We start from the raw sequence: 52,452 nt of genomic DNA, 5'->3' as shown, positions 1-52,452 counted from the left end.
CTTTGCAGCGCAGCTTCCGCACCGCTGAGAAGGCCGTTAACACCTGGTGCGATCAGGTCAAAATCGCCGCGTAGAAACTTGACTCGACTGCTACAAGATCAATTCAGTCAAGGAATCTAGGGACGAGCGAGTACGACCAACACATGTGAACTTCTGAAAAGCGCCGTTAAGAAAGAACAAGCCAAATGTGCTGAGAGGCTTGAACCAAAATGGTACGCGGCAAGGAACGGCCTTCGTGTTGTAGGCCTTCATGGACAGAAAGCCGTCGGCGCACAGGAAGGGTCGGCCTCGTTCTGAAATTCAAGCGGAACAGGGTAAGCCCGTAGCGCTGCCGATAACGGCAGGCAAACCGTAAGGAATGCTGTTGGTGCTGCGGGTAAAGGAACGCGGATGAAGCGAACGCCTGTCTGTAATGGGCAGGATACGGACTGAGACATTGTCCGACGCGCAAGCGGGCAGACTTCCGCCTGGCCTCTCCTCACAAGAGAGTTTGTAGAACCATCTAAACGGAGGGAAAGCAAATGGATGCTGCAGCGCGGGCGTGTGCACCCCCCGACGTGACATGGACCGGCATCAATTGGGCCGAGGTTCAACGTCAGGTAAGCAGGCTGCAAATACGTATTGTGAAGGCCATACAGAGCGGCAGACACAACAAGGCGAAAGCCCTACAGTGGCTGCTGACTCATTCGTTCAGCGGCAAAGCATTGGCCGTCAGACGGGTCACTGAAAATAACGGCAAGAATACCGCCGGTGTCGACAATGTAACGTGGAAAACACCGGCGGCAAAGACCAACGCGATCGCGTCGCTGAAGAGGCGGGGCTACTCGCCGCTTCCGCTTCGGAGAGTTTTTATCCCGAAGAAAAATGGCAAGACAAGGCCGCTCGGCATACCCGCGATGAAATGCCGCGCCATGCAAGCGTTATATTTGCTGGCGTTGGAACCCATTGCGGAAACCACCTCCGATCCGAATTCATATGGATTCAGGCCGGAACGCTCTACTGCTGACGCTGGAGGACAATGTTTCATCTCTCTGGCAAAAAAGGCGAGCGCGGAATGGGTGCTGGAGGCCGACATCAAAGGCTGTTTCGACACGATTTCCCACGACTGGATGCTCGCCAACATCCCCACGGACAAGGCGATTCTCAAGAAGTGGCTCAAAGCGGGATACGTGTATCAAAACGAACTCTTCCCCACCGACGCCGGAACCCCGCAAGGGGGCATTATCTCACCGGTGGCGGCCAACATGACATTGGATGGTCTCGAAGCGATGCTCGCGGAGAAGTTTCCAAGACCGAAGCGGACCGAAAAAGGCCTGAAAATAAACATGGTGCGTTATGCGGACGACTTCATCATCACTGGCTGCTCCAGGGAGTTGCTGGAACTGGAGGTGAAGCCTGCCGTAGTTGAATTCCTGGCGGAACGCGGGCTAGTCCTATCGCCGGAAAAAACACGAATAACGCATATTGAGGTTGGGTTTGACTTTCTCGGCTGGAACATTCGCAAGTACAACGGCAAGCTGCTGATGAAACCGTCGAAGGCGAGCGTCAAATCGCATCTTGACAGAATCCGGGAGGTCATCGAGGCTAACAAGACGTCCACACAGGTCAGCTTGATAAAGCAGCTCAATCCGATTCTGCGCGGATGGGCGAATTACCACTGCCACGTGGTCGCCAAGAAGGCTTTCGCTCGCGTTGATCACGTGGTCTGGTCAATGCTATGGCAATGGGCGGTAAGAAGACACCCGAACAAAGGTGCCCGCTGGGTTAAGGAACGGTACTTCAAGACCCAAGGTAACCGAAACTGGGTATTTGCTGCCACAGAAGAACAAGAGGATGGAACGAAAAGGGAACGCATCCTGCTCAAAGAGGCCGATACGGCAATACAGCGGCATGTCAAGATCTCAGCCGCCGCCAATCCGCACGATCCGCAATGGGTACAGTACTTCGAAACCCGATGGGGCCAGAAAATGCTGAACTCGGGGCGGGGACGCGCGAAGCTATACCGGGTCTGGCAGCGGCAAGATCGCTTGTGCCCGGACTGCCAGAAGCCCATCACAAAACATACGCCGTGGGGTGTTCGCCACATGGTTAAACGGGCGGATAGCGGGACGGATGCAGCAAGCAACCTGCAAATGCACCATCTCATCTGCTATAGAAATCAGCGGCAAGCCGAAAATGAAGTGGTATAGCCGGGTGTCGAAAGATGCCTTTGAGCGGCTTGAGCCGTGTGCGCTGAAAGGCGCCCGCACGGTTCTTAGGGGGCTGGGCGCGGGTAACCGCGTCCGGCTACCCGACGAGTGCTACCTGGAAGTGCGGGTGCCGCGAGTACGGAACAGCAACGTGAAGCCGTCGAGTTGACCAACCCAATCCGGCTCGACCAGCCGTACCGAACCATCCGGCAAGGCGGTTCGCGATGGCTTCGCGACGCTTCGGAGTTCACCGTTTACGTGCCGCAAAGCGCGATCCGACGCGCCCTTCCTTCGAGAACCAATCATCACGTTCGAGCGCACCGGCTATGTCGCACGATTCGAAATCGAAGACAGCGAAACGGTCACGGTGCTGGCTATCCGCTATCAGTTGGCTCCAAAGTTGGCATTCTCGAGCACTGGCACTCCTACTGGGATCAAACGCATGCGGCCTTTGTTCCAAGTGGCACGCATGCGGTTGCGAAGGCTTTCCCGTGGGCGCCCGCCTGTTCAGTCGCCGATGCACCTGACCGGCGACCCGGGCGACCAGCAATCCTCCGAGTTAGGGCTTCGAACCTCGATGTACGAGCTTCTCGTGCAACTCGGCGGTCAGCGTCTCGACCCGCTGAATCAAATTGCGGGTAAGTTCGGTCAGCTCCGTATTCCGCTGCAGCAACTCCAGCAACTGTGCCGTGTTCTGGGCTGCGATTTCCTGCCGCTGCTCGTTCGCAATGGCAAGCGCCTCCCTGTGTTGTGCGTCAGCCTCGGCGTGCACGGTGTCACGCGCAGCTTGACGCGTCTGCGCAAGCAAGATGAGCGGCGCAGCGTAGGCTGCCTGGAGACTGAACGCCAGATTGAGCAATATAAATGGATAAACGTCGAACTTCGTAAGGCCGAGGACGTTGACTCCGATCCAGATAACGACGATGGCTGTCTGCGTGCCGAGAAAAAGGGGTGTTCCAAAAAAGCGAGCAAAGGCTTCCGCCTTAAGCGCGAACGTATCGTTTCCAAACGCCGATGCAAGATGTGAATGAGGACGATGGAAGCGAAAGTGATCGACCGTAGGAATGTCGAGCGAAGCGGTGGCCGAGCCGGCCTTCATGGTTTCCATCATCCTCTCCAAGGCCTGGCCGGGCAGGCGAACCGCCAGGCAGATGCGCAACAATGAACAACGCAAAACTTGTCTCTAGACGATCCTTCACGGCAACCTGAAGCGGGGCAGCAGAGTGGATGTTCTGCTCATTCTGACTTGCCGCGAACCTAAGCTCATGGTTTGGCATACAAATCAACCGGTCGCCTTAATCATCACCTTTAACGCATGAGTGTCGGCAGCGTTGCCAAACGTGTCATAGGCGCTCATGATATCGTCCAGGTGAAAGAGGTGCGTGATCAGCTTGTTTGGCTCAAGACGTCCCGAGCGCACCGTCTTGAGTAGCATCGGCGTGCTGACGGTATCGATGAGCCGAGTCGTGATCGTGATGTTGCGGTCCCAGAGCGCTTCGAGATGGAGGTCTGCCTTGACCCCATGCACGCCGACGTTCGCAATCGTGCCGCCGGCCGCCACGATCGACTGGCACAGCTCGAACGTCTCTGGAAAGCCCACGGCCTCGATCGCGCAATCGACGCCCGCGCCATCGGTCAGCTTCATGATTTCCGCGAAACCTCCTTTGCGTGGATTGCATAAGTCGCGTTGATCCGCGGCCCGCTCAGGACGCGTCCCTATCGTAAGGGCCGACGTCCATCGGCGATGCATCGCGTGGCCGCTTGAACACGGCCTCGCCCGTCCCAGCCGCGTCGTTCTGTCGCCGGGCGGCGCGGGAACTATACTTTGAGCAGATATCGATCACGCGCGGTGCGCCTGTTCGATTCCCTGGAATGGTCGCGAGCCCGGCTGGCGCAGTTTATTGCCGCGGTCTGCCGACTTGATGATCTGGCGCGATTCCGGCGAATAGGAGACCCGCTATGCCTAACGACTCACTTCTCGACGGCAATCACCTGCTGTCAGTTTTACCCGAAGCGGAAAGGAGACGCCTGGCGCCGCATCTGTCTCAAGTCGACATGCCATTGGGGCAGGTCGTGTACGAATCGGGCGACCGCCAGCGCGTCGTCTATTTCCCTACGACATCCATCGTATCTTTGCTCTACGTGATGGAAGATGGCGCGTCCGCCGAGATCGCGATCGTCGGCAACGAGGGGCTGATCGGCATCGCTCTTTTCATGGGCGGCGAGACGACACCGAGCCGGGCGATAGTGCAAAGTGCGGGAGCGGCTTTTCAACTGGATGCGCAGATTCTGAAACAGGAATTCATCCGCGGCGGCCCGGTGCAAAGGCTGCTGCTGCGTTATACACAGGCCCTGATCACACAGATGGCACAGACTGCCGTTTGCAACAGGCACCATTCGATCGACCAGCAACTGTGCCGGTGGCTCCTGCTCAGCATGGACCGCCTGCCGTCCAACGAACTGAAGATGACGCAAGAACTGATTGCGAACATGCTCGGCGTGCGCCGTTCCGGTGTGACGGAGGCAGCACTGAAGCTTCAGGATGCCGGGCTGATTCGCTATGGTCATGGACACATCCAGGTGCTCGACCGACCGGGGCTCGAAAAGCGCGTCTGTGAGTGCTATCGCGTCGTGAAGCGGGAGTTCGATCGTCTACTGCCCGATTTAAAGGCCATCTGATTCTGCTCTCGCCACGGCGCCCTACGTCGCCGGTAAAGCCCTTATGGGCTACGTGCGGTTCGACAGCGCCTTGAGTTCCCGCATCGTCTGCTCGGCGCGCTTGCTGATCGCCGCCAGTGCTACGGTCTGCGACTTCTGCGCCATCTCAGCAAGCTCCCGCATGTTCTCGAACGCCGTCTGCAGCGACTGCTGGATAAACTCTCCCCGCTTTGCCATCGAGTCGGTCGGATTGTCGCCGCTCATGCGGCCCGCTGCCGCCTGGATCTCATGCGCGCTCGCATTGAGCATTTCGGTTTGCTTTCGAACCAGCGCCTGCATACCTTCATACGCGAGCGTGTTGGCCTCCGCGAGAGCTTCGACGTCCTTGTGCCGGGCCTCCAGCAACGACGTCATATCAACACCGGGAAACTTGAAGCTCTCCAGCATCTTGCTGAAATCGGTAATCTGTGTAAAGGGCGTTGCCATGGTGACTCTCCTTTCGACATGTTCCTGAACAACGAGTAGCGTGGCACCGTCCACTACAGGGTGACCGCGTGCCGGCCGAACGTCCTCGCCTGGCCGATCGGAAACACGGTCCGCTCGTACACTTCGTTGATGAGATCGGCGGCCGACAGATAGAACGCGAGCACGGCTGTGAGGAGACCTCCGTATCCGCCCGCCATGCGCAGCGCCACCGAGCCCGTCCATTCGCCACCGGCGAGCAGCAGGAACGTGATCCACAACGCGAGAAAGATGAACTGGAGCGCGCGCGGCGAGCGGAACGTGGCGAGCCACATATAGAACGTGAAGACGCCCCAAAGGAACAGATACCAGCCGATGAAGGCGGCAGGCACTTTGCCATGAAAGAACACGATAAAAATTGCAAGCGACCACCAGAACGCCCCATAACTCAGGAACGCCGTAGCGCCGAACGTATTGCCTCTCGGCAGTTCCATGACGCCTGCGATCGCTTGCGCCGTGCCGCCATACGCGAGCGCGCAAGCCAGCACGAGTCCCATGGAGTCGGCCGAGAACCAACCCGCGTTGATCATGCTCAACAGCCAAGTGGTCAGCGCGAATCCGGCCAGCCCTAGCGGTGCCGGATTCGCCAGTTTCATCTGAATCGATGCGGTGCTCATGTTCTACTCCTGAAGGTATTGCGTGGCACCGCGACGAACGCTCCCGCGCTCAACGAAGCTGGCCCAGAATGGCCGGATTTTCGAGGGTCGATACGTCCTGCGTGATCTCCTCGCCCGCTGCGAGCGAGCGCAACAATCGGCGCATGATCTTGCCCGAGCGTGTCTTTGGCAGGTTCTCGCCGAAGCGGATTTCTTTGGGCTTTGCGATCGGTCCGATTTCCTTGCCGACCCATGCGCGCAATTCGTTCGCGATCTTTTCCGCTGCGTCGCCTTCGGGACGCGGACCTTTGAGCACCACGAACGCCACGACTACTTCGCCCGTCGTCTCGTCGGGACGCCCGACGACGGCGGCCTCGGCGACCATCGCGTTGGCGACCAGCGCAGATTCGATCTCCATCGTGCCGAGCCGGTGCCCGGACACATTCAGCACGTCGTCGATGCGCCCGGTGATCGTGAAGTAGCCGGTCTCCTTGTCGCGTATCGCACCGTCGCCCGCGAGGTATAGCTTGCCGCCGAGATCTTCGGGGAAATAGCCCTTTTTGAAGCGCGCCGGGTCGCCCCACACTGTCCGCAGCATCGAAGGCCAAGGGCGCTTGATGACCAGAATCCCGCCCTGTCCGTTCGGCACGTCCTGGCCGGTTTCGTCGACCACGGCGGCCAGGATGCCCGGCAATGGCAGCGTGCACGACCCGGGTACGAGCGGCGTCGCGCCCGGCAACGGCGCGATCATGTGGCCGCCGGTTTCCGTCTGCCACCACGTATCGATGACCGGGCAGCGCCCTCCGCCGACGTTCTCGTAGTACCACATCCATGCGGCCGGATTGATCGGCTCGCCGACCGTCCCGATGATGCGCAGCGTCGACAGATCGAAGCTCTTCGGATGAACCTTCTGATCAGTTTCCGACACCTTGATCAGCGAGCGAATGGCCGTCGGCGCGGTGTAGAAGGTCGTGACCTTGTGGCGCGCGATCATGTCCCAGAAGCGGCCCGCATTCGGATAGGTCGGAACGCCCTCGAACACAACCTGCGTCGCGCCGATCGCCGTCGGACCATAGGCAATATAGCTGTGCCCCGTGATCCAGCCGATGTCCGCCGTACACCAGAATACGTCCGATGGCTTCCAGTCGAACGTCCACTTCATCGTCTGCGCAGCCCAGAGCAGAAAGCCTCCGGTGCTGTGCTGCACGCCCTTCGGCGTTCCGGTCGAACCGGACGTGTACAGGATAAAAAGCGGATGCTCCGCCCCGACCCATTCGGGCTCGCAGTTGTCGGCTTCGCATTCGGTGATCTCATGCAGCCACAGATCCCGATCGGGGTTCCATTGCACCTCACCTCCGGTACGTTTGTACACGATCACGCTGGAAACGGCTTCACAGCCGCCCGCGGCCAACGCCTCGTCGGCGATGCTCTTCAGCGGCAGCGCCTTGCCGCCGCGCATCTGCTCGTCGCAAGTAAACAGCGCCGTTGCGCCGACGTCGACCATCCGCTCGTTCAGCGACTTCGACGAGAAGCCCCCGAACACAACCGAATGCGTGGCTCCGATACGCGCGCAGGCCTGCATTGCAACAATGCCTTCGATCGACATCGGCATATAGATCACGACACGATCGCTTTTCTTCACACCGCGCCTTCTTAGCGCGTTTGCGCAGCGGCATACACGTTGCAGCAGGTCGCGGTAGGTGACATGGGTGACCGTGCCGTCGTCCGCCTCAAAGATCACCGCCGTACAATCGCCGTTGCCCGCTTCAACGTGACGGTCGAGGCAGTTGTACGACGCGTTCAGTTCTCCGTCTTCGAACCATGTGTAGAACGGTGCGTTCGTTTCACCGAGGATGGACGAGAATGGCTTCTTCCACGCCAGCGTCTCGCGTGCGAGGCGCCCCCAGAAGCCCTCATAGTCGCGCTCGGCCTCGTCCACCAGCGACCGGTAAGCGTCCATTCCTGATATCTCTGCCCGAGCCACCATTTGAGTGGGTGGGGGGAAAACAGGTGATTCGTGGACAATCGATTCTATGAGTGACATTTTTCGTTTCCTTTTCCGCGAGCATGCAGCAAGTTCCGGACATTCGGTTCCGCCCACCAATCTCTATCAAAAATCGTCCGGCTCAGCCGGGCCCTCGGCGAGGTCAGTTCGCGAACGATTGGCTCGAAACCCCGGCCGCGGACCCCTCGCGTAAAAATGCGACGCTGCCTTGCAGCGCGAGGGAGTCGCTGGGTAGAGCATGGCGGCGACAACTAGGCGGATCTGCTGGTAGACACCGTTGCTGCACCTTGTCGGAAGAGCATGCGGTGACGCGAGCGGTCGACGACGTGTGGGCTGCGCGGGGCGTCTCGGGCACCCTTCGACGGGTACTTGCGGAATCCATTACCACGGTGCTCGGGCAGTCGGATAATGTCGGTACGGTACCGTACGGGCTCCGAGTTCGAACATCTCAGCAATGTTGAGCTACTCGCCGTTCAGCATGGCCCACTGCCATCGAGAGAACGTAACGAATTGGTTTGCTTTATGACGACATTGGGCGCATTGTGAAGCAATCCAGATGTACCTGGCCGCCTTTCTTTCACATCCGGATAGCAAGATTTCGTGACGGTCAGCATTGCTTAAGAGTTGACCATCATGACCATTGCCAGTATCGAATACAAAGAGCACGAGCTACGTGCTTATTCTCATCAGGAATTCGCGCTTCACCGCGACCCGTATGCGAAAGGTCCGAGGCAGTTCTCATCCGTCGTGCGCATCGGCGCCATTCAGCCCAACGAGGCCACGGCCCGACGCTATGCAATGTCGTTCGCTACGGCGCATCCAACTACCGCGATAGACGCGATCGATCTCGCGATGCAATACGGCAAGGACATCGTGGACGGCAAGGTTCAAGCGAACAAACTCTGACACGCCGAATGCCGGTTACTCAGCAGCCGCGGGTCTCGTGGAAGCCTTCCCCGTGTAAGTAGTGCGGGAAAATTCGCTTGCACCGACCTGAGGCCCCACGCGGAAGACGGTTGTCGAATTGATGTACGACCTTGGCGCGCAAGACGTGCTCGTCAACGGTCAGAACATCGGAGTTACGCGCGCTTGACATGGACGATGGGGAAGAACATCGATGTCGCGGCAGGTGTTACCAGCACGGACACTACTACGCTCGTTCCGCGGTGGTGTCCGGACTCTCGGCTATAAGGCGGCGTCATCCGCCCTGTTGGCGATTCAGCTCATATTACAATAGGAGTGCATCATGATTGATGACCAGGTCAATGCGGAAGAACTCGCAGAAAGCAGACAACGCAGAAAATCCGCGGAGAACGCGACCGATGATGGCATGCCGATGCCTTCGGAAGACAACGCGCAAGATGCGGAAGTGGACGGATCCAGCAAGCCGATGAAATGGGTCCGGTATGCAACGAAATGGTTTGGAGCTGGAAGCAGGTTTGCTGGGCCGCTTCAGCGTTGAAGACGTCTATGGAGCGCCGTCTCGCAGCAAACTTCCGGACATCGCCGTTCCACTCGATCCGCTGCTGCCCGACCGGTTGCAGCATGTCGTACTGACCGAGCGCTCGACCGACGCGGGATGGTTCGGCGCACAGTGCATCCGCACGGCCGCTGGACACGAACCGTTTTCGTCGCGCGCGGCGAAATCGTCGAATCGGAGGCTAAAGCGGCGACCGAACGTCGGCGCCGGGCGCTCGCCATCGAGCGTGCGTTATGGGGCAACAGCACGTTCGACGCGTTCAGGCGCGACTTCCCGGCATGCGCCACGCGCTCGCGAGCCTGCCCGCGTCGGGTTAGCGGAGCCTGTCGGTCGTCCCCGCCCTGCTCGCAGTGGGCCAGTTGTCGCCCGCGCTCGCCCGACGGTGCATCGACCGTCAGACGGAACGATCGCCCCACAACCCAGACGCTCAGAAACTTCCTCAATCCGCTCGATCACGCGCGCAGGCGGCTCACCGCGCTGCCGGGTCATGTCGACTGCCGGATCGTGCCCGCGAAGCCGAAGCGTACCTTCTTGCACCGCATCGTTAGTGGCAGTAGAGATCGTTCTCGGCGTTGAACATCTCGAAGGCGAGCCGGGTGGCTTCATCCTCGCGCACCGTCCTTAGCCAGCGTTGCCGCTGCCATCCCTGCACGACTCGCTCGATGAAATCCGCGCTCACCGCATCGCCGCCCGCGGACGCGATGAAGGCCGGTCGCGCCGGAACGAATCCTGGCAAACTGCGGTAATACGTCCAGTCGGGCTGCTTCAAGAGCTTGCGGATCACGTATTCGTCGTCGATCAGCGCGGCGCAATCGCCCGCCTGGAACGCCAGCAACGCATCCAGCGGCCGATCGAACGCCTGCACGCTCGCCCCAAACCGGCGAGCCGTGTGATCGGCGAAAGGGCTGCCTCGGGATGCGCAAATCGGGTGGCCTGTCAGGTCCCGCCAGTCCTGAACGACGCCGTGCCGCAGAACGAGCGCCATGCCGCGCCCCGACGTATAAGCGGTCGGTGCGAACGCGACCGATGCGTCGGGCGCGAAAGACAGTCCGGCGATCGCCATGTCCGCATCGCCTGTCCCGACGGCCGCTCGTGCCGCGTCTCCATCTGCGAGCAACAGCCGGACCGGAAGGCCCGCCCGACGCCCGATGTCCTCCGCGAGCGCCGCGGCATAGCCATCCGGCGCCCGCACCGTGCGATCGACTCGACCGACGGTGAGTGTCGGCGCGGGCCGTGACGGAACCGCCACGACCAGCACGCCTCGCGCGACGGCGCCGGCGAACGGCCGCTCGCCGGCGAAACGGCCGATCGGCCGCACGGCCACACAAGCCAGAACGGCTGCGAGCGAAACCGCCACGACGACCGCCAGCCGGCGCGCGCGCCGCTCGCCCGAGCGCGCCGTCGCGACGCCGCTGCTAGCCATTCTGCGCGAGCCCGACCCGCCAGCGCAGCAGACGCCGTTCGAGCATCGAAAGGCTCTTGTTGATCAACAAGCCGAACAGCGCCAGCAGCACGATGCCCGCATACATGTCTGGAATCTGGAACGTCTCCTGCGAGTTGAGCGTATAGAAGCCCAGCCCGGAGCGCGCGCCAATCATCTCCGCCGCGACGAGCGCCGTGATGCTGTACGCGCCCGCGAGCCGGATGCCCGTCAGGATCTCGGGCAACGCGGCGGGCAGCACCACTTTCGCGAAGATGAAGCCCTGCGTGGCGCCCATCGACCGCGCGCAATCGATGAACACGCGCTCGACCTGCTTGACGCCCGAAATGGTGTTGAGCAGCACCGGCCAGAACGCGGCCCACACAATGATGGCGATCTTCGACGACTCGCCGATACCGAGGAACAGCATGAACACCGGAAAGAGCGCGAACGCGGAAACCTGCCGCAGCAGTTGATAGAGCGGATCGACGATGCGTTCGGCCCGCCGGAACCAGCCTAGCGCGAAGCCGCCGACCACGCCGCCCGCCACCGCGAGCAACAGGCCGCTGATCGAGCGCAAGGCGCTGGCGCCCAGGTGCTTCCAGACCTCGCCGCTGTCGACGAGATGGGCGATGGCGAGCGCGACCTGCGACGGCGGACTCAGATACGCCGGGCTGACGATGCCGAGTCGCGGCAGCAGTTCCCAGAGCAGACAGAAGACGATCAGCGCGATCGAGCGCTCGAAGGCCAGCGGCCAGCGCAGGCGTCGCCGTTGCATGGTCGGCCGGGCATCTCGCCTGCCCGCGCCGATGAAACCAGGAAGGTTGCGAACGCTCTCTTGCTTGGACACTTCATGCCCCCGTCAATGATTCGGCTTCGTGTTCGACCAGATTCGCCGGACCGCCGCCGAGTTCGAGACCGAGGCTCGTCCATGCACGCTGACGCAACGCGGGGAACTCGGGGCTGTGCCGGATCGATGCGGCGCGAGGACGCGGCAGATCGACGTCGAGAATCTCCTTCACGCGCCCCGGCCCGCGTCCCATGATGGCGACGCGATCGGCCAGAAAAATCGCCTCGTCGATGCTGTGCGTGACGAACACCACCGTCTTCGCGCTCTGTTCCCAGATGCCGAGGAGCTCCTGCTGGAGCGTCTCGCGGGTCTGCGCATCGAGTGCACCGAAGGGTTCGTCCATCAACAGGATCTCGGGGCCGTAGGCGAGCACGCGCGCGATCGCCACGCGCTGCCGCATGCCGCCGGAAAGCTGATGCGGGTAGTGATCCGCGAAATCGAGCAGGCCGACGAGACGCAGAAAGCGCTCCGCTTCGCTGCGGCGCTGCGCGCGCTTCATGCCGCGAATTTCGAGCCCCGTCTCGACGTTCTTGCGCACCGTCCGCCACGGGAACAGCGCATAGCCCTGAAACACGAAGCCAAGCTTGCGGCGCGCCGCGCCGACCGGTTCGTCGTCCACGGTGAGTTCGCCGGAAGTCTGCGGCGCGAGGCCCGCGAGCACGTTGAGAAAAGTGGACTTGCCGCAGCCGCTCGGCCCGAGCAGCGCAAGGAATTCGCCTTCGCGCACGCTCAGATCGAAGCCGTGCAGCACAGTGTGGCTGGCGCCGGTCGCTTCGTTGGCGTAGGTGAGCGAAAGATCCCGTGCGACGATCTTGTCACGCGCGCTCATGAAGGGTTGCCTTTCAGCGGCACGGCCGTGCCGGCCGTGGACTGTGTCGCGTACGGATTGTATTCGTTGGTATAGACGTCCTTGACGGCAACTTTGCCCTTCGGAATCTTACCGGCCTGCTCCAGGATCTCGATGTAGTACTGGATCGGCGGCTCCGTCACCACGAGGTCCTTCACGTAGGCGTAACGCTCGACCAGCTTTTCGTCGATGCCGAGCCGCTCCGCCGTGAGCTTGCGCGCTTCGTCCGGATGCGCGTTGACCCAGTTGCCCGCCCGCGCGATCGCCGATACGAAATCCTTCACCGCCTGCGGATGCGCGCGCGCGAACGCACCGTTCACGCTGTACGGCGCCATCCCGCCGAGTCCGCGATCCTCGTCCCAGTCGCTCCAGAGCTTGTGCAACTGCGGATCGGCTTCGGCCGCGCCGGAAAAGGGCGGATGGATGATCGCAATATCCACGTTCCTGGTTGCGAGCGCCTGCTGCGACTGGTTGTCGGGCACCACGAGCCAGTTCACTTTCGACACGTCCACGCCGTTCTGCGAGAGATATTTCTTCGTCACGAACTCCGCGCACGCGCCGAAGCTGTTGAACGCCACGGTCTTGCCTTCGAAGTCTTTCGGGCCGCGAATGCCCGAATCCTTGCGCGTGAAGTACTTCATGTGCGGCGCGTCGGGCAGCGTCACGCCACCCGCGGACACCACCTTGATATCCGCTCCGCTGGCGATCGCCGAGATCACGAGCGGCACCATGCGCGTGCCGAAGTCGATCTCTCCAGTGCCGACGAGCGGAATGATTTGCGGTGCCGAGACCTTGCCGACGTATCTCGGGCGCGTGCTGGTGCCATCGAAATAGCCGAGCTTGTCCGCGAGATAGACGAGGTCGAAGGCCGGGTTGTCGGGATACTTGAAGTACGTGATTTCCAGACGCCCCGACTGCGCGTTCGCCGCCGTCGAAGCCTGTCCCGACTCCTGCGAGGGCTTGCAGCCGCCGAGCAGCGCCAGCGCGACTGCCGCGCACGCGGCGAGAACCTTGGGGCCGGCCACGCGCGGCCGGTGATGCGAAGAGGACGCGTTCATAGGATCGGAATGAGAGAGAACGGCATGAAAGGAGGATCGGGCGAGGCACGAGCGTCAACGCACCGCTGCCCGATTCTTGCTCCGCGGCCCGCTCGTTCAAACAAACTAAACGTGCTTAGTTCCCTCATCGGGAGGTGAAGAGCATTCCACGACGAAGCTGATGGCCTTCGCAGTTCTCATACGTTGCTCACGCGAATCGATACGCTCTAGCATGCTTAGTTCTTAAGGCCGGCACCGCTTCGGCCGCAACGTTTCTTTTCCCGCCAATGTCGAGCCGCTGAGAATTCCGCGTCAAAAGTAGCGCTTTTGCAGGCGCCGCCCTGCTCGCCGATTTCGCCCGGGCCATGCAGCCGGCTGCATTTGCCGACACCAGTCTCACCGTGCTCGTCGCCAACACGTTGCCTGAACCGGCGGGGCTCGACGCCCGCGAATCCGACCAACGTCGTGTCGAGCAATCTGTTCGACGGCCTGATCACGTATGACGAGCACTTCAAGCCAGTACCGCAGCTCGCCAGATCGTGGACCTAATCCGCGGATCGCCGCACCATTACGTTCAACTTGCGTGACGACGTGAAGTGGCACGACGGCACGCCGTTCACCTCGGCGGACGTGCAGTACTCCATCATGGAAGTGTCGAAGAAGGTGCATCCGATCGCGCGCCCACCTTCACCCGGATCACCGCCGTCGATATGCCCGGCCCGCACACTGCCGTGTTCCACTTCTCGTCGCCGGTGCCGGCGATGTGGGCGGGGCTCGGCGGCTTCGAGACGCAGATCCTGCCGAAGCCCGCGCTCGATGTAGGGTCGACCGCGGGCGTGTTCTGGTCAGTTCAGCGCGGTCGCCGCCGCCACGCCCACCGGCGAGCCCTCCAGCGCCACGGACTTCCCGCCATCGGGTCCCACCGGAACGTCGCCCACGAGCGTCGTGCGATACAACTGGCGATCGAAGTCGAGATCGAAGATATCCGTCGGCGCGAGATGAGCGGTCGTACGGTTGTCCCAGAACGCGACACTGCCCGGTTCCCATTTGAAGCGCACCGTGAACTCGGGCCGCACGAGGTGCTCCCATAGCAGTTCGAGCAGCACCTGACTCTCGCGCGGCGCGAGCCCGACGATGTGCTTCAGGAAGCCCGGACTGACATAGAGCGCCCGCTCTCCCGTATCGGGATGCACGCGCACGAGCGGATGCTCGCTCGCCAGCGTGGTCGTATCAACCGCTTTCGAAAAGGATTGCGTGGCGCTCGCGCCCTGCGGCGGCGCGAAGCGATGCACGCCGCGCAGGCCGTCCACGAACGCGCGCAAGGGCGCGGAGAGCTTCTCGTAGGCTACGACGAGATTGGTCCATTGCGTGTCGCCGCCAAAGGGCGGAATCGTCACGCCGCGCAGGATCGATGCGTGAGGCGGATTGACTGCGGCGGTAACGTCGGTGTGCCAGCCGGTCCAGGGTCGCAGCAGCGCCTGCCCTTCGAAGCGCGTCGCCTTGCGGAACTTGGATATCGAATAGATCTCGGGATGCCCGTCGACATGCCCGAACACGGGATGCCCCACCGTCAGTTCGCCGAACTGCGCGGAGAAGGCGACGTGCTGCTCATGGCTCAGGAACTGTTCCCGAAAGAACAAGACGCGCCATTCGAGCAGCGCGGCGCGGATGGCCCGAATCTGGCCTGGAGAAAGGGGCCGCGTCAGATCGACCCCGCCGATCTGCGCGCCGGTATGCGCCGAGAGCGGGGTGATTTCGATGGGTGCTTCGGCGGTTTCGCCGGCGATGACGGCTGCATTCACAATGAGTCTCCCGTCGACTGATGCTGGCAAGAGACTGAATGTACCGAGGCCTTCGTCGCGCGAGAACCAAGATTAAGCGCTACGCATATGGCGCGATACGATATGCGCGCGGGCTGTCGCGTTCAGACCTGCACACCCCATTTACGGACCGTGAGGCGTTCGACCGTATCGAACACGAGATGTTCGACCAGAAGCCCGATGACGATGACCGCGGCCAGTCCCGCGAATACGCGATCCGTATAAAGCTCGTTGCGGTTCTGGAAGATGTACCAGCCGAGGCCGCCCTTGCCCGAACTGGCGCCGAACACGAGTTCGGCCGCGATCAGCGTGCGCCACGCGAAAGCCCAGCCCACGCGCAGGCCCGCGAGGATCGACGGCAGTGCGGCGGGCACAAGGATCAGCAGCACGTGGCGCAGTCCCGTCAGCCCGTAGTTTCGCCCGGTCATGCGCAGCGTCGGTGCGACCGACTGAAAACCGGAGTAAGTGTTCAGCGCGAGCGGCCACAGCACCGCATGCACCAGCACGAACAGAAGACTGCCCGTGCCCAGTCCGAACCACAGCAGAGCGAGCGGCAGGAGCGCGATCGATGGCAGCGGATTGAACATCGCGGTCAGCATCGAAAGCAATGAACGGCCCACGCGCGTGGAAACCGCGAGCGACGTCAGCACGAACGCACACGCCGCGCCGAGCAGATAACCACGCAGCAGCACGGACATCGACACCGCGGTCTTCTGCAGCAACTCGCCCGACAGCAGGCCCTGCACGAACGCTGCCAGCGTCGCGCTGAAACTCGGCAGGAGCAGGTCGTTGTCGAGCGCGCGGGCGGCGGCTTCCCATGCGAGGATCAATACGATCGCGATCAGCACACGGTCGATCCAGGTCTTGGCGAAGATGCGGCGCGCGAGTGGCAGCGGCGCATCCGGCTCGATCTCGACAGAAGCGCTGAGCGCATGGATGTATTCGTCGCGCACAGGCGGCACGATGCGATCGGCGGAGGATTGAGGCGTCATGCGGAGGGCTCGTCGGTATCGAACAGCAGATGATGGATGCGCTCGACGCCGCGCTGGAAATCCACGCGCGAAGCGCCGTCCCGGGTATAGGGATGACTGTTGAGTTCGGCGCGTACCCGTCCCGGATGCGGTGACAGAAGCAGCACGCGATTGCCGACGATCAGCGCCTCCTCGATCGAATGCGTGACGAACAGCAACGTGAAGCGTTCGTCGGCCCAAAGCTTCAGCAGTTCTTCCTGCATGCGGCGGCGCGTAAGCGCATCGAGCGCGGCGAATGGCTCGTCCATCAGCAGCACGCGCGGCTGCATGGCGAGCGCGCGCGCGATCGCCACGCGCTGCTTCATGCCTCCCGACAAGGTGTGCGGATAGGCGTCCGCGAAAGAGGCGAGGCCGACCTTGTCGAGATAGTGCAGCGCGCGCTCCCGCGCCTGCGCGCGAGACAGCTTCTTCGCGACACGCAGCGGAAAAGCCACGTTCTGCAGCACGGTCTTCCACGGCGGCAACTGATCGAACTCCTGAAACACGACGATGCGATCCGCGCCCGGCCCGCGCACCCGCGCGCCATCGAGCGTAATCTCGCCTGCGACCGGTTCGATGAACCCGGCGATGGCCTTGAGCAAGGTGGACTTGCCGCAGCCCGACGGTCCGAGCAACACGAAACGGTCGCTGCCGTAGACATCGAAGCTCATGTCGTGGGTCGCGCGCACGATTCGCTGCGCGGTCCGATACTCCAGACTGACGTGAATCACCGAAACGAGCTTGTCGCTCGTGATCGGCTGCGCGTCTTGCCGGGCATCCGCGTTAAATACGCTTGCGGGATTGGGTGCCATCACGTCTCTCCTGCTGTCAACTGCCGCCGGCGGTGGCGGGGTCGTCGAAGAAATAGTCTTTCCACGATGCCGGTTCATGCTTGATCGCGCCGACGCGATACATGAACTGCGCTAGGCCGAAGGTGTTCTGCGGTGCGATCCTAAATTGCGCCTGCGGGTTCGAGATCACCTTGATGAGCAGCGCGCGGTCGGTCTTTGCGTTGTTCACACGGATGTAGATATCGGCGGCGGCCTGCGGATCGGCGGTAACGAACTTCGCGGCATCGGCCATCGCATCGACGAACGCGCGATAGGTTTTCGGATTGCCGTCGCGAAATTTCTCGGTCGCGTAAAGCACCGTGGCGGAACTCGGCCCGCCGAGCACGTCGTACGAACTCAGGACGATATGCGCCTTCGGGTTGCCGGCGAGTTCCTGCTCCTGAAACGGCGGATTGCCGAAGTGCCCCGTAATTTCCGTGCCGCCCGCGATGATCGCGGCGGACGCGTCCGGATGCGGCACGGCCTGCGTGTACTTGTCGAGCCGGTCGAACTGCTTGTCGCCCCACTGCTTCGCGGCGGCGTACTGCAAAATCCGCGACTGCACCGACACACCCACCGATGGCACCGCGATGCGGTCCTTTTCAGTGAAGTCGGCGATCGTCTTCACCTTCGCATCGTTGCTGACGAGGTAGTACGGCAGGTTGCCGAGCGACGCCACGCCCTTCACGTTCTGGCGGCCGTGCGTGCGGTCCCAGATGGTCAGGAGCGGGCCGACGCCCGCGCCCGCGATATCCACCGAGCCGGACAACAGTGCGTCGTTCACGGCCGAACCACCCGACATCTTCACCCAGTCGACCTTGATGTCGATGCCCTGCTTGCGGCCTTCCTTCTCGATGAACTGCTGGTCGCGCGCGACGTTCAGCAGCAGATACACGACACCGAACTGCTCGGAGACGCGGATCTGTCCTTCGGCGTGCGCCGTCGTCGGCAACGATACGGTGCCGATGCCGAAAGCAGCGATGCAGCACGCCACGAACGCACGCCGCGAAACGACGCGAAGGGGCGCACCGCGCCTGAAAACACGCATGAAGACTCCGAAAAAAAGTGAAAGACTCAGAACGGCGTGTCGCCTTCGATCGTCGTGCGATAAAGCTTGCGCCTCAGATGATCCGGCGTGCCGGCGGCGAGATGCATGAGCGAGCGGTTATCCCAGAACACCATGTCGCGCTCGGCCCACCGATGCCGATAGACGAACTCGGGCTTCACGCTGTGCGCGAAAAGCTCGTCGAGCAACGCGCGACTTTCATCTTCGGGCAGCCCGACGATGCGTGTCGTGAAATGCTCGCTCACGAAGAGCGCGCGCCGGCCCGTTTCAGGATGCGTGCGCACCACCGGATGCACGACGGGCTTCACCTGCGCGATCTGCTCGGGCGTGAGATTCGGCCGCCACGGACTGCGCTTTTGCAATTCGGCATAGCGCGCGAGATAGGTATGCTCGGCGCGCAATCCTTCGGTGGCGTCGCGCAGATGCGCGGGCAGCGCATCGTACGCGGCGTGCATGTTGGCGAACAGCGTGTCGCCGCCTTCGGACGGCAGTTCCTGCGCATGCAGCATCGAACCGAGACTCGGCTTCTCCTTGTATGAGAGATCCGAATGCCAGAAGTGACCGGCATCACCGAGGCCGATCGGCTTGCCGTTCTCCGTGATGTTCGAGACGATCAGCACTTCGGGATTCTGCGCCAGACTGAACTGATGCAGCACGTGGATCTGCAACGGCCCGAAACGCCGGCTGAATTCGACCTGCTCAGCGGGAGTGATGCGCTGGTCGCGAAACACCAGCACGTGATAGTCGAGATGAGCCCGGTGAATGCGCGCGAAATCTTCAGCGGATAGCGGACGGCTCAGTTCCAGCCCGATGACTTCGGCGCCAAGCGGCGCATCGAAGGCTCGAATGTCGAATGGCTGGCGCGCTGTGTCAGCGAGCGTGGCGGGATCGGTAGCGAGGGCGTTGGTCACGAAAGTCGATGAGATCAGGGAACGGTCGCACAATTTACCGGGCCGCCAGCGAAGCGCCAAACAAGTATTTGCGATACCCATAGCATCGTTTTCGATAAGCAAAGAACACCCGCGAGCCGCGTGTGAACGCAGTTCGTCCCAGATGATGAAACGCTGCCGGTTTATCTCGGGTGCCGTCCCATCGCCCGCGTTGCCGGATTCAGCAGGCGGCGGGACGCGAAGAAGAACACCAGCAAAAGAAGGAAGCGGTTCAACGGAACATTCACATCGATGCCTCGGCACGTGGAGAGAACTCGGGATTTGCCAGCATAAAAAAAGTGCGCCTCGCAGGGAACGAATCTCATGTGCTATAGAAAGTACGCTCGCTGAAAAACGGGCGGCATCGGCCATCTATGGTTGTGACGATCGCTCGGCTTCACACTGTTTCGCGGCGTCAACGTGCCGTCGAAGACATTCAGCGAACTGGTCGAGCACGATTACGGAACGCCGAGCGTGAGCGCCGAACAGTTGCAGCGATGGCGCGCGGAACGCGGCGGCTGTCCGCTCGCGCTCATCGACGGACGCACGCGTGACGAGCATCGCAAGATGGCGATTCCCAGCTCGGTACCAGCGAAAAGATCCGCGAGGACGCCACGCCGTGCGCCGAGCTCTCGAACACGCCCTGCCCCAGATAGATGGCCTCGTCGATCGAATGCCTGACGAGGATGACCATCGTGCCGGTGCTCTTCCCGATGCGCAGCAGGTCGTCCTGCGAGGCGTCGCGCGTTTGAGCCTGGAGTGCGACGAAGGGCTCGTCCGACAGCAGCACATCGAGCTTGCCGACATACATGATCGCCGGGCGTCAAGACTGAAAAAGCAAAGAACAATAAAACGTTTGTCGTCGCGCTACCTTGCAGCTTTTAATAAAGCGCTCGTCTTCGCGACTCGCGCAAAATTTTCGATTGCCATGTAACGCGGTGGCGCATCGAAGCGGCGAGTGATCGCGGAGTGTCTGCTCGACGCTTCGGGCACATTTGGGCGATGACGTCTTTCTGCACCGGCCACGCGCTCCCGCCGCGCGGCGATGCGGCGCTTCCGCTCTTCATCGGAGCGCCTATTCTTCAAGGATGCTACGGAAATGAAATGGCTGACCTGACTTCAACCCGCAACAGCTATGTGGCTGCGCATGCGTCCCGTGCAGGCATTTCGAGAGTCGTGCTCTATCGATGGCTCTCATGGGCCATCCCCGCGATCGTCATACTGTTATGGGAAGCCGCGTCGCGCATCGGGCTGATCGCGCCGCAGGTGCTCCCGGCCCCGAGCAGCGTCTTCGAAACCGCCGTGAACCTCGGAAGAAACGGCGAGCTCTTCGTTCATCTCGGCGTCTCGCTGCTGCGTGCTGCGGGAGGCTTCATCATCGGTGGAATCATCGGGCTCGCATTGGGCGTCGTCGTCGGCTTCTCGCCGCTTGCGCAGGCGCTATTCGACCGCTCGATCCAGATGGTGCGCGCGATTCCCTTTCTGGCTATGCTGCCGCTCGTGATCGTCTGGCTCGGCGTCGGCGAAGTCGCGAAGATTTTCCTGGTTGCGCTCGCTGTGCTCTTCCCGATCTACATCAACACCATGCTCGCATCCGGCAGATCGATCCGAAGCTGATGGAACTCGCCCGCGTGATCGGCATGGACCGAATCGCGATCGTGCGGCGAATCATTCTCCCCGGCGCAATGCCTTCCATTCTGACAGGCGTGCGCTATGCGCTCGCCCACGTGTGGCTCGCACTGGTCATCGCAGAGACGCTCGCGACGACGAAGGGCATCGGCTTTCTCGCAATGGATGCCCGCGAATTCTTGAACACGAACGTCATCCTGCTTACCGTGATCATCTACGCGATCATCGGCGTCGTCGCGGACGCGCTCGTGCGCCTGCTCGAAGCCCGCTTCCTTTCGTGGCACGCGAACTATGCCAAAGGAGCGCGCAAGTGACGCAGAGCATCGCCCCGCCCCGCGATGAGGCGGCCGAATCGCGCACCGACGCGCGCGTCAGCCCATTGGCACCCGCCGTATCGGTGCGTGGACTGCAACGGCGCTACGGCAGCCGTGTCGTCATCGATGCGCTAGACCTCGACATCCACAAGGGCGAATTCGTCGCGCTGCTGGGTGAAAGCGGATGCGGCAAGACCACGCTGCTGCGCGCGCTGGCGAGGCTCGATTTGCGCGACGCGGGAAAGATACGCGCGCCGGAGCGCCCTTCCGTCGTGTTCCAGGAGCCTCGCCTACTGCCTTGGGAGACGTTATGGCAAAACGTCGCGCTCGGTCACGAAAACACGGTCGGCCGCCACGGCGCGGCGCGCGCGCTGGCCGAAGTCGGACTCGCCGGCCGTGAGGACGACTGGCCACGCAATCTGTCGGGCGGTCAAGCGCAGCGGGTGGCGTTGGCGCGGGCACTCATTCACGATCCCGCGCTGCTGCTGCTCGACGAGCCGTTCGCGGCGCTCGATGCACTCACTCGCATCAGGATGCACGGCCTCGTCAAGGAACTCATCGCGCTCCATCAACCCGGCGTGCTGATCGTGACGCATGACGTCGACGAAGCGCTCACACTCGCAGACAGGATTCTCGTGATGCGCGCCGGACGCATCGCGGCTGCCTTCCAGCCCAAAGACCACGCGCCGCAGGCACTGCGGCCCACCCTGCTCGCGGAACTGGGCGTCCGGTCACACCGACTTCTTTCCCGCACAACCAGAAGGACCTCAAAGGATGACTGATTCTTCGCTGACCCGTCGCCACTTGTTACGCGCGGCGGGTGGCCTGCTGGCCGGCGTAGCCGCCAGCGGACTTTTCCTCGCGCAGGCGGCCGAGCCGCGCAAGCTCACGCGCAAAACCGACACGGTGCGCCTCGGCTGGGGCTACGGCAGCCTGCCCGACATCGCCAAACAACGCGGAGTGTTCGAGAAGACGCTCGCCGCCAAAGGCATCAACGTCGAATGGATCGGCCCCTTTCCGAACCATGCGCCCTCGATTCAGGCCGTGGTCGGCGGCAGCGCCGACTTCGGCTTCTGGGGATCGACGACACCCGCGCTGGCCGCCATGCTCGCCGGCTCGCCGATCGTCTTCAACGCGTTCGACATCTATTCACCCCGCTCGACGGCCATCATCGCGAAGAAGTCGAGCGGCATCAATTCGGTTGCCGATCTGGCGGGCCGCAAGGTCGCCGTCAACCGTTCGGGGCTCGGCGAATTCCTGCTTATCGCGGCGCTGGAAAAGCATCGCGTCGATCGCGACCAGGTCCAGTTCATCTATCTGAATCCGCCCGATGCCGCGCCGGCTTTCGCGCAAGGCAAGGTCGAAGCTTGGTCGATGTGGTCGCCGGGCGTGGACATCTCGCGCTTCTCGAATGACGCGAAGGAAATCTTCAACGAAGGCCGCGATCTGGATTTCCTGATCGACTACAGCTCGCTCGTGACGCGTCGGAAGTTCACCGAAGAGAACTCCGAGCTGGTCCGCGCGGTGATCGATGCGTACTACGTCGAAGGCGCCTGGCAGTCCGCGCATTCCGCCGACGCCGAGCTTCTCGTGCAACGCGAAGGCAAGTATCCGGACCAGGTGCGCGACTATCTCTCGAGCCTCAAGCGCGTGAATCAGTTCCACGAGCCCGGCGACGCTGCTTTCATCGCGCAGTTTCAACGCGCCGCCGACTGGCTCGCGGAACGCAAGATCATCAATTCGCGCATCAAGGTCGCGGATTACACCATCAAGGTCTGATTCGAGGAAACGCGAGATCATGTCTGAGTTCACCCACCTCGCGAGCGCCGGGCCCGCGCTCGTGTCGCCACTGTCGGCAACCCTCGGTTTCGCGCAGATCATCGACGAGGTCGCCGCGACCGCCGCGGAGCGCGAACGAGCGCATCGCCTCCCGTATGAGGAGATCGCAAGTCTCAAGGCGCTCGGCTTCGGCGCGCTGCGTCTTCCCGCCGATGCAGGCGGGAGGGGCGTGTCGCTGCGCGAATTGCTCCTCGTGGCGCGCGATGTGGCCGCGGCGGATTCGAACATCGCCCATGCGTTCCGCAATCATCTGTGGCAAGTGGAAGCTGCGCTCAGACGGCGCGAGCATCCCTTTCATGCGCGCGTGCTGGAACTCGCCGGGCAGAAGAAGACCATCGGTCTGAGCTTCGTCGAAAGCGAAGTGACGGCGGCCGGTGCGCGCCCGACCAAGGTGCTGAGCCGGCTCCAATGGGACGCGTCTCGCGATGTCTACGTCGGCTCGGGCGACAAGGTGTACGCGACGGGCAATCTGTACAACGACGCGTTCATCGGCCTCGCCGTGGAGAGCCGCATGGCCGCACGGTGCAATACGTGCTCGATCGCGGCGAGGGCATAAGCGATGACGATGACTGGCAAGGTTTCGGCCAGCGTCTGACAGGCTCGGGCACGGCGCGTTTTCGCGACGTAACGGTGCCTGCCGCGCATCTCTACCCGACGGACCCGCCGAGGTCCGACGAAGCGGCGCCCTGGGGCTACACCTTCCATCAGGTCTATCTGACCAACTGCATCGCGGGCATCGTGCGGCGGGTGGCGCTGGACGCCGTGGACGTGCTGCGCGCGCGCGGGCGCAACTTCTATCACGGCGAAGCCGCCCATCCCGCCGATGAACCCGTGCTGCAATCGCTGCTCGGCCGTATTCGCGCGTACGCGGCGAGCGTCGAGGCGACTGCGGACCGCGCGGTCGGCGCCTTGCAACGCGTATGGGATGCCCACGGCACGCGCGACGAATACGAGACCACGCTCGCCGCCACCCTCGCAGCCTCCGAAGCCAAAGTCGTGATCGACGATCTCGCCCCGCAGATCGCGAGCTGGCTGATCGATCTCGGCTCGGGCTCGGTCGTCTCACGCGTCGGCGCGCTGGACCGGCACTGGCGCAACATCAAGGTGATCGCCTCGCACAATCCGCGACTCTACAAGGAGCGTCTCCTCGGGCAACACCTGCTGACTGGGCAACTGCCGCCCACGGGCGCGTTCTTCTGAAAGTGCGTAACGTGTCCGCTCGCGCGCGGCTGCAGCGGCGAGCGGACCTTCGAACGCCGATGTGACGCGCGTGCTCAGCTGCCCAGCAGACGGCGCACGCGCGGCATTACCTCCTGCGCGAAACGGCCCATGTCGGCCTCGAACGGCTGGAACTGCAGCATGAACAGTTCGATGCCTGCCCGATGAAAGTCCACGATACGCCGCGCGACCGTATCGTAATCGCCGACGAGATCCGCAGCCGTACCGCCGTTCGACCCGACCCGCGCCGAGCGCGCGAAGGTCTGGTGCATCACCGCCTTCGGATCGGTATTGGCCTCCTGCTGTTCGCGCAGCGGCTTGTCGAGTTCCGCCAGCGCGAAGAGATGTCCGAGATGAGCACGCGCTTCATCCTGCGTTTCGCGTGCGATCACAAAAGCCGACAGGCCGAAGCGCAAGGCCTCGCGCGCGGCCGGACGCGCGCGGGCGGCGACATCGGCGATCAGGGCGGCCACGTCGTCGTGCGGCTGGCCGTTGATGAACCACACGTCGCCATGCGCCGCCACGAGCGAGCGCGCCGGCTCCGATTCGCCGCCGACATAGATGCGCGGACGCGCGCGAAACGGATCGGCGGGACGCAGCTGATAGTCATCGATACGGAAGTGATCGCCGCGATGCCTGACGGCTTCGCCGCGCAGCAAGGCCTCGACGACCGAGATCCACTCACGGCCATACACATAGCGCTCGTCATGCTCGGCAAAGCCGATGCCCGCGCGTTCGAGCTCCGGACGATTCCACGCGTTCACGAGGTTGATCGCGAAGCGCCCGCCGCTGATGTGCTCGATCTGCTGCGCCATCTTCGCGAGCACGACCGGATGATAGAGATAAGGCTTGATGGCGGTGATGATCTCGATGCGCGAGGTGAGCGCCGCCAGTGCCGCCGACGCTGTCCACGCTTCAAGCTGATCGAGCGAGGGATCGTGCGGATTGATCGTATGCTGGGCGACAAGCACGGAGTCGTACCCGAGGCGTTCGGCCTCTAGCACGAGCGCCTTGTTGCGCGTCCACGAGGCGTCGTAAGGCTCCGCGGGATCCTGCAGCGCCGCGCGGCTGCCATGCACGAGCGCCCAGACGCCGAAGCGGGGAAGTTTGGACATCGCTTGAATGAACCGTAAGGCAGAGTAGGAAGGATGCTCATGCTAATGCCGGGCGCGCTCACGGCGATCCAATTTCTATCGATAAGGAATTGCCATATCGGCATTTGGAGCGCGCGAGGACAAGCCCCGGGTCCAGCAGCGTTCACCGCGTGGGCTTCAGAAGAACAGCAAGGTGCGCAGTTCGATGCTGCGGCGCGGCCGCGCGTCGGGCGGCGAAGCCGGATCGTCGAAGGCGGTGTGCGCGGTGAGACGCGCGATGCCATCGCCCGCCGAGTCATAAATCTTGATGAGCAGCGCCTCGTCGGGCGACATCAGCGGAAAGTAGTACCAGCGATGCCGCGGATTGTGGACGAAGGCATAGGTTTCGCCGGTCATCGTCGGATAGATGAAGTCCTGCGCGACAATATCGCGCCCATCGATGCTGCGCGAGTCGCACAGCGCGAGCGGCGAGGACTCGACCACCTCGGCCACCGGCCGCCACAGGTTGACGATTGCGAAGCGCCCTTGCAGCAGTCGCGTGGCTTCGTCGGCGGGAAGATGATCGCGCACGCGGCGCGGCCCCGAAACGAAGGTCTGATCGTTGTGGATCAGATGCACCGGCTCCCTTACACCGTTCGCGCGCGCAGCACTGCCGTCGCGCAGCGTGTGATCGAAGATGACGACGCGCTTCGCGCCGGTCCACTGCTTCAGCAGTCGCTCGGATTGCGCATAGTAAACCGAACGAATGGCGGCATCGTCCGAGAAATCGGACAGTGTGCTCGCCTCGCGATGCAGCTCGAAACCGTTTCTGTCGAGCGACAGACCGCCCGGCGGCGGCCGCAGCCGCGCATTCGAAATCGTCACCGCGTGCGTGCGATATTCACCGGTGCGGCGCGGCACGCCGGGCGGCGGATCGTAAGCGTACGCGGTCGGCTTGACGCCCGTCGGCACGAGATAGTTGAGTGCGGCCTCGACTTCGACTGATTGTTCGACCACGACATCGCTCATGGTTTCGCTCCGTGCAGATTCAGGCCGTGTCCGGGGCGGCTGGCCGATTGCTTCAAACCTAGGCCTCCGGGAACGGTTCCACAACGAAGCTTTTCTGCAATGTATTGCAGGCCGTCAGACGGTCGTGGCGCAGGCACAGCCGGCTTTCGCCCACGCTCCCGCCGTACGCCGAGCCGAACGATGCAAGCCCGGCGATACGCTGTTCCAGCAATGCACGCTCGTCGGCCCAATAGCGGCATCGTCCGCATTCGTGGTCGCGCGCAAAAGTCCGGAGGACTGACCGCTACGCACGACGGCGATCCGACCTATCGGCAACGCAACCGCGTGCGCGGCATCGACGATACCGGCAAGAGGTTTCACCGGGCCTTGCATCCGGTCGTGCGCGCGCATCCGGAAACGGGCCGCAAGGGCATCTTCGTAAATTCGAATTTCACGACGCAAATCGACGATGTGTCCGCCGCCGAGAGCGAAGGCATTCTCGCCGTCATTCTCGTGATCGGAAAGCAGCGTGAACGGGCTCGAAAGATGTCGCGCTATGACTGCGCTTCAACGCGTCCATGGCGTGTTGAACGCGCCGAGGTGGAGTTGTCGGGCGTGTGGCATCGCGTCGGTTGATGAACGAGTGGCGGATCGCGCCAAGGTACTGCAACTTGCAAGAACGCGCTGAAACGGGCACCCGGCTTCACGCGCGCCTGAGATCCCTGCCAGCAAAAAACTGATCGTCCGGCACCACGTTCAGCGCGATCGTCAACCGATTGGCGTAATTGAAGAACGCCGATATCTCCAGCACCTCGGTGACGGCTTGCTGCGTGAAGCCGATCGAGCGCAGCGATTGAAGATCTTCCTCGCGAATGCCGCCCGGCTCGCGCGTGAGACGCTCCGAGATTTCCGCGAGCGCAGCCTCCTTCACCGACAGGCGCACATGACGAAAGCCCTGTGCGATGCGCTGCGCGCGCACCGTATCGCCCAGTACGTTCGCGAGCGCCTGCGTGTGGTTGAACACGCAGTAGCTGCACTCGTTCGCAGCCGATGTGACCACCGCGATCAGTTCCCGCTCCGCGGCAGTCAGATGGCTGCGGTGCGGATCGAACAGATGCTCGTAGAACGTGACGAGCCGATAGGCGGTATCGGGATTGACCGAGTGTGCCGCAAGCCAGTTCGGCACGAAGCCATACTGGCGGCGAAATTTCGCGTGGATCGACGCGACATGCGGCGGCAGGCGCGTCTCGTCGGGCACGCCGAAGCGCGAGAGCGGTTCCCTTTGCGCATCGGCATCGTGTGCATTCAGATGTTCGGCGAACGGATCGGACGGTGCGAGCGTGGACATTGTGTGGTTCTCCTGACGCCAAGGTTCGGACCTCCAAGTTAGCGCACGCGCCGGTGCGCGGAATGATCGATTTCTCATAAGCTAATCGATGTTCAGCGACATCGCGCTGGATGAATTGCAAATCGCAAATCGATATTGGATCGCCGGCGCGAGCGCTGCGCATAATGGGCTGCAGCTTCTCTTCACCCCTTCAGGCGAGGAATGCGACATGGCAGAAGTCCTGAGCACGGAGGCGCATGTGACCGGCCGGCTCGACGTTCCGGAACTCGACACGTTGAGCGGCGACCTCCGGCAACTGATCGAGCAGCACGGCGGCGACAACTGGATCCGCGCGCTGTCGCTGAATCCCGATACGGCGCGCCGCTTCACGCAATACTTCGAGAAGCTCTTCAGCGCCACGGATGGGCGGCTGCCGATCGACGAGCGCGAGTTGATCGCGGTCATCGTGTCGCGCACGAACGGCTGCGGGCTGTGCGCGATTCATCACGCGCATGCGCTCGGCGAGGCGTTGCGCGACCGCGTGCAGGCGCGCCGCATCGCGCTCGATTATCACCTCGCGGACCTGTCGCCGCGCCAGCTCGCGCTCGCCGAAATCGCCGAAATCATCACCACGTCGCCGCGCGCGATCAGCACCAAGGACTTCGACCGCCTGCGCAGCCTCGGCCTCGACGACGCCGACATCCTCGAAGCGATCGAGACCGCGTCGTGGTTCAACCATACGAACCGCATTTTCATCGCCACTGGTGTCGTGCCGGACGAGAAGTATTTCTCGGCTTTGGCATGACGCGGGACAAAGGAGAGATTCGATGAGCGCCGTACTCGAACCCGTAAGCGCGTCGGCCGCCGGCGCGACCCGTCTGCTGTCGGACGCCCTGCTCGATGCCATCGGCAGCCGCGCCGCCGCTTACGACCGGGAAAACCAGTTCTTCTCCGAGGACTTGCGCGATCTGCAGGAGGCCGATTTTCTGCGTGCGAGTGTGCCGGTCGAGTTCGGCGGCCTCGGCCTCAGCCTTCCGCAACTGCTGCGCGAACAAACACGGCTCGCGTACCGCGCGCCATCGACGGCGCTCGCGCTGAACATGCATCTGTATTGGGTCGGCGCGGCGCTGCATCTGTATCGGCGCGGCGACAAATCGGCGCAATGGATTCTCGAGGAAGCGGGCGCGGGCAAGGTGTTCGCCGCGGGCCACGGCGAGCCGGGCAACGATCTTGGTCTCGCGTGGTCGTCGGTGAAGGCGACGCCGTCGGCGGACGGCGGCTATCGCTTCGACGGACGCAAGATTTTCACCTCGCTCGCGCCCGCATGGGACTGGCTCGGCGTGCACGGCATCGACGATACCGATCCGCAGGCACCGAAGATCGTGCATGCGTTCATTCAGCGCGACTCAGGCGGACATCGCACGGTGAAGACGTGGGATGCGCTCGGCCTGCGCGGGACGCGCAGCGACGACACGTGGCTCGAAGGCGCGATCGCGCCGCGCGAAAGGGTGATCCGCGTGCTGCCTGCGGGCATTCCCGACGATCCCTTCGTCGATGGGATTCTGGGCGCCGTGCTGCCGGGCCTCGGCGCGGTCTATTACGGCATCGCGAAACGCGCCTTCGACGTGGCAGTGGAATCGGCGAAAGAGCGCAGTTCGGCCGCCATCGGCGGCAAGACCTACGCGTATAAGCCGCTCACCCAACAGGCGGTCGCGCAGGCGGCCATCGAGCTCGCGAGCATCGAGGCGTTGGTCGAACGAGCGGCGCAGCGCTGGTGGACGGGCTACGGCGAGGACGAGCCGTGGATCGCGCATCTGCTCGCGGCGAAGCAGCATGCGGTCGATGGCGCATTGCGCGTGGTGAATCTCGCGCTGAAGATTGCGGGCGCAGCGTCGCTATCGCGTCATCACGAGCTCGAACGGCTTTATCGCGACGTGCGCGCCGGCGCGTTTCATCCGCCCAATGCGGATGCTGCGCACGAAGTCATCGGGCAGGCCTGGCTTGGCGTGCTCGGCAAGGTGTAAGGGGCGCGAATGCCTCTGTCATTGCGGTGAGAAACGCGGCGCATGAGCTTTCATGCGCCGCGCCGTTTCACCTTCGCGCCGCCAGATGCCGCACTACCGAGATCATGCGGTCCACTTCATCGCACGTGTTATAGAACGCGAGCGACGGCCGCACTGTCGCCTCGACGCCGAAGCGCCCCAGGATCGGCTGAGCGCAATGATGCCCCGACCGCACCGCGATGCCTTCCTCGTTGAGCGCTCGCCCGACTTCTTCCGGCTGGTAGCCCTTGAGCACGAACGACAGCACGCTCGCCTTGTCATCTGCCGTGCCGATGAGCCGCACGCCGGGCACCGGCCGCAGCAGGTGGGTGGCATAGGCGAGCAGATCATGCTCGTAGCGCCCGATATTCTCGATGCCGATGCGCGTCACGTAGTCGAGCGCGGCGCCGAGGCCGACCGCATCCGCGATATTGCCAGTGCCTGCCTCGAAGCGGCTCGGCGGACCCTGAAACACGGTGCGCTCGAAGGTAACGTCCTGGATCATGTTGCCGCCGCCTTCCCACGGCGGCATGTCCTCCAGCACTTCGCGCTTGCCGTACACCGCGCCGATGCCCGTCGGCCCGAAGATCTTGTGTCCCGAAAACACGAAGAAGTCCGCATCGATACTTTGCACGTCGACCCGCATGTGCGACACCGACTGCGCGCCGTCGACGAGCGTACGCGCGCCCGCGCGATGCGCCATTGCGACGATCTCCTGCACCGGCACGACGGTGCCGAGCGCGTTCGACACCTGCGTCACCGACACGATCTTCGTGCGTCCGTTGAGCATGCGCTGATACTCGTCGAGCCTGACCTGACCCGAGTCGTCGACGGGAATCACGCGCAGCTTCGCGCCCTTTTCCGCCGCGAGCTGCTGCCACGGCACGATGTTCGCGTGATGTTCGAGATGCGACACGATGATCTCGTCGCCCTCACCCACGTTCTTCGCACCCCACGACTTCGCGACCAGGTTGATGCCTTCGGTCGTGCCGCGCACGAAGATGATCTCTTCCGTCGACGATGCGTTGAGAAAGCGCCGCACCGTCTCTCGCGCGCCTTCGTAGGCATCGGTCGCACGCCCGGCGATGGTGTGCGCCGCGCGGTGGATGTTCGAGTTCTCGTGCGCATAGAAATACGCAAGCCGGTCGATGACCGCCTGCGGCTTCTGCGTCGTCGCAGCGTTGTCGAACCAGACGAGCTGGCGGCCGTTGATGCGCTCCTGAAGGATAGGGAAGTCGCGGCGAACGGCGTTGACATCGAACGGAGGATGCGCGGACTTCGCATAAGACGCCTGCTTGCGCTCGTCTTCGGCAAAGTAATACGAGCCTGCGCGATCGAGTCCGCCGGGCGCGGGCGCGCCGTGCCGTTCGCCGGACAGCGAGCGCAGGAAGTCGTCGCCGGGAAGGCCGAACGATTCAGCGCTGACGCTTTGTCCGGGCTTCAGCGCTTCCCGATGCGCATGCGCGGGCTGACCGCCTTCGTTCAGGAAGTAATAGCCTGAGCTCGGCACGCCCGGCGCCGAGGGACGTTCGAGCTCCACGGGCTCCGTGCCCAGCGCAGCACCACCGAAGCGCGGCTCCAGCGCGGGCGCTACGCTCTGCGCGAGATCCGGCACGCCGTCGTGCGAGATCGCGTGCGGGGCGAGCGCGGGCGCGCGGTTGCCGAGCGACAAAACGTAGATCGGCGAGGACGGCGCGAGATTCGCACCGGGCACGTGGCCTTGGGGAATCGCGACACCCGGCACGCCCGTGCCCGTGCCGCCCGGCCCCGCGAGCGGCGAGCCCGGCGGCGCAGGGTTGCTCGCCACGCTCGTCACAGGGGCAGTGTACGGCAGCGTCGCCGAAATCGAGTCGCCGCCGCCGCTGCCGAGACTCGCGGCCGCGGGCGTCGCGCTGCCCGGCGCGTTCGAAAACAACTCGTTGGCGAGGCGCGCGAGTGTCGCCACATCGGGCAAACCGGCCGGCGCATCCGCTTGAGGCAGCCACGGCCCGGCGTCGCTCACGGGATTATCGGTAGGTGTCGGGATACTCATGGTACTTGGCGATCTCCACGTCATCCAGAACCGCCAGCGCATCCGGTGAATGCACGGCGAGCGAGCAATACAGCGAGATCAGATACGACGCGATCGCGTGATTGTTGATGCCCATGAAGCGCACCGACAATCCCGGACCCTGCTCGCCCGCCACGCCCGGCTGATACAGGCCGACCACGCCCTGACGCTTGTCGCCTACGCGCAGGAGCAGAATCTTGGTCTTGTTGTCCGCCACCGGCACCTTGTCCGACGGAATCAGCGGAATGCCACGCCATGTGATGAACTGCGAGCCGAACAGGCTCACGGTCGGCGGCGGCACGCCACGGCGCGTGCATTCGCGGCCGAACGCGGCGATCGCGAGCGGATGCGTCAAAAAGAACGCCGGCTCTTTCCACACCCTCGTGAGCAACTCGTCGAGGTCGTCCGGCGTCGGCGCGCCGGTCAGCGGAAACACGCGCTGTTCTTCGGCGACATTCGCGAGCAGGCCATAGTCGGGATTGTTGATCAACTGGCTTTCCTGCAACTCCTTGATCGTCTCGATGGTCAGGCGCAACTGCTCCTTCGTCTGATCGTGCGGGCTGCTGTAGAGATCGGCTACGCGCGTCTGCACGTCGAGCACCGTGCTCACCGCATTCAGGAAGTACTCGCGCGGCGCTTCTTCATACGGCACGAACGTGCGCGGCAGTATGCTTTCGTCTTCACGCTGCGTGCACAACGCACGCACCGCCTCGGGATTCTTCACCTGGTTCAGACGATAGATACCGGCCTCGACCGGCAGCCATTGCAACAGGTGCGTGAGCCAGCGAGGCGTAATAGTCGAAAGCTGCGGGACGGTCTTGGTGGCATTGGCTAGTTGCCGTGCTGCGGTATCGCCGAGCGCGGACGCGCCGCCGACGGTTGCGGTCATGGGAAGCTCCGGGGTCTATATGAGAAGAACAGGAATGCTTATGAACGGGCGTCATTATTACGAGGCCACAAACCCCGTTCAACATGCTATAGCCGTCACCTTTTTACTTTTCCCCAGCGGCGTCGGTCAGCGGTTCCGATTCGTCGCGCTGCGAGGGCGACAGGAGACGCGCCATCGGTACGCGAAGCGCGTGCGCGAGCTTGTCGACGGTGACGATCGATGCGATGCACGACCCGCGCTCGATCTCTCCAACGTAGGACCGGTTCAAGCCCGCGTGCTCCGCAAGTTGTTCCTGCGTCCAGCCGCGCGACTCGCGCAGTTCGCGAACGGTCGCGCCGAAATGGCGCACCAGTGTGCTCATGACGAGACGGGCTCGGTCTGCGGCGTCTGGGCGCGCGTCGCGACCTCGCCGCTCTGCGACAGCGCCTGCGTGACCGACGCACCCGGCGCGACGTCGTGCGTGAGCCATACATTGCCGCCGATGACCGCGCCGCGTCCGAGCGTCACGCGTCCGAGGATCGTCGCGCCGGCATAGATCACGACGTCGTCCTCGACAATCGGATGACGTGCGAGCCCTTTCTCGAGATGACCTTCCGCGTCGCGCGGAAAGCGCTTGGCGCCGAGCGTCACCGCCTGATAAATGCGCACGTGGTTGCCAATCACGGCCGTCTCGCCGATTACTACGCCCGTGCCGTGATCGATGAAGAATCCGGAGCCGATGCGCGCACCGGGATGGATATCGATGCCGGTTTCCCCGTGTGCGAGTTCGGCCACGATGCGCGCGAGCAGCGGCAGCTGGAGCCGATAAAGCTCGTGCGCGATGCGGTGGTGAATCATCACTAGAATCCCGGGATAGCAGAGCAACACCTCGTCGACGCTGCCCGCCGCCGGATCGCCCTGATAGGCCGCGAGGATGTCGCTGTCGAGCAGGGTGCGGATGCGTGGCAGGGTTTTGGCGAACTCGCGTATCGCATCGCTCGCGCGCGTGTCGACCGCGTAGTCGTTGCGTGGCTGATGGCGTGCCTTGTATTGCAGCTCCAGCTTCGCCTGCGCGAGCAGGCCCTGCAACGCGAAGTCGAGCGCATGCCCCACGTAGAAATTCTCGCTTTCCTGGCGCAGGTCGGGCGGCCCGAGCCGCATCGGAAAAAGTGCGCCTTTCAACGCGCCGACGATATCGGCGAGCGCCTCGCGTGCAGGGAGCTCGCGCCCGCCCGGCTCGAGCGAACGCTTTTGCACTTCCCGCCACTGCTGGCGGACCGTCTGAAGCGATTGGACGATGTCGTCGATGTCAAATACAGCCACAGTGCAGTCCTTTCTATGATGTTGGCGCGCTCTAGTCCTGGATCCAGGGCAAACCGAGATAGCGCCAGCCGTTCAGCGTGCCGCGCCGCTGCTGGTCATCCAGTTCGCCTTCGAATCCTTCGCTCACGTTGAACGCATGGGTAAAGCCCGCCTTCGTCGCGGCTTCGGCGGCCGCGGCCGAGCGCTTGCCGCTGCGGCACAGGAGCAGCACGACCGCGTCCTTGCCGGTCTTGGCTTCCAGTTCGCGCACGAAGCGTGGATTGCGTGAAAGGCTCGTGCCCGTCGCCCACGCGACGTGCACGCTCTCGGGCACGTAACCCACGAATTTGCGCTCTTCGGCCGTGCGCACGTCGACCATCACGACCTCGCCCGTCTGCACGAGCGCCCACGCGTCCGCCGGCGATACGCTGCCGGCATACGCCAGATGCGCCTCGGCGCCCGCTTCGCGCGCCGCTTCCAAAACGGGATGAATCACACGTTCCTGTACTACGTCAGTCATGACGTCTCCGTATTTTCGTTCGTCACAGAAGCGATGGCGGCGGTACTCGTCTGATGAAGAATCAACCGTCTATAGCCATCACGCCCGACTATGCGAGACATCCGCCGGAGGTGGAACCAAGCATTTTTCATTTGCAAATGACGGCTCGCGTCAAACGGTTCGAAGTACGGCCCGCCGTATTTGCGAAGCACGCTCCGCGTCATTTGCTACGCATATTTGATTCGTAGCCGCGGCATGCAAAGTGCCTATAGTCGAAGGCTTCATCACACCACTCCGTCCGCTCCATGAAACTTCCTATCCATCGCCGCACGCTGATCGCCGGCGCCGCTTCCTTCATGCTCGCCGCCGTCGTTCTCGCGCCCGCTCGCGCACAGGCCGAAACGCGCGAGGTGGTCATCGGCTATCAGGACATGGTGGTGCCTTGGCGCTACGCGCAGGCAAGCGGAGCCGTCGAGAAGGCCACGGGATACAAGGTCACGTATCGCAAGCTCGGCAGCGGCGCGGACGTCATCCGCGCACTCGCGTCGGGCTCCATACAGGTGGGCGAAGCGGGCTCCAGCCCGATCGCGGCGGGACTCTCGCAAGGCGTCGATCTTTCGCTGTTCTGGATTCTCGACAACATCAACGACGCCGAAGCGCTCGTCGCGCGCAACGGGTCCGGCGTGAGCAAGCTCTCCGATCTGAAGGGCAAGACGCTCGGCGTGCCGTATGTGTCGACCTCGCACTTCCATGCGCTCGTCGCCTTGCAGCAGGCGGGCGTCGATCCGTCGACGGTGAAGATCGTCAATCTGCGTCCGCCCGAAGTCGCGGCGGCGTGGGAGCGCGGCAATATCGACGCAACTTACATCTGGGACCCGGTGCTCGCCAAGGCCAAGCAGAGCGGTCGTGTGCTCATCACATCGGGCGAGGTGGCGAAGGAATCGGGCAAGGCGACGTTCGACGGCTTCGTCGCGTCGCGCAAGTTCGCGCAGGACAATCCCGTCTTCCTGAATGGTCTCGTCAAGGTGCTCGCCGATACCGATGCGCAATACCGCGACCACAAGGCCGACTGGACCGCCGCATCGAAACAGGTGCAGGCCGTCGCGCAGGAATCCGGCGCGAACGTCGCCGACGTGCCCGCGAGTCTCGCGCTCTACGCCTTCCCGACCGCGGGCGAGCAGGCGTCGCCGACGTGGCTCGGCGGCGGACAGCAGTCCGGCGCGGCGAAATCACTTGCCGCCACCGCGCAGTTCCTCAGGCAACAGGGCACGATTCAGAACGTGCTCGCTGATTACTCCACGGGCGTCGATCCGCGCTTCGCGCAGCAGGCCGCGAAATGACGTCGCTTTCCATCCGCAATCTCGGCGTCACCTACGAAGGCGCGAGCACGCCCGCGTTGAAGGGCGTCGACTTGCAGATCGGCAGCGGCGAGTTCCTGGTGGCGCTCGGCGCATCGGGCTGTGGCAAGACCACGCTGCTGAATTGCCTCGCCGGCTTTCTGGAGCCGACCGAAGGCGACGCATCGCTCAACGGCGCGCCGATCGTCGGGCCCGGCGCCGAGCGCGGCGTCGTGTTCCAGAAACATGCGCTGATGCCGTGGCTCAATGTCATCGACAACGTCGCGCTCGGCCTGCGCTTTCGCGGCGTGAAGCGCAACGAGCGCCGCGAGATCGCGCGCCGCACGCTCGCGCTCGTCGGCCTCGCGCAGCACGAGCAGGCGAAGGTCTACGCACTTTCGGGCGGCATGCAGCAACGCGTCGGGATTGCGCGGGCGCTCGCGAGCAATCCCGAAGTGCTGTTGATGGACGAGCCGATGGGCGCGCTCGACGCCCTCACGCGCGAGAACGTGCAGGAGCTGGTGCTCGACGTGTGGGCGCGCACCGGAAAGACGGTCTTTTTCATCACGCACAGCGTGGAGGAAGCGCTCTTTCTGGCGACGCGCCTCGTGCTGATGACGCCCGGCCCGGGACGCATCGAGGAAGTGCACGAGCTGCCCTTCTCGCGCGACTACATCCGTAACCGCGATGCCCACGCCGTGAAGTCGTCACCCGCATTCATCGGGTGGCGCGAGCGGCTGACGCGCCGCCTGCATCGCACCGAGACGGAGGTGGCGTGACTCATCCCGCTCAGGACGTCCCGCTGCCGCGCTCCGCAACGACGCCGCGGACTGCACGGCGTGCCGCCCGCGCGAAGCAGCGCGCGCGCTATCGCGGCATGCCGGGCTCGGGCCCGACCGCGCTGCCCAGCGCGCTGTGCATCGCGACGCTCGCGGTGCTCTGGTGGGCCGCCACGCATTTTCACTGGCTGCCGCCGCTCTTTCTGCCCTCGCCCGAGGCCGTCTGGCACGCATTCATCGATGCATTACATGGACGGCTCCAGGGCGGACTGCCGCTCTCCGAACATCTTTTGTGGAGCGCGATCCGCGTGTTCGGCGCATTCGCGCTGGCAGTCGTCACGGCGGTGCCGACCGGCATTCTGATGGGCGTGAGCCGCATCGCGCGCGGCGTGCTCGATCCGCCACTGGAGTTCTATCGGCCGCTGCCGCCGCTCGCGTATCTGCCGCTCGTCGTCATCTACTTCGGGATCGATGAGACCGCGAAGATCGTCGTGATCTGGCTCGCATGTTTCGCGCCGATCGCGATGGCCGCGCGTGCGGGCGTCAAAAGCGCGACCGCCGAGCAGGTGAACGCGGCGTGGTCGCTCGGCGCGAACTTCCGGCAGGTCGTGTGGCACGTCGTGCTGCCCGCCGCGCTGCCCGAGATACTGACGGGCCTGCGCATCGCCGTGGGCTTCGGGTGGACCACGCTCGTCGCCGCCGAGATGGTCGCCGCCACCGCCGGCCTCGGGCAGATGGTGCTCAACGCATCGAGCTTCCTGCGCACCGACGTGGTGGTGATGGGCATCGTGCTGATCGGTGCCATCGCGTGGATCTTCGACTTCGGCATGCGCGCGCTGGAGCGGCGGCTCGTGCCGTGGAAGGGGCGCTGAGCCGCGCTCGGTTACGCGCTATGCGCTCACGCCCACAACGGCTCGCAGAATGACCGGCTGGCCGCCTCGCAGCGAGACCGCGCCGAACACCGAGCGGGCATGCACGCCCGCTTCACCCAGCACTTCGGCGAGTACATCCGATGCGCCGTCGAGCACTTTCGCGTGATCCTCGAACGAAGCGTCCGCATTCACGAATCCTTGCAGGTCGAGCACCTGCCTGACCTTGTCGAGGCTGCCGAGTTCGTCGCGCAGCACGAGCAGCAGTTCGAGCGCCGCCTCGCGCGCGAAAGCGACGCCGTCCGCGAGCGTCAGGGTGTCGCCGAGCCTGCCGTGCGGCGCCTTGCCGCCGACCGCGCCGTTTGCCGACTTGCCCGACACGAAGACGAGATCGCCCCAGCGTGTTGCATTCCGATAATTCGCCTTCGGGTTGCTCGACGTGCGGCCGGGTTCGATCAGGCAATTCAGTCTTTCGTCGGCGCTCATGGTGCTCCTGTCGTTGTGTGGACGTTGGGCCGGTCATTTTATGCACCGGGCGTTTGCGCGCCAAACAATGAAGGCTCGTATCGATATGAACGCGGGCGCGTCGCGCGTTGCTCAGTGCACGCGGCCCAGGGGCGTTGCGCATCCGTCGCGCCCACGCGTGGTCTGCCGGTCGCGCTCATTCTTGCTTCTTCCATGCGGCGAGCCACCTCTCGGCGAACAGGACCAGGTGATTGAACGCGAGCCCGAGCAGCGCCAGTGTGATGATGCCCGCGTACATCTTCGGGATCTCGAAGGTGAACTGCGAGTAGTTGACGAGACAGCCGAGGCCCGCCTTCGCGCCGACCACTTCCGCTGCGATCAGCACGAGGATCGAGTAGGCGCCCGCGATGCGGATGCCGGCGAACACGGACGGCAGCGACGCGGGCAGCACGATCTTCAGTGCTTTTCATGCAAAGGGTCGATGGCATACGAAGGTTCGAGGTCTCTTCTTCCTAAGGAGATCATTGTGATATATTAAATATCAGCGCTTCAGCGGACTCCAATCAGGGCCCCAATGTTCGATCCTTCGCTCCTCGGCCGACTCTCCTTCACTCCCGCCGATCCGGTCAAAAGCCCGCTGCCGCCGGGCCGCAACCGGCTCGGCATCGCCGATGAGCGCGACGCCGTGCTCTACGTTCCGTCCGGACTCGATACGGATCGGCCGGTGCCGCTTTTCGTGATGTTTCATGGCGCGGGCGGCTTCCCGTAAAAAGTGCTGCCGTTCATCGAAGAACACGCCGAACGCGAGAAATTCCTGATCCTTGCGCCGCACTCGATGTATCCGACCTGGGATATCGTGGTAGGCGGCAGCGGCCCGGATCTGGAGCGGTTGCAGCGGGCGCTCGTGGAAGTGACGTCGCGTTATTCGGCAGCGCCGGATCATCTGGCGTTCGCCGGGTTCTCGGACGGCGCAAGTTATGCGATGTCGATCGGCATCACCAACGGGGACGTCGCGAGCCATGTAATCGCGTTCTCCGGCGGCTTCATGTCGGTCTTCACGCAGGAGGGCGCGCCGAAGGTCTTCATCGCGCACGGCTTGAGCGACGAGCAACTGCCTGTCGAGACGAGCGCGCGCGTGAACGCGCAGAAGCTGAATGCAGCGGGCTACGACGTGCACTACATCGAGTTCAACGGGCCGCATGCGGTCCAGCCAGCTATCGTAAGCATGGCAATCCAGTTCTTCCTCGACTAGCGGGAGTGCATGAATGGATTTTGAAATACCGGAATCGCTGGTTCATCCATTGCTCGCGATGATCGAATCAGGCTCGCCGCTCGCGCGGCAACTGCATGACCAGGGCGCGTGTCACGGCAGGATGATGGTATCGAGCGCGCTGTTCGATTCGAGGTCGCTCAACACGCTCTACTCGTTGAGCCGCGCGAACAACGAGAGCGCGCTGATGTTCCAGATGCTCGCGCTCGACAACATCCACAACGCGCCGCAGGCCCGGACGATTCCGTCGCTCGAACACGTGGTGCCGGGACTCATCGCGTATCTCGCGCGCGATGCGATCGACGGCTGGCTCTATTGCCGCGCGAAAGACGCCACGCTGTTGCCGTGGCTCGTGCACCGCATTCGACACGTCGAGCCGGATCAGGGCGCGCCGTACGTCGTCATCGACATGCTGGCGAACACGATGCAGGCGGCCAACTCGCCGCGCGCCGATCCGCACATGCGCCACTCGGGCATGACGACGTCGATCGTGATCTACCGTCACGACATCGTCGATCGCACGATTCCAGAACTGCTCGCGGAGTTCGGCTTCTACAAGGAATGCGCGGAGTTCAAGCGCGAATATGAGCGGCAGGCGGAGCGCTTCGTGAGGTTTCAGCGGCGCTTCGGCGGGCAGTTCGTCGTCTCGAAGGCGGCTTTCACGATCGATGCAAAGGGCGTGGCCGAACTGACGCGCATCGTCGATGGCGTGAGCGCGAAGTGCGTCAACGACGAGGAGACGCTCGAACGCCGCTTCCAGTTGACAGCCAACGCCGGCTTCTGGCGTGCGGCGCACATTGAGAGCGGCTTCGACGCGATCCCGCTGCATTGCTACCTGTGCCTGTTTCATCTGGAGTGGCATCGACCCGTCTGGGCGCATGTGGCGCATGTCGCCGAGTATCGCTATCAGCCCGAACTGCGCGACAAGCTGGTGCTGCCGGCCCACCATCGCGACCTGATCGACATCCTCACGTCGAAGAGCGAGGTGCTCGTGCAGGACTTCGTCGCAGGCAAGTCGGGCGGCACGACGATCCTTTGCCAAGGCGCGCCCGGTCTCGGCAAGACCCTGACCGCCGAGGTCTATTCGGAGGTGGTCGGCAAGCCGCTGTATCGCGTGCATTCGGGGCAACTCGGGACGTCGGCGGCGTCGGTCGGCGCGACGCTGTCGGGCATCCTGCAGCGCGCGGTGCGCTGGGACGCGATCCTGCTGCTCGACGAAGCCGACGTCTATATCCGCCGCCGAGACAACGATCTCGAGCACAACGCGATCGTGGCGGAATTCCTGCGCACGCTGGAGTACTTCAACGGCTTGCTGTTCATGACGACCAACCGCATCGACGACGTCGACGATGCGATCCGGTCGCGCTGTATCGCGAAAATTCAGTACGAGATTCCGCCTGCGGCCGATGCGATCCGTCTGTGGAAACTGCTCGCCGAGCAACTGGGCGCGGATCTCGATGACGGTCTTCTCGAAATGCTGACGGATGCGTATCCGAACTCGAGCGGACGGGATATCAAGGAACTGCTGAAGCTGACGACGCACTATTGCCGCGCCAAGCAAATCCCACTTTCGGAGGATGCGTTCAGAATGTGCGCGAAATTTCGCGGGCATGCGTGAGGCGGGTTCCAGAGTGTGTCATCGGTAAGTTTGCGATTACGTGACACTCTGTGCTTCCCTGTCCCGCATGACTTGCTTCTCATGCCGATCGCATCGATTGGCATGACACTTGCCTGTCAGCTTGGCCGCTGACAGGGAGAAGCCCGATGTTGTCTGACGAAGCGTTGCAGGACTGGCGCAGCAACGCGCTGCAGCTCGAAGCGGCGGTTGCGCAGGCGGTCGTCGGCCAGCCGGAGGTGACCCGCCTCATCACCGTGGCGCTCTTCGCGCGCGGACACGTGCTGCTCGAAGGCGACGTCGGCGTCGGCAAAACCACGCTGCTGCGTGCGTTCGCTCGGGCGATCGGCGGCGAGTTCGAGCGGGTCGAGGGCACCATCGACCTGATGCCGGGCGATCTCATCTATCACACCTATGTCGATGCCGAAGGTGCGCCGCGCATCGATCCCGGTCCGCTGCTGCGTCATGGCGAGTGCCTCACGACGTTCTTCTTCAACGAGATCAACCGCGCGCGGCCGCAGGTGCAATCGCTCTTGCTGCGCGCAATGGCGGAGCGTTCCGTGTCCGCGTTCAATCGCGAGCATCACTTTCCGCACATGACGGTGTTTGCGGATCGCAACAAGGTCGAGAAGGAGGAGACCTTCGAGCTGGCGTCCGCCGCGCGCGACCGCTTCATGTTCGAGCTGACCATGACGACGCCGCCCGAGCCCGCGATTCGCAGCCGCCTCGTCTTCGATCCGCATTTCCATGACGTCGATACCGTGCTCGAACAGGTGCCTGACGGTATGTTCGCGTGGCGCGAGTTGAACGCGGTGGCGGCGTCGATCCAGCGCAGCGTGCGCGCGAGCGAAACCATCGAACGATACGTGCTGCAACTCTGGGAAGCGACCGAACGGCCCGCGCAATACGGCATCGTGCTCGACGACGTCGATATGGATCGGCTCGTACTGGCGGGCGCGAGTCCGCGCGGAATGAGTGCGCTGGTGCGTGCAGCGCGCGTGGTTGCGTGGCTCGCGGGACGCGCACACCTGATTCCGGAGGACATTCACACGGTGTTGCCGGCGGCGCTCGGTCATCGCGTGTTCTTCACGCCGATCTATGAACTGCGCCGCGCAGAACTCGCCGACGCGCTCGCGCAGGCGATCATGCTGCGCGTGGCCGCGCCCTGAAGCGGAGGCTGCGCGATGAGCCCGGCACACGAATTCCATTACCGGATGCCGTCGCAGGTACACGGCTATCGTCCGGGATCGCATCACGGTTCGAGCATCGGTGGCGGACAGGCCTTCGCAACCCACGCACGTCTCTTCGATCACCCCGATCCGCGTCGCCTCGATCTGCGCGCCAGCTTGCGGCATCCGGGGCGCGAGTGGCTCGTGCGGCTGCATCGACAGCGCTCGGCAGTCACGGTGCATGCGCTCGTGGACGTATCGGCATCGATGACGTTCGGCTCGGCGCGCACCAAGCTCGACATCGCCGGCGAATTCGTCGATTCGCTGGGACGCAGTGCATTTCGCGTGGGCGACCCGGTTGGACTGCTCGCGTTCGATACTGCGTTGCGCGATGAGCTCACGATGCCTCCGCGTCGTCATCGAGGCGCGGGCGCGGCGATGCGCGCATTGTTGCACGAAGGGCGCAAGCTGGCGGCGCAACGTGGTGGCAGCGGTGCGGCTGGCCTGCAGCGCGCAGCGGAACGACTGAGCGGGCGCGAGGGGATCGTGTTCGTCGTATCGGATTTTCACTGGCCACTGGATACCTTGCGCGGATCGTTCGAGCTAATGGCTCCGGCTCTTGTCGTGCCGCTCGTCGTGTGGGATCCGCTCGAACTGGAAGCGCCATCGCGCAACGCGCTCATGATGGTGCGCGATGCGGAGTCGCACGAGCGGCGCGCGTTGTGGATGCGCCCCGCGCTGCGCATGCAATGGCGCGATGCGGTCCGGCATCGGCGCGCCCAGATCGATGGCTTGTGCCGCGCGCACGGCGTGCGTCCGCTGTATCTGAGCGGAACGTTCGATCCGGAGGCGTTGTCGCGATACTTCCTGGAGATGGCCGGATGATCGCGCGATGGGTCATCGTGATTGCCCTGATGGCGCTTGCGCCTCACGCGTTCGCGCAGCAATCGGCCGTCGCGACGACCGAGCAGCCGCGCAGTTTCGGCTACACGCTAGGCGATGTGATGACGCAGCGCGTCTTGCTGCGCGTGGGCAACCGACCGTTCGAACCTTCTGCGTTACCGCCGCTGGAGCGCACCGGGGCGTGGCTCACGCGACGCGCGGCTGCGATCGAAACGGACGGCGCCGGGAACCGATGGCTCGTGCTCGAATATCAGGTGATCAACGCGCCGCAGACACTCGCTGCGATCGCGTTGCCTGCTTTGACGCTGACTAGCCGCACGTCCGGCGGCGCGGCACTGAGCGTTGCCGCATGGCCGGTGAGCGTGGCGCCGCTGACGCCTCGCATCGCATTCGCTCAAGGCGAGTTGCAACCATTGCAGCCCGACCGACAGCCCTCGCTTCTGCCGACGGCGCCGCTGCAGAGGCGCTTGACTGTGTCACTGGTGACGCTTGCAGTTGTTGTGTTCGCGTGGTTCGGATGGTGGCTGTGGCGCAATCATCGCGATGCCTGCCAAATGCCTTTCGCGCGTGCGTGGCATTCGCTGAAGAGATTCGATCCGGCCCAGGTCGATCACGATTCCGACGCTTGGCGCCAAGTCCATCGCGCACTGAACGATGCCGCCGGTCAAGCTCTCCATCCGGGCACGCTCGACGCTCTGTTCGTCCGAGCGCCGTATCTAGAACCGATGCGAGCCCCGATCGAACGCTTCTACGCGCACTCCGGCGATCGGTTTTACGCGCTTGCGCCGGCGCACGAGTCCTATCGGCTGCTCGACTTGTGCCGCGACTTGCGCCGCCTCGAAAGGCGCAATCGAAGATGACCGCCTCGTTCGGTTTCGCATCGCCTTGGATGCTCGCGCTGCTTCCGCTTGCATTGTTGCCGCTCGCGCCGCGCATCAGCGACACGCTGCTGTACTCGCACGTCGCATGGTTGCCGCGTGACCGGCTGGGTCATGCCGCCGGCATCGCACTGCGCGTGCTCGCGGTGGCCACGATGCTGTTGATCGTGATCGGACTCGCCGATCCGCGCGAGACCGAAAAAGCGGTGACGCGTGTCGCGCGAGGCGCCGAGATCATGGTGCTGATGGACCGGAGTTCGAGCATGGACGCGTTCGTTCCGCCGAAGAGCGTCTACGCGGCGGGCGCGATGGCGGGCGGCGTGTCGAAGAACGCGTCGGCGCGCGAGGTGCTCACGCGCTTCATCGATAAACGCGGCAACGACCTTGTCGGGTTCATGATGTTCGGCACGAGCCCACTGCTCGTGTTGCCTCTCACGCGCGACAAGGAAGCGATTCAGAGCGCCGTGGCCAGCACCGGCATCGGACGAGGGATGCCGGATACGCGGCTCGATCGCGGGCTGCTCGCGGCGATTGGCCAGTTCGAGCGGCGCGACTACAACGGAAATCGCGTGATCATCCTCGTCTCGGACGGTGGCGCGCATATCGATGCGCCGATGCGCTCGCGCATCGCGGCGGGGCTCGCGCGCGAACGCATCACGGTGTATTTCATCTACTTGCGCAGCAGCGCGAACAGCACCGATCTGAACGCGATCACGCCGGCCGACGAGTCGTCCGAGGAGGTCGAATTGCATCGCTATTTTCAGTCGCTGAAGACGCCGTATCGGCTTTACCAGACGGACGATTCGAGCGCGATGGCAGCGGCGATGGCAGAGATCGATGCGCAGCAGAATTTTCCGGTTTCGTACGTTGAGCGTGTGCCTGGGAGGAGCCGCAGTACGTCATTTCTTGCTTTGGCGCTGGCTGGCTGTGCGCTGCTGTTTGCGTTGCGATTTGCATTGTTGCGGAGTTGGTCATGAGGCGGCGCGTCGTTCATGCAGGGTTTGCGGCGGCTATGCTTTGTTGCGCCGCCTGGGCTGGATTCGAAGGCTGGCGTCTCGTCGATGCGCAACGGAGCAATGCGGCTGTGATGCGTGCGGGTGCTGCGTCGGGTGTCGTCGTTCAATCGCCACGTGTGCGGCTTGCGCACGCGGTTGCTCTATCGAAAGCAGGGCAGCGCGAGGCGGCGGCGAAACTTTACGATGGGCTCGTCACTAGCGCCGATCCTGACGAGATCGGGCGTGCCGCCCTATTTGATCTTGCGAACATGTACCTGCGCGAAGCGATCGCCGTGGGCGCGGGCAATCCGATCGCGTCGGCGCCGCTCGCCGAACTTGCGAAGAACCGTTATCGCGAGTTGCTTCGCGCGAAACCCGACGACTGGGACGCGCGCTATAACCTCGAACGCGCGCTGTGGCTGCAGCCAGAGAGCGCGCAGGCTTTCGACGATGGACGCGAACCTTACGAGGTTCGCCGCATGATCAAGGTACCGGACGTTGCGCTTGGGGATTTGCCGTGACCGTGACGGCGGCTTATCGGCAATGGGCGCTCGCTGTCGCGGTCATATTGCTTGCGGCCACGCTATGGATGCCCGGCGTGAGGTTGATACGCGACCGCTTCGATTACGTCGTGACCTTCGACATCACGCAAAGCATGAATGTCGAGGACGTGATGCTGGAGGGCGTGCGCACAAGCCGCCTCGTCTACGCGCGCGAGGCGATGCGCCGAGCGTTGCGGCGGATGCCGTGTGGGTCGAGAGTCGGATGGAGCGTGTTCACTGGCACACGATCGCTGCTGCTGTTGGAACCGCTCGAAGTCTGCGAACACTACGACGCGCTCGCGACATCGCTCGATGGCATCGACGGACGAATGCGTTGGGCAAACGCGAGCCGTATCGCGAACGGGGGACTGTTTTCGGCGATCCACCAGGCGAAGCAGATGGGGGACCACGTAGCGGTGGTTTTCATGACCGACGGACAAGAGGCGCCGCCGCGTCCGCTATCCGATACGTCGATGCCGGGGATTACGCCGGGAGAAGTTCGCGGGTGGCTGATCGGTGTCGGTGGCGATCAGCCAGCGCCGATACCGAAAACCGATAGCGACGGCCGGCCCGCGGGGTTCTGGCTCGCAAGCGACGTCGTGCAGACAAGCGCGATGTCGTCCGCGCAGCGGGGGGAAGTGAGTCATGAGGAGCTGTCGGCGCTGCGAGATGGGTATCTAAAGGCGCTCGGCGGGCAGACGGGGCTTGAGTATCGCGCGTTGTCGACAGAGGAGGCGCTGGGGGATGCGTTGCTCGATTCGCGGTTTGCGGAGCGGGTTGGTTCGACGGTAGATGTCCGCTGGTGTGCTGCGTTGGGGGCTCTCGTCATGCTCGTGATGGTGTTTTTGCCGGATTTTCGCGGGGCGCGTGTTGGGCCTCGTCGGTAACGGGCGCCTTTCTTTATTCACCAAGGCCGACATTCAACATGCTCGCCGGAGTCTCCAGGAAGACGATAGTTATCGCCGCTGTTTTCGTCGCAAGCTCCATGTCGCTATCGATGTCCGCGATGGCGGGCGGTTACGGCAACGATCATTTCGATCGCGTCAATGCCGACGCGCCAGCTTCGCAACCTGTTCAAGCCGCTCACAGCGCCCATCCGAATGCCGCGGGCGGAAACCACGGCGATGTCGGAGGCGATGAGCCGGTCAAGACGGAGTCTGGCCGGCGCGCTCTCGGTGACAGGATTGACGAAATGTATCGAGGCGGTTGATCGGCTTAAGCGACGTCATCAGCGGCAGACGCGCGCACACGCGCAGTCTGCCGTCCCCGGCGAGCCTAATGTTGTGGCCTGTACCTCTACCGCGCGGTTGATCGAGCGGGAAAAACGGTCGATTTCCGGCTCAGCGCTCGACGTGACGTCGCTGCAGCCAAAGACTTTTTCGCAAAGGCAATCAAGAGTCAAGGGCTTGCTCCGAAAACGATCACGCTGGATGGCTACGCGGCATCTCATCGCGCGGTGCGCGAAATGAAGACTGACGAGCTGCTGCCGGAGGAGACGATGTTGCGATCGTCGAAGTAGTTGAACAACTTGATAGAGCAGGACCATCGCAACATCAAGTCCAGGGTCGATGCGATGCTCTGTTTCAAACGCTTCAGGAATGCAGTAGCTACGATCACTGGGATCGAACTGATGCATCGCATCCGAAAAGGTCAGTTCGAGTTGCCGAGCACGCAACTCAAAGATACAAGTGCACCTGCTGTTTGGAAGGTCGTTCTTTCGACATGACGATGTGACGGTGAACGCGCCGTGCTTCGGTCTTACGCATAACTTGCACCGGAGCCCCATTTCCCACATTGTCCGATTGCGTCGGTACGCGCCGATCGACCACCGGCAAGGGGAACGTGCGTCCCTTTATCGGGCCGCCGTGCGCGACTCTATGCACTATCCTCTACTGACGTGCTTGTCGCGCGCCGAGGTGAACCATGTACTCGATTGCCCCGCGAGTTCAGGCCGCTATCTGCTCCAGCGGCGTCAGAGACTGCAATGTGCCGACATCGAACATGCAACGCAGGCGCTCTTTCACTTGGACTCCCTGTCGATCCGCTTACACGCTCGTCCTTGTCGCAGCTATGATTGTATGTATTGCAGATGCATCGGCGGCCGGGTCGCTTCCCCAAGGCGGTCATTTTGTGGCCGGACAAGGCTCAATCACCACCCAAGTCGCTTCGGTGGGCATCACGCAAACATCACCGCGTGGCGTAATCGACTGGCGAAGCTTTTCTATCGGCAACTGCGAGACCGTTGCCATCAATAATGGCACGGGTGCGACGCTCAATCGGGTCACCGGCACTGACCGCTCGCTGATCGACGGCAAGCTGAGCGCGACCGGAACTCTTTATCTCATCAATCCGCAAGGAGTGGTCGTCGGTCCGGGCGGTGTCATATCGACGGGTGGCCGGTTCGTTGCGTCTGCACTCGACGGCGATACCAAACCCTTCATGGCCGGCGGCGACCTGACGCTCACGGGAACAGGTAACGGCGTCGTGGTGAACCTCGGAAAAATCAGTTCGAGCGGCAGCGATGTATTTCTCATCTCGCGGAATCTGATCGTCAATCGCGGCGACATCCGCGCACCACAAGGCGCCGCCGAACTAGCGGTCGGCAGTCAGGTTCTGCTCCACGACGCGACTAGCAGCCAGCAAGTGTTCGTGCAGACCGGCAGCCACGGCAGCGTTACCAACACCGGCACGGTCAAAGCGGCGCAGATCAGTCTGCAAGCCGCCGATGGCAATGTCTTCGCGCTGGCTGGACGTCACAGCGAACTGCGCGCGACCGGTACCGCCACGCGCGATGGCCGCGTGTGGCTTGTCGCCGACAGCGGCACCGTGCAGGCGCACGGCAACATCGGCGCAACTAACGCCGACGGCAGCGGTGGCACGCTCGATATGAATGGCGCATCGCTCAACGTTGATTATGTGATGATCGACGCGGCGCAATGGAATCTGACCACGCCAGCTTATACGGCCGGCCCGCATGCAGCCAGTACGTTCACGCGGGTACTGTCCAACGGGACATCGGTGACGGTCAACACCACCGGAAAGGACGGCACCAGAGGCGACATCAACGTGATTTCGAACGTGCGCTGGAGCGGCGACGCCTCGCTAACGCTGAACGCAAGTCACTCCACGGTGGTTGGGCAAGGCATGACGATAGCGAACGCCGGCGCGGGCAATCTAACGTTGCGCGCCGACGCGAACGGCATAGACAACGGTGGCAGCACGATCAATCGCGGCACCCTCGACTGGTCGCATAGCACAGGTGTCGTGTCCGTTCTACACGATATGAACGGCACCTATACACCGGGCACCGTTCGTGCGAATCCATCGTGGGTTGCCGCCCCCTATAGCGGCCTCCTCTCGCAGTTCACGACCTATCGCCTTGTCAACACCGGCGCGGATCTCGCTAATGTATCGAATGATCTAGCCGGCACTTATGCCCTCGGCAGGAATGTCACGTTGACGGCTGCCGGCAATGCGGGCATTGGCGTAGCGACTCAAAGTGCTTTTACCGGACAGTTCGACGGGAGGGGGCACACCATCGCCGGATTCTCTATCGGGGACCTTGCAGGCGCAACAGATGCCGATTATGTCGGTCTATTCGCCATAATCGGACCGACTGGAATCGTGCGCAATCTCAGCGTCAACGGTGCCGCGATCACGGAAGACAACACGCGCGTCGGCTTGCTCGCGGGACTGAACCGGGGGACGCTGGTCAACGTACATACGTCCGGTTCTGTAACCGACCAGAACGGCTTCTTCGGTAGTGTCATGGGAGGGTTGGTCTCGCGCAACGAAGGAACGATTGAACGTTCGTCGAGTGCCGTTGACCTGAGCGGCCAGGCAGGGCTCGGCGGCCTAGTCGGTGAGAACGCGGGCGTCATCAACCAATCGTTCGCTTCCGGCGGCGCATTCAGCGGATCGCATGGGAGCGGAGTCGGCGGCCTCGCCATGTCCAACACTGGGACCATCACGCAATCGTATGCGACGGGCGAGACGCAACTCGGTCTGGGCGACAATGGCGGCTTCGTTGCCGACAACTCCGGAACCATCCAAGAATCGTTCTCGACCGGGCACGTTACGCTCTTCGGGCCGTCCCCGATCGGAGGCTTCATCGGCGTAAACAGCGGTCCAATATCCAATGACTTCTGGGACATAGAGACAAGCGGCAAGACGGTCGGCGTGAACGGTAGTGGAGCGGAGGGCGCAACCGGGCTGACGACGGCGCAGATGAGTGCGCCACCGAGCTTTGGCTCGCAATGGAACTTCGGTCCAAATGGCACGTGGGTGATCCCAGCAGGCTACACACATCCAATTCTTCGCTGGCAGCTTCAGATCCAATGAACGAAGACAGTGCCGCGAGTCATGTGTCTGACCAAGGCACGCAGACCTGGATAAAGAGAGGAGTTGCGCTCGACGAAGGAGAAAGCCCCCGAACGTGGTGACCGCTCGCGTCCCTCCTTCGGCGTGCCGAACTTACCAGCAGCGAACCGTCAGGGCCGCAATCGCCTGCCGCCGGGGTCCGGTGCTCGCGTGTGGTGAAGATTGAGTCATACGGCAGCCGTAAATACAATCAAATTTGTCACCGTTAGCGAAATGAAGTTGTCAACCGGCCTTCATGATGGACGGCTAGGCCCATTTCGTCCCTCTACATGAAGGAGCCGACGTCCGCGAACAGCGAAACGGTCACAGTGCTGGCTATCCGCCATCGGTTAAAGGACGAACATCATTGAAGTGCCGATGTTTCCTTCGCGCCAGCGTCCAGTGGGCCGGTGCAACGACCACTGCGCTACAATCACTCCATGTAGCTGTGTTTGGCGTAACCGTCATGGCATCGTCGCCCGGTCAGCAGTCAGTTCGCCGACGCGCAACCGAATCAGGCAGCGCTGCCTTTTTTGGCGGACGACTAGAGCTATCGGTCAGAAAAAGGAATTTGTGCGATGGCTAATCAGGTGATCTTCAGCGGCGCGCCGTCGCAGGCCTGCAACCTTCCAGCGCTCCTGAAGGGGGGCGTTGTCATGGCAATGATTGGCGGCATACATGTCTGCACGTCGAACTCTTTCCCGTTTCAGTGGAATGTGCTGCTTGCACAAGCCGGCGCGGTATTGATCGGTGTCAGTTTGCAGTTCGTCAAGACCGCGTTCACCCGAATCGTCATCGATACCGCACGAATTACCTGGACCCAGGGCATTTTACATCGCCGTGTGTCGACTCTCGAGCTTTCCCGGATTCAGTGCATCACCTCGATCCACCCATGGTGGCAACGCCTGTTCCGCACCGGCTCGATCATCCTGACGACCAACGAGGTAGCTCATCCCGTGAGGCGTTTGCCGGCCATCAGGAACGCGGATCAGCTCTGCAAGACGCTTGACGAGGCGGTAGCTATGCATCAGGGACGGCCTATTCCCACATACACGAACGCACCTGGTTACTCTCGAGTGCCCAGTATTTGAACATTTGACCGGGCGACATCAGTATCCAGATCTTTGCTTACGGTTCAGTACAGGGCAGGCTCGGCCTTTCGGCACCGGCTGCAGTCGACCCCATCTGAGCCACTCAGCCGCGGCAGGCTTGATGTCCCCTTGTGAAGTCGAGCGGTCAGCCATGCCGGAGCCAACGCTCGACTTCGGGCTTCCTTGAGATACTAATTTCTCAGGTCCGGCCGATCAAGTCCCGGCAGATTCGGACGAGGTGACGGGTAGAACGGGTTTTCGCGTTGATTCAGCATCAGGTATTAATATCCGATCCTGAGCGGCTCCGGGTGATCCCGCGTGATCACGAGCTTCGCAGCGGCCGGAAAGCCCAACACGGTGGACGGGCTCGCGTAAGGATGGCATGTGGGAGGGTTCGAACTCCGTCCGGAGCGAGCCGTTAGTGATTGGATCGGACCCGCGGCGGCAAAGTACACCGTGACCTCACTGCCCTGCCTGACCGGAATCGAGATTCGTGGTCCCCACGCGGACTCGATGATCGGATCGCCGCTGCAATCGGCGGACGTGTATTGGCCGGACGACACGGCGAGCCATTGGAAATCGGTCGCGGAGAACCGATAGCTCGCGTCCTGGACCCGCGTGATGGGCACGACCGTCGTCGCGTCGTCGACCGTGAACGCGACGCCGTTTTGCGCGCTGAAAGCCGTCAGATCGCCGATCAGGTTCCCGTTGGCATCGAACACCCTGACAGGGCGATGCCTCGCGTGATGCGCTGAATCATCCGCGAGAGATGCAAGCCCGTAAAGCGCGCAGAGTGCTCCGACCAGGCAGCGTTTCATATCGGCCTCCGTGGGACCGTGCTTGAGCTGCATTAATAGGCGATGCGCAGCGGTTCCGGATAGTTCTGGGTCAGTGGGTACGTGCTCTTGGCTGCCCAATACAGCGTGCCGAGGTCGAACCGAAGTGCGCTGCACGAGCTCACGCCGGAACGGTCCGTCTGTCTCAACGACCATACGTGTACATTGCCTGAATAGCCCTTGACGGCGGTATAAACCGTCACGTCGACTCCGTCCCGGACCGCGATGGCCGGAGTGGGACTGCCGGAGTTCGGAACGAGCACGCCGCCGCTGCAGTCGGTCGATGCGTACCCCGGCGACCCCTCGGCGACCCATTGGTACTCAGAAGCCGAGTATTGCAAGGATCCGACACGCTTGTGATCGACTATGACGAAGACGGGCTCGCCGTCTATCGCGATATACACGCCGTTGACGCCTGCGAAGTACTCCAGCGGGCCGACCGCCTTCCCCTGAGCGTCGTACACCATCGGCAGGCGCGCTTTGTCGCCTGCATCACGCGCGGAATCGCCGCGCTCGCCGGCAAAAGTCTGGCTCGTGTACATAACTCAAGAGTGCCGAGTTCGGCACAGTCTTGGGGTTATGTGGCCAGTCGGAACATCTCGAAGGTGTCAGGGTCCTGCCTTTCGGCGATGAATTTCGCGAAGAAATTGGTTTTGGCGCTATTCACGAGAAATTCGGGCAGGCATTGTCGTAGTGCACTGGCGACAACCAACTCCGATGGAGGGATGCCGGGACGGATGGTGCGCAGCCAGGATCCAAAGGAACTCCAGACGAGTGAAGGGAATACCGCTGCCAGGTACTGAAGCAGTCCCTGGCAGACGATGCCAGCCTGAATGAAGACGTGATAGGCGTGGGTCTTGCGCTTGACGGCGTCGCGGTACTCGGGCGACTCGCGATGAAGGTATTGATCGCCGTT

At 63.0% G+C, this 52,452-nt stretch carries 50 protein-coding genes and 6 pseudogenes; 27 read left to right on the top strand and 29 right to left on the bottom strand.

Features of this window, described 5'->3' with window-relative positions; all coding sequences use genetic code 11:
- The first annotated feature begins 521 nt into the window (after positions 1–521).
- Positions 522–2,189 (top strand): group II intron reverse transcriptase/maturase, encoded by a 1,668-nt coding sequence (gene ltrA / locus AWB81_RS24020; RefSeq protein WP_062639043.1) that lies wholly within the window; start codon positions 522–524, stop codon positions 2,187–2,189.
- A 559-nt stretch (positions 2,190–2,748) separates the two neighbouring features.
- Here the strand turns inward: ltrA and AWB81_RS24015 are convergent.
- Both AWB81_RS24015 and AWB81_RS24010 read right to left on the bottom strand, forming a co-directional pair.
- Positions 2,749–3,297 (bottom strand): DUF1003 domain-containing protein, encoded by a 549-nt coding sequence (locus tag AWB81_RS24015; RefSeq protein WP_062639042.1) that lies wholly within the window; start codon positions 3,295–3,297, stop codon positions 2,749–2,751.
- A 174-nt stretch (positions 3,298–3,471) separates the two neighbouring features.
- Positions 3,472–3,843: pseudogene (locus AWB81_RS24010) on the bottom strand (zinc-binding dehydrogenase); the annotation flags it as partial.
- 305 nt (positions 3,844–4,148) lie between these two features.
- Between AWB81_RS24010 and AWB81_RS24005 the strand changes: the two are divergent.
- On the top strand, positions 4,149–4,868 hold the full coding sequence (locus tag AWB81_RS24005) for a Crp/Fnr family transcriptional regulator (protein WP_062639041.1): 720 nt from the start codon (positions 4,149–4,151) through the stop codon (positions 4,866–4,868).
- Positions 4,869–4,916: 48 nt separating this feature from the next.
- Here AWB81_RS24005 and AWB81_RS24000 read toward each other — a convergent pair whose 3' ends face one another.
- The 3 genes from AWB81_RS24000 to acs are packed head-to-tail and all read right to left on the bottom strand — an operon-like array spanning position 4,917 to position 8,009.
- Positions 4,917–5,333, bottom strand: coding sequence for a phasin family protein (locus tag AWB81_RS24000; RefSeq protein WP_062639040.1), 417 nt, complete (start codon positions 5,331–5,333; stop codon positions 4,917–4,919).
- Positions 5,334–5,386: 53 nt separating this feature from the next.
- Complete coding sequence (locus AWB81_RS23995; protein ID WP_200822542.1) at positions 5,387–5,986, bottom strand: acetate uptake transporter; 600 nt, start codon at positions 5,984–5,986, stop codon at positions 5,387–5,389.
- A 49-nt stretch (positions 5,987–6,035) separates the two neighbouring features.
- Entirely contained in the window at positions 6,036–8,009 is a 1,974-nt protein-coding gene (gene acs / locus AWB81_RS23990; RefSeq protein ID WP_062639039.1) for an acetate--CoA ligase, read from the bottom strand.
- 594 nt (positions 8,010–8,603) lie between these two features.
- On the opposite strand from acs, the gene AWB81_RS23985 reads away from it, so the two are divergent.
- Together AWB81_RS23985 and AWB81_RS23980 are read left to right on the top strand one after the other, a co-directional pair.
- Positions 8,604–8,876 carry a hypothetical protein gene (locus tag AWB81_RS23985; protein ID WP_062639049.1) on the top strand — a complete coding sequence of 91 codons (273 nt, stop codon included), beginning with the start codon at positions 8,604–8,606 and terminating at the stop codon, positions 8,874–8,876.
- 340 nt (positions 8,877–9,216) lie between these two features.
- Positions 9,217–9,432, top strand: a complete 216-nt coding sequence (locus AWB81_RS23980; protein WP_062639038.1) for a hypothetical protein — start codon at positions 9,217–9,219, stop codon at positions 9,430–9,432.
- Positions 9,433–9,994: 562 nt separating this feature from the next.
- Here the strand turns inward: AWB81_RS23980 and AWB81_RS23975 are convergent.
- From AWB81_RS23975 to AWB81_RS23960, 4 genes are all read right to left on the bottom strand, one after another.
- On the bottom strand, positions 9,995–10,873 hold the full coding sequence (locus tag AWB81_RS23975) for a type 2 periplasmic-binding domain-containing protein (RefSeq protein ID WP_062639037.1): 879 nt from the start codon (positions 10,871–10,873) through the stop codon (positions 9,995–9,997).
- Entirely contained in the window at positions 10,866–11,648 is a 783-nt protein-coding gene (locus AWB81_RS23970; protein WP_062639036.1) for an ABC transporter permease, read from the bottom strand. Before AWB81_RS23970 ends, AWB81_RS23975 begins: the two co-directional genes overlap by 8 nt.
- A 73-nt stretch (positions 11,649–11,721) precedes the next feature.
- A complete protein-coding gene (locus AWB81_RS23965; protein WP_062639035.1) occupies positions 11,722–12,549 on the bottom strand; it encodes an ABC transporter ATP-binding protein in 828 nt (275 codons plus the stop codon).
- On the bottom strand, positions 12,546–13,625 hold the full coding sequence (locus AWB81_RS23960; RefSeq protein WP_087135164.1) for an ABC transporter substrate-binding protein: 1,080 nt from the start codon (positions 13,623–13,625) through the stop codon (positions 12,546–12,548). The genes AWB81_RS23965 and AWB81_RS23960 overlap by 4 nt, the downstream gene beginning before the upstream one ends.
- A 570-nt stretch (positions 13,626–14,195) precedes the next feature.
- Between AWB81_RS23960 and AWB81_RS46945 the strand changes: the two genes are divergently transcribed.
- Positions 14,196–14,426, top strand: a complete 231-nt coding sequence (locus AWB81_RS46945) for a hypothetical protein (protein WP_235025889.1) — start codon at positions 14,196–14,198, stop codon at positions 14,424–14,426.
- A 23-nt stretch (positions 14,427–14,449) separates the two neighbouring features.
- On the opposite strand, the gene AWB81_RS23950 is transcribed toward AWB81_RS46945, so the two are convergent.
- From AWB81_RS23950 to AWB81_RS46935, 6 genes are all read right to left on the bottom strand, one after another.
- Positions 14,450–15,406, bottom strand: coding sequence for a TauD/TfdA dioxygenase family protein (locus AWB81_RS23950; protein ID WP_062639033.1), 957 nt, complete (start codon positions 15,404–15,406; stop codon positions 14,450–14,452).
- Between the two features lie 122 nt (positions 15,407–15,528).
- Positions 15,529–16,416 (bottom strand): ABC transporter permease, encoded by an 888-nt coding sequence (locus tag AWB81_RS23945; protein WP_062639032.1) that lies wholly within the window; start codon positions 16,414–16,416, stop codon positions 15,529–15,531.
- Positions 16,413–17,246, bottom strand: coding sequence for an ABC transporter ATP-binding protein (locus AWB81_RS23940; protein WP_062639031.1), 834 nt, complete (start codon positions 17,244–17,246; stop codon positions 16,413–16,415). Before AWB81_RS23940 ends, AWB81_RS23945 begins: the two co-directional genes overlap by 4 nt.
- Positions 17,247–17,262: 16 nt before the next feature.
- Positions 17,263–18,312 (bottom strand): ABC transporter substrate-binding protein, encoded by a 1,050-nt coding sequence (locus AWB81_RS23935; RefSeq protein WP_062639030.1) that lies wholly within the window; start codon positions 18,310–18,312, stop codon positions 17,263–17,265.
- A gap of 26 nt (positions 18,313–18,338) precedes the next feature.
- On the bottom strand, positions 18,339–19,241 hold the full coding sequence (locus AWB81_RS23930; protein ID WP_062639047.1) for a TauD/TfdA dioxygenase family protein: 903 nt from the start codon (positions 19,239–19,241) through the stop codon (positions 18,339–18,341).
- Between the two features lie 550 nt (positions 19,242–19,791).
- Positions 19,792–20,070, bottom strand: a complete 279-nt coding sequence (locus AWB81_RS46935; RefSeq protein ID WP_062639029.1) for a hypothetical protein — start codon at positions 20,068–20,070, stop codon at positions 19,792–19,794.
- A 293-nt stretch (positions 20,071–20,363) separates the two neighbouring features.
- On the opposite strand from AWB81_RS46935, the pseudogene AWB81_RS23920 reads away from it, so the two are divergent.
- The 4 genes and pseudogenes from AWB81_RS23920 to AWB81_RS23905 all read left to right on the top strand — a co-directional run bounded on the left by AWB81_RS23920 (position 20,364) and on the right by AWB81_RS23905 (position 24,241).
- Positions 20,364–21,202 (top strand): annotated as a pseudogene (locus AWB81_RS23920) (ABC transporter permease subunit).
- Complete coding sequence (locus AWB81_RS23915) at positions 21,199–21,984, top strand: ABC transporter ATP-binding protein (protein ID WP_062639028.1); 786 nt, start codon at positions 21,199–21,201, stop codon at positions 21,982–21,984. Before AWB81_RS23920 ends, AWB81_RS23915 begins: the two are co-directional and overlap by 4 nt.
- The gene (locus AWB81_RS23910; RefSeq protein WP_062639027.1) at positions 21,977–22,981 is read left to right on the top strand and encodes an NrtA/SsuA/CpmA family ABC transporter substrate-binding protein; all 1,005 of its coding nucleotides are present in this window, start codon (positions 21,977–21,979) and stop codon (positions 22,979–22,981) included. Before AWB81_RS23915 ends, AWB81_RS23910 begins: the two co-directional genes overlap by 8 nt.
- Positions 22,982–23,000: 19 nt before the next feature.
- Positions 23,001–24,241, top strand: a pseudogene (locus AWB81_RS23905) (acyl-CoA dehydrogenase family protein).
- 74 nt (positions 24,242–24,315) lie between these two features.
- Here AWB81_RS23905 and AWB81_RS23900 read toward each other — a convergent pair.
- The 3 genes from AWB81_RS23900 to AWB81_RS46455 all read right to left on the bottom strand — a co-directional run bounded on the left by AWB81_RS23900 (position 24,316) and on the right by AWB81_RS46455 (position 26,572).
- Positions 24,316–25,374: an LLM class flavin-dependent oxidoreductase gene (locus AWB81_RS23900; protein WP_062639026.1), complete on the bottom strand. Its 1,059-nt coding sequence runs from the start codon at positions 25,372–25,374 to the stop codon at positions 24,316–24,318.
- Positions 25,375–25,530: 156 nt separating this feature from the next.
- Entirely contained in the window at positions 25,531–26,361 is an 831-nt protein-coding gene (locus tag AWB81_RS23895) for a CmcJ/NvfI family oxidoreductase (RefSeq protein ID WP_062639025.1), read from the bottom strand.
- Positions 26,362–26,419: 58 nt separating this feature from the next.
- Positions 26,420–26,572: a hypothetical protein gene (locus AWB81_RS46455; protein WP_200822541.1), complete on the bottom strand. Its 153-nt coding sequence runs from the start codon at positions 26,570–26,572 to the stop codon at positions 26,420–26,422.
- Here AWB81_RS46455 and AWB81_RS23890 point away from each other — a divergent pair.
- A complete protein-coding gene (locus AWB81_RS23890) occupies positions 26,572–26,976 on the top strand; it encodes a TauD/TfdA dioxygenase family protein (RefSeq protein ID WP_062639024.1) in 405 nt (134 codons plus the stop codon). The genes AWB81_RS46455 and AWB81_RS23890 overlap by 1 nt on opposite strands.
- Positions 26,977–27,043: 67 nt before the next feature.
- Here AWB81_RS23890 and AWB81_RS23885 read toward each other — a convergent pair whose 3' ends face one another.
- Entirely contained in the window at positions 27,044–27,688 is a 645-nt protein-coding gene (locus AWB81_RS23885; protein ID WP_062639023.1) for a peroxidase-related enzyme, read from the bottom strand.
- A gap of 208 nt (positions 27,689–27,896) precedes the next feature.
- Here AWB81_RS23885 and AWB81_RS23880 point away from each other — a divergent pair, with 208 nt between their 5' ends.
- Together AWB81_RS23880 and AWB81_RS23875 are read left to right on the top strand one after the other, a co-directional pair.
- On the top strand, positions 27,897–28,472 hold the full coding sequence (locus AWB81_RS23880; protein WP_062639046.1) for a peroxidase-related enzyme: 576 nt from the start codon (positions 27,897–27,899) through the stop codon (positions 28,470–28,472).
- Positions 28,473–28,494: 22 nt separating this feature from the next.
- Entirely contained in the window at positions 28,495–29,691 is a 1,197-nt protein-coding gene (locus tag AWB81_RS23875) for an acyl-CoA dehydrogenase family protein (protein ID WP_062639022.1), read from the top strand.
- A gap of 67 nt (positions 29,692–29,758) precedes the next feature.
- Here the strand turns inward: AWB81_RS23875 and AWB81_RS23870 are convergent, their stop codons facing one another.
- The 5 genes from AWB81_RS23870 to AWB81_RS23850 form a co-directional block, all read right to left on the bottom strand.
- Positions 29,759–31,741, bottom strand: a complete 1,983-nt coding sequence (locus tag AWB81_RS23870; RefSeq protein ID WP_062639021.1) for a family 2A encapsulin nanocompartment cargo protein cysteine desulfurase — start codon at positions 31,739–31,741, stop codon at positions 29,759–29,761.
- Positions 31,716–32,648 carry a family 2A encapsulin nanocompartment shell protein gene (locus AWB81_RS23865; protein WP_062639020.1) on the bottom strand — a complete coding sequence of 311 codons (933 nt, stop codon included), beginning with the start codon at positions 32,646–32,648 and terminating at the stop codon, positions 31,716–31,718. Before AWB81_RS23865 ends, AWB81_RS23870 begins: the two co-directional genes overlap by 26 nt.
- Positions 32,649–32,751: 103 nt before the next feature.
- Entirely contained in the window at positions 32,752–33,009 is a 258-nt protein-coding gene (locus tag AWB81_RS23860) for a helix-turn-helix domain-containing protein (protein ID WP_062639019.1), read from the bottom strand.
- Positions 33,006–33,950, bottom strand: a complete 945-nt coding sequence (gene epsC, locus AWB81_RS23855) for a serine O-acetyltransferase EpsC (RefSeq protein ID WP_062639018.1) — start codon at positions 33,948–33,950, stop codon at positions 33,006–33,008. The genes AWB81_RS23860 and epsC overlap by 4 nt, the downstream gene beginning before the upstream one ends.
- A 31-nt stretch (positions 33,951–33,981) precedes the next feature.
- Positions 33,982–34,449: a rhodanese-like domain-containing protein gene (locus AWB81_RS23850; RefSeq protein WP_062639017.1), complete on the bottom strand. Its 468-nt coding sequence runs from the start codon at positions 34,447–34,449 to the stop codon at positions 33,982–33,984.
- A 284-nt stretch (positions 34,450–34,733) separates the two neighbouring features.
- Here AWB81_RS23850 and tauA point away from each other — a divergent pair, with 284 nt between their 5' ends.
- The 3 genes from tauA to AWB81_RS23835 are packed head-to-tail and all read left to right on the top strand — an operon-like array spanning position 34,734 to position 37,416.
- Positions 34,734–35,768 carry a taurine ABC transporter substrate-binding protein gene (gene tauA / locus AWB81_RS23845; protein WP_062639016.1) on the top strand — a complete coding sequence of 345 codons (1,035 nt, stop codon included), beginning with the start codon at positions 34,734–34,736 and terminating at the stop codon, positions 35,766–35,768.
- A complete protein-coding gene (locus AWB81_RS23840) occupies positions 35,765–36,544 on the top strand; it encodes a taurine ABC transporter ATP-binding protein (protein WP_062639015.1) in 780 nt (259 codons plus the stop codon). Before tauA ends, AWB81_RS23840 begins: the two co-directional genes overlap by 4 nt.
- The gene (locus AWB81_RS23835) at positions 36,541–37,416 is read left to right on the top strand and encodes an ABC transporter permease subunit (RefSeq protein WP_096032066.1); all 876 of its coding nucleotides are present in this window, start codon (positions 36,541–36,543) and stop codon (positions 37,414–37,416) included. Before AWB81_RS23840 ends, AWB81_RS23835 begins: the two co-directional genes overlap by 4 nt.
- 18 nt (positions 37,417–37,434) lie before the next feature.
- Here the strand turns inward: AWB81_RS23835 and AWB81_RS23830 are convergent, their stop codons facing one another.
- Both AWB81_RS23830 and AWB81_RS23825 read right to left on the bottom strand, forming a co-directional pair.
- Complete coding sequence (locus AWB81_RS23830) at positions 37,435–37,899, bottom strand: RidA family protein (protein WP_062639014.1); 465 nt, start codon at positions 37,897–37,899, stop codon at positions 37,435–37,437.
- A 175-nt stretch (positions 37,900–38,074) separates the two neighbouring features.
- Entirely contained in the window at positions 38,075–38,329 is a 255-nt protein-coding gene (locus tag AWB81_RS23825; RefSeq protein WP_062639013.1) for an ABC transporter permease, read from the bottom strand.
- A 123-nt stretch (positions 38,330–38,452) separates the two neighbouring features.
- On the opposite strand from AWB81_RS23825, the pseudogene AWB81_RS23820 reads away from it, so the two are divergent.
- From AWB81_RS23820 to AWB81_RS23765, 12 genes and pseudogenes are all read left to right on the top strand, one after another.
- Positions 38,453–39,130, top strand: a pseudogene (locus AWB81_RS23820) (alpha/beta hydrolase).
- A 13-nt stretch (positions 39,131–39,143) separates the two neighbouring features.
- Entirely contained in the window at positions 39,144–40,766 is a 1,623-nt protein-coding gene (locus AWB81_RS23815; protein WP_062639012.1) for an ATP-binding protein, read from the top strand.
- A 146-nt stretch (positions 40,767–40,912) separates the two neighbouring features.
- Entirely contained in the window at positions 40,913–41,932 is a 1,020-nt protein-coding gene (locus tag AWB81_RS23810; protein ID WP_062639011.1) for an AAA family ATPase, read from the top strand.
- Between the two features lie 15 nt (positions 41,933–41,947).
- On the top strand, positions 41,948–42,817 hold the full coding sequence (locus AWB81_RS23805) for a DUF58 domain-containing protein (protein ID WP_062639010.1): 870 nt from the start codon (positions 41,948–41,950) through the stop codon (positions 42,815–42,817).
- Positions 42,814–43,695, top strand: a complete 882-nt coding sequence (locus tag AWB81_RS23800; protein WP_062639009.1) for a hypothetical protein — start codon at positions 42,814–42,816, stop codon at positions 43,693–43,695. Before AWB81_RS23805 ends, AWB81_RS23800 begins: the two co-directional genes overlap by 4 nt.
- Positions 43,692–44,690, top strand: a complete 999-nt coding sequence (locus AWB81_RS23795) for a vWA domain-containing protein (protein ID WP_062639008.1) — start codon at positions 43,692–43,694, stop codon at positions 44,688–44,690. The genes AWB81_RS23800 and AWB81_RS23795 overlap by 4 nt, the downstream gene beginning before the upstream one ends.
- The gene (locus AWB81_RS23790) at positions 44,687–45,229 is read left to right on the top strand and encodes a hypothetical protein (RefSeq protein WP_062639007.1); all 543 of its coding nucleotides are present in this window, start codon (positions 44,687–44,689) and stop codon (positions 45,227–45,229) included. The genes AWB81_RS23795 and AWB81_RS23790 overlap by 4 nt, the downstream gene beginning before the upstream one ends.
- Positions 45,226–46,137 (top strand): vWA domain-containing protein, encoded by a 912-nt coding sequence (locus AWB81_RS23785; RefSeq protein WP_062639006.1) that lies wholly within the window; start codon positions 45,226–45,228, stop codon positions 46,135–46,137. The genes AWB81_RS23790 and AWB81_RS23785 overlap by 4 nt, the downstream gene beginning before the upstream one ends.
- A gap of 38 nt (positions 46,138–46,175) precedes the next feature.
- The gene (locus AWB81_RS23780) at positions 46,176–46,460 is read left to right on the top strand and encodes a hypothetical protein (RefSeq protein ID WP_087135161.1); all 285 of its coding nucleotides are present in this window, start codon (positions 46,176–46,178) and stop codon (positions 46,458–46,460) included.
- Between the two features lie 81 nt (positions 46,461–46,541).
- Positions 46,542–46,976 (top strand): annotated as a pseudogene (locus AWB81_RS23775) (DDE-type integrase/transposase/recombinase); the annotation flags it as partial.
- Between the two features lie 197 nt (positions 46,977–47,173).
- Positions 47,174–49,591: a two-partner secretion domain-containing protein gene (locus AWB81_RS23770; protein WP_374730509.1), complete on the top strand. Its 2,418-nt coding sequence runs from the start codon at positions 47,174–47,176 to the stop codon at positions 49,589–49,591.
- A gap of 596 nt (positions 49,592–50,187) precedes the next feature.
- Complete coding sequence (locus AWB81_RS23765) at positions 50,188–50,700, top strand: PH domain-containing protein (protein WP_062639002.1); 513 nt, start codon at positions 50,188–50,190, stop codon at positions 50,698–50,700.
- A 281-nt stretch (positions 50,701–50,981) separates the two neighbouring features.
- On the opposite strand, the gene AWB81_RS23760 is transcribed toward AWB81_RS23765, so the two are convergent.
- From AWB81_RS23760 to AWB81_RS45815, 3 genes and pseudogenes are all read right to left on the bottom strand, one after another.
- Positions 50,982–51,518 (bottom strand): hypothetical protein, encoded by a 537-nt coding sequence (locus AWB81_RS23760; RefSeq protein ID WP_062639044.1) that lies wholly within the window; start codon positions 51,516–51,518, stop codon positions 50,982–50,984.
- A gap of 32 nt (positions 51,519–51,550) precedes the next feature.
- On the bottom strand, positions 51,551–52,078 hold the full coding sequence (locus tag AWB81_RS23755) for a hypothetical protein (protein ID WP_062639001.1): 528 nt from the start codon (positions 52,076–52,078) through the stop codon (positions 51,551–51,553).
- A 35-nt stretch (positions 52,079–52,113) separates the two neighbouring features.
- Positions 52,114–52,452, bottom strand: a pseudogene (locus AWB81_RS45815) (IS4-like element ISCku4 family transposase); the annotation flags it as partial.

The organism is Caballeronia arationis, from assembly GCF_001544975.2.
In the GTDB taxonomy this organism is placed as follows: Bacteria; Pseudomonadota; Gammaproteobacteria; order Burkholderiales; family Burkholderiaceae; genus Caballeronia; species Caballeronia arationis.
Note: the sequence above shows the minus strand (reverse complement) of the source record. Positions and strands in the feature narration are given on the sequence as shown.

Bases quoted from the DNA above. Each gene is read 5' to 3' on its own strand.
- AWB81_RS23995 (WP_200822542.1), bottom strand. From the start codon at position 5,986: ATGAGCACCGCATCGATTCAGATGAAACTGGCGAATCCGGCACCGCTA.
- AWB81_RS23885 (WP_062639023.1), bottom strand. From the start codon at position 27,688: ATGTCCACGCTCGCACCGTCCGATCCGTTCGCCGAACATCTGAATGCA.
- AWB81_RS23890 (WP_062639024.1), top strand. From the start codon at position 26,572: ATGCACGCTCGTCGGCCCAATAGCGGCATCGTCCGCATTCGTGGTCGC.
- tauA (WP_062639016.1), top strand. From the start codon at position 34,734: ATGAAACTTCCTATCCATCGCCGCACGCTGATCGCCGGCGCCGCTTCC.
- AWB81_RS23935 (WP_062639030.1), bottom strand. From the start codon at position 18,312: ATGCGTGTTTTCAGGCGCGGTGCGCCCCTTCGCGTCGTTTCGCGGCGT.
- AWB81_RS23880 (WP_062639046.1), top strand. From the start codon at position 27,897: ATGGCAGAAGTCCTGAGCACGGAGGCGCATGTGACCGGCCGGCTCGAC.
- AWB81_RS23870 (WP_062639021.1), bottom strand. From the start codon at position 31,741: ATGAGTATCCCGACACCTACCGATAATCCCGTGAGCGACGCCGGGCCG.
- AWB81_RS23965 (WP_062639035.1), bottom strand. From the start codon at position 12,549: ATGAGCGCGCGTGACAAGATCGTCGCACGGGATCTTTCGCTCACCTAC.
- AWB81_RS23795 (WP_062639008.1), top strand. From the start codon at position 43,692: ATGACCGCCTCGTTCGGTTTCGCATCGCCTTGGATGCTCGCGCTGCTT.
- AWB81_RS23945 (WP_062639032.1), bottom strand. From the start codon at position 16,416: ATGACGCCTCAATCCTCCGCCGATCGCATCGTGCCGCCTGTGCGCGAC.
- ltrA (WP_062639043.1), top strand. From the start codon at position 522: ATGGATGCTGCAGCGCGGGCGTGTGCACCCCCCGACGTGACATGGACC.
- AWB81_RS46935 (WP_062639029.1), bottom strand. From the start codon at position 20,070: ATGTATGTCGGCAAGCTCGATGTGCTGCTGTCGGACGAGCCCTTCGTC.
- AWB81_RS23900 (WP_062639026.1), bottom strand. From the start codon at position 25,374: ATGTCCAAACTTCCCCGCTTCGGCGTCTGGGCGCTCGTGCATGGCAGC.
- AWB81_RS23755 (WP_062639001.1), bottom strand. From the start codon at position 52,078: ATGTACACGAGCCAGACTTTTGCCGGCGAGCGCGGCGATTCCGCGCGT.
- AWB81_RS23815 (WP_062639012.1), top strand. From the start codon at position 39,144: ATGGATTTTGAAATACCGGAATCGCTGGTTCATCCATTGCTCGCGATG.
- AWB81_RS23985 (WP_062639049.1), top strand. From the start codon at position 8,604: ATGACCATTGCCAGTATCGAATACAAAGAGCACGAGCTACGTGCTTAT.
- AWB81_RS24005 (WP_062639041.1), top strand. From the start codon at position 4,149: ATGCCTAACGACTCACTTCTCGACGGCAATCACCTGCTGTCAGTTTTA.
- AWB81_RS23770 (WP_374730509.1), top strand. From the start codon at position 47,174: ATGTACTCGATTGCCCCGCGAGTTCAGGCCGCTATCTGCTCCAGCGGC.
- AWB81_RS23865 (WP_062639020.1), bottom strand. From the start codon at position 32,648: ATGACCGCAACCGTCGGCGGCGCGTCCGCGCTCGGCGATACCGCAGCA.
- AWB81_RS23790 (WP_062639007.1), top strand. From the start codon at position 44,687: ATGAGGCGGCGCGTCGTTCATGCAGGGTTTGCGGCGGCTATGCTTTGT.
- AWB81_RS23940 (WP_062639031.1), bottom strand. From the start codon at position 17,246: ATGGCACCCAATCCCGCAAGCGTATTTAACGCGGATGCCCGGCAAGAC.
- AWB81_RS23765 (WP_062639002.1), top strand. From the start codon at position 50,188: ATGGCTAATCAGGTGATCTTCAGCGGCGCGCCGTCGCAGGCCTGCAAC.
- AWB81_RS23860 (WP_062639019.1), bottom strand. From the start codon at position 33,009: ATGAGCACACTGGTGCGCCATTTCGGCGCGACCGTTCGCGAACTGCGC.
- AWB81_RS23805 (WP_062639010.1), top strand. From the start codon at position 41,948: ATGAGCCCGGCACACGAATTCCATTACCGGATGCCGTCGCAGGTACAC.
- AWB81_RS23850 (WP_062639017.1), bottom strand. From the start codon at position 34,449: ATGACTGACGTAGTACAGGAACGTGTGATTCATCCCGTTTTGGAAGCG.
- AWB81_RS23760 (WP_062639044.1), bottom strand. From the start codon at position 51,518: ATGAAACGCTGCCTGGTCGGAGCACTCTGCGCGCTTTACGGGCTTGCA.
- acs (WP_062639039.1), bottom strand. From the start codon at position 8,009: ATGTCACTCATAGAATCGATTGTCCACGAATCACCTGTTTTCCCCCCA.
- AWB81_RS23960 (WP_087135164.1), bottom strand. From the start codon at position 13,625: ATGAACGCGTCCTCTTCGCATCACCGGCCGCGCGTGGCCGGCCCCAAG.
- AWB81_RS23910 (WP_062639027.1), top strand. From the start codon at position 21,977: ATGACTGATTCTTCGCTGACCCGTCGCCACTTGTTACGCGCGGCGGGT.
- AWB81_RS24015 (WP_062639042.1), bottom strand. From the start codon at position 3,297: ATGGAAACCATGAAGGCCGGCTCGGCCACCGCTTCGCTCGACATTCCT.
- AWB81_RS23810 (WP_062639011.1), top strand. From the start codon at position 40,913: ATGTTGTCTGACGAAGCGTTGCAGGACTGGCGCAGCAACGCGCTGCAG.
- AWB81_RS23840 (WP_062639015.1), top strand. From the start codon at position 35,765: ATGACGTCGCTTTCCATCCGCAATCTCGGCGTCACCTACGAAGGCGCG.
- AWB81_RS23895 (WP_062639025.1), bottom strand. From the start codon at position 26,361: ATGAGCGATGTCGTGGTCGAACAATCAGTCGAAGTCGAGGCCGCACTC.
- AWB81_RS23830 (WP_062639014.1), bottom strand. From the start codon at position 37,899: ATGAGCGCCGACGAAAGACTGAATTGCCTGATCGAACCCGGCCGCACG.
- AWB81_RS23875 (WP_062639022.1), top strand. From the start codon at position 28,495: ATGAGCGCCGTACTCGAACCCGTAAGCGCGTCGGCCGCCGGCGCGACC.
- AWB81_RS23975 (WP_062639037.1), bottom strand. From the start codon at position 10,873: ATGGCTAGCAGCGGCGTCGCGACGGCGCGCTCGGGCGAGCGGCGCGCG.
- AWB81_RS24000 (WP_062639040.1), bottom strand. From the start codon at position 5,333: ATGGCAACGCCCTTTACACAGATTACCGATTTCAGCAAGATGCTGGAG.
- AWB81_RS23800 (WP_062639009.1), top strand. From the start codon at position 42,814: ATGATCGCGCGATGGGTCATCGTGATTGCCCTGATGGCGCTTGCGCCT.
- AWB81_RS23980 (WP_062639038.1), top strand. From the start codon at position 9,217: ATGATTGATGACCAGGTCAATGCGGAAGAACTCGCAGAAAGCAGACAA.
- AWB81_RS23780 (WP_087135161.1), top strand. From the start codon at position 46,176: ATGCTCGCCGGAGTCTCCAGGAAGACGATAGTTATCGCCGCTGTTTTC.
- AWB81_RS23970 (WP_062639036.1), bottom strand. From the start codon at position 11,648: ATGCAACGGCGACGCCTGCGCTGGCCGCTGGCCTTCGAGCGCTCGATC.